Below are 57,671 nucleotides of genomic sequence, written 5' to 3' on the forward strand. Positions count from 1 at the left end.
AGAAAAGCGAGGCAGAGCCTCTAGACATGGGTTCCCAGGCAGAGCCGGGGAACCAGTTAACCAGTTAACCAGTTAAACTGACAACTGACAACTAACTAATTATTCAGTCTTAAGCGGGCTAACAAACTCCCACTTCCCACCTTTAACAACATTTCCTGACATAGTAGTCAAGCTAGTGTCGCCATTAGCATCAAAACTCCAATTACCAAGTACCCCATTAAAATCTTTAGTTGCCAAAACAGCATCGCGGATAGCTGCGCGGTCATTTTTACAAACCTTATTAATCGCGCCGATAATCACCTTAGCAGATTCATAAGCATAAGCTGCATAAGCTTCCGGTTCAGCATTATATTTTGCCTTGTAACCGGCGTACCACTTAGCGCCCTCACCAGTCAATTCTTTTGGAGGTAAGCCACCAAAGGTAGCATAAACACCTTCGGCATCTTTACCTCCAGCATCAATTAAAGCTTGCTCTTTAATGCCGTCTGGTCCCATGAATTTGACTGCTTCCTGTGTCATACCGACATTTCTGATGTCTTTAATTATTTGTCCGGCATTGCTTTGGGTCGTACCACCAAAATAAATCATTTCGGGATTTAAAGCCTTGATCTTATTCATTAAAGCTTTATAATCACTGGCTTTGATATCAATTCCCTCACGACCAAGCACCTCAATTCCCGCAGTTTTAGCACTTGCTTCAAAAACGTCAGCAATACCTTTGCCGTAGAGTTCTTGGTCATCCAGAATATAGACTTTTTTAACTCCTAAAGATTTCGCCCAGTTGGCCGCGACAGCACCTTGGAGGTCATCAGCCGGGACAACCCGACTAAAATTGCGAGTACCTGCGGGGTAATAAACATTGGGTTCTTTGGGCTCACCTTTTCCTGGTTTTGTCAAGCCCGGATAGGTGTTTGCCGGACTCACCATCACTACATTAGCTTGGTTGAGCACGGGAATTGAAAGTTTGGCAGCGCCTGAGTTATAGTGACCGATCGCAGCAACTACCGAACCATCGGCTGCTACTTTATTAGCATTGGATGTAACTTGGCTTGGGTCCCATTTGCCAGCCGCAGCAGTGGCGTCATCAAGCACTTCGTATTCCATCTTGATTTTGCCGTCGCAGGCTTTGGAATCGGTTTCAGCCAGGGCTTGTTTAATCCCATTGACCATTGTTTGAGCTTGACCCAAGGCACTACCTGTCATCGGCAGCATAGAGACAATTTTGACAGTGTTGGGGTCGGCAGGACTGCTAACTGCGACAGGAGAGGCTGCGGGAGTGCTGCTGGGAGTGCTACCGGAACTTGTGGCGGTGGGTGTTTGCGGGCTTTGACAACTCGCGCACAGAGAGGCTATGGAAGCAGTCACGAGTAATGTCCGCAACCCTATGGCGTTGAAATGCTCTTTTGGGTTGGTGTTTTTGGGTGTGGGACTTTTGCCCCCTAACTTCGGTGACAGGTTCATAGGTCCGTTGGTTTGTTGCTTGGGTCTTAGCATATTTTCACTGTGTAAAAATTAAATACACTGTTTAATAACTTAAAATTATAGTTAAAGGGGAAGCCGAATCAGCAATTAACTTCATCGCAGCTTTACAATATGATGAGATGAAAGTATTTCCCGGAGTAAAAATGACCATAAATATGGGACGATATGTGCACGTAGTGAAACTTTTTTGGGGGGCGGCGATCGCAGCAGAACTCGAATACCGCATCAATTTTTTCCTCGCGGCTCTCAGCAGCATCGGAAACCTGACTGGTAGTTTGTTTGGGCTGTTTCTGTTCTACCGCAACGGTAACACATTTTCTGGGTGGAAATGGGAAGAAGCCTTAGTTGTACTGGGCATTTTCACGATTTTACAGGGTTTTTCCTCAGCCTTTCTCGCACCTAATCTTAGCCGGATTGTCGATCGAGTGCAGCAAGGCACCCTGGATTTTGTCCTCCTCAAACCCATCAGTTCCCAATTCTGGCTGTCTGCAAACACTGTATCTCCGTGGGGAATACCCGATATCATCTTCGGCGCGGTGTTGCTGCTGTACTCGGCCAACAAATTAGGAGTAGAAATCACCAACTATTTCTTAACTGCAATACCGCTGTTATTTGGCATGGTGAGTCTTTACAGTATCTGGTTTATGTTGGGTGCAACCAGTATTTGGTTTGTCAAGATTTATAACGTTACTGAAGTCCTCAGAGGATTGTTAGAAGCTGGTAGATTTCCCATGGTAGCTTATCCCGCAGCTTATCGATTTTTCTTCACGTTTATAGTCCCGGTTGCTTTTTTGACCACAGTCCCGGCAGAAGCAATGTTAGGCAGAGGTGATATACTTTGGATAGCAGGAGCAGGCCTTTTGGCGATCGCACTTTTGTTCGCTTCCCGCTACTTCTGGCAATTTGCACTCCGATTTTACACCAGCGCTTCCAGTTAGTTATGAATTCAAACAGTAAACAGTTGACTTTTGACTGTTAATTGTTGTATGATGAAATTACATATTTTAAATATCCATAACAATCTAACACTACAAATAAACAATCAAAAAAAGGCAAACCAATGAAAAACAAAAAACTCGGAAACACTAACTTTAATATCAGCGCAATTGGTCTGGGAGGGATGCCACTATCCTTAAATGGTAGACCAACAGAATCCCAGGCGATCGCCGTAATTCACCGCGCCCTAGATTTGGGAGTCACATTAATTGACACAGCAGATTCTTACTGCCAAGATCAATCCGACAAACACCATAACGAGGAACTAATTGCCAAAGCCTTACAACAGTATACAGGAGATATTAGATCTGTCACCGTCGCCACAAAAGGTGGGTTGATGCGACCTCAAGGTGCTTGGACGCGGAACGGCAACCCCCACCATTTACGCAAGACAATTCGCGAAAGTTTTGAAGCCTTGGGCGGCCAAAAACCCATCGACCTTTGGCAATATCACGCCCCCGATCCTAGTTATACCATCGAAGAAGCCCTAGCACCAGCAAAAGAAGCAGTTGCAGAGGGAATAGTTCGATTTGTGGGAGTCTCCAACTTCTCAGTAGAACAAATCAAGCGCGCCCGCGATACAGTAGAAATTGCCTCAGTTCAAAATCAATACAATCCTTGGCACAGAGAACCAGAATCAGACGGCGTACTGGAATACTGTGAAACCGAAAAACTGACATTTTTTCCTTGGAGTCCTCTCGGAGGAAGCCGTCGCGTCACCAGTTTGCAAGATATGCCGGCGATCGCGAAATTAGCAGCAGAAAAAAACGTTTCAGTTTACTGTATAGTGTTAGCCTGGTTGATGGCAAAATCTCCCTGTATCGTTCCCATTCCCGCTGCGACCAAACTATCCAGCATCGAAGACTCTGTAAAAGCGATGGATGTAAAGTTGACTGATGAGGAAATTCAACAAATTTCAGCAAGTTAAGTAGATCACAAAAAAACAAGCCAACAGGCAAGATGCCTGTTCCACAAAGAGTAAAATTGATTGTGGATCATCAATAACAGGCAAGATGCCTGTTCCACAAAGAGTAAACTTGATTGTGGATCATCAATAACAGGCAAGATGCCTGTTCCACAAAGAGTAAACTTGATTGTGGATCATCAATAACAGGCAAGATGCCTGTTCCACAAAGAGTAAAATTGATTGTGGATCATCAACAACAGGCAAGATGCCTGTTCCACAAAGAGTAAACTTGATTGTGGGGTGGGCATCTTGCCCGCCCAGAAAAGTGATATTTTTGGAGAAAGGAAATTTTATGGAAATCAATCAAGTGAATACCAATTTAGACTTAGCAATCGAACATCAAAACGTACCAGTCGCCCATGAAGGACTACACAACTTTTTGTACAGTTCCGATGAAGAACATGGTGCTGCGACAGCAATTCAGGCATTAGAAAATGACGGAACACAAATAATATCGATCGCAACCTGGCGCGATTTAGCAACTAACGCCAAAGTCGCTGGCGTTTATGCCGTAATAGATACTTCCCATCAAACCCAGTATATAGGATATTCGCGAAATATCCTGCTTTCTCTCAACGGTCATATCGCCCAAAATGGAATAGAAAACTGTGCATTCCTCCGCGTCCAAACCTTCAAATTTCCCAAGCGAGAAGAAATGGAAAATTTGCGCGATGCTTGGATAGCAGAACTTGGCAACATTCCCCCTGGAAACGATGCAGACAGCGAAATGTGGGCGAGTACAGTCGGTCAAGCCGCACGGGCTGCAATGTCTGCTGATGAGCAAAAAGCTTATGAAGAAAAGAAACTGAAATTACGCAAAGCAATGGCAGATTCCACTCTTACCAAAGAGTTAGAAATAGCAGCCAAAAATGCCGATGAACGCGGCAAAGATTTGGAATCTGCTGTTAATGATGATGATTGGAGTGCTATAATTCAGTCGCAAACCCAAGAAACCAAAGCATCTAACTAAAAGTGAAGCGACTGGTTCTTCTTTTAATCCAGAATCGATAAATCCGAAATCCAAAATCCAAAATCCAAAATCCAAAATCGATGCAACCTGTAGACTTGACAACTTTAACTGCGGCTTGCAGCGAACTGCGGGCCCAATGGCTGCCAGCACGCTTAGAACAAGTCTACCAGCGCGATCGCTTCACTGTGTCCCTAGCCCTACGCACCATGAACAAACGGGGCTGGATTGACCTTTCCTGGCATCCCGTAGCCGCCCGCATCTGCGTCGGCGACCCCCCGCCCCGCATTCCCGACACCTTCACCTTCAGCCAACAACTGCGACACCAACTCAGCGGTTTAGCCCTAGTTTCCATCGCCCCCATCTCCCCCTGGGAAAGAGTTGTAGACTTGCAATTCGCCCAACGCCCAGGAGAACCAGCCCTGTGGCACCTCTACGCCGAAATCATCGGCAAATACAGCAACGTCATCCTCACCGCCCACGACAATCTCGTTGTCACCTGTGCTCACCAAGTCAGCGCCAAACAGTCCAGCGTGCGCCCCATCCAAACCGGGCAACCCTACGAAATGCCCCCGGCTTTGACCGATACAGCACCAAGCGCGATCGAACCTCAAAACAGATGGCAAGAAAGAATTAGCCTAGTTCCTGGGCAATTACACCGCAACCTGTTGAAGAATTATCGAGGGTTGAGCAAGGCTTTAATTTGGTCTATGATTCGATCGGCCAATTTAGACCCAGAACAATCCACCGACAGCCTCAGCCCCCACGACTGGCAGCAACTATTCCAGCGGTGGCAATACTGGCTAGAATCCCTAGAAAACTCAAAATTCAAACCCAGTTTGACAGCCCAAGGCTACACCGTCATCGACTGGCCAGCACCCGAAAATCATAATGTAGGGGCGGTGGATGGTGCGTGCGTGCCCTCTAATACTTCCCCGATTCTTTCCCCCCTTGGGGGGGGCTGGGGGGGGTTAACTTCGATTGGGACGGGTAGAGAGGAGTTAACCTCTGCCTTCCCTTCAGTCCAAGAATTACTCAACAGCTACTACACCAGCGAAATCAACCAAGAAGTATTCGCCCAAGTGCGACATCAACTAAGTCAAAAACTGATTAACCTGCTAGCAAAACTCAAACTCAAAGCCAACACCTTCAAACAAAAATTACAGCAGTCAGAAGTAGCCGACACCCACAAATCCCAAGCCGATTTGCTCATGGCAAACTTACAACATTGGCAACCGGGAATGAAAACCATTTCTCTACCAGACTTTGAAACCAACCAACCAGTTGCTATTCCCCTGAATCCCGAAAAAAACGCCGTCCAAAACGCTCAAGCACTCTACAAAAAGCACCAAAAACTTAAAAGAGCTCGCATTGCCGTAGAGCCGTTATTGGCCGCCGTCCAAGAAGAAATAGACTATCTAGAACAAGTAGAAGCTGCACTTTCGGTATTAGAAACCTACCGCAACACCCAAGATTTGCAAACCCTAGCAGAAATCCGCGAAGAACTGATTCAACAAAAATATCTAGATGCTCCAGATTACCGCAGTACGGACAAAAATGCTGCGATCGAATTTCACCGCTACCAAACCCCCAGTGGCTTTGAATTATTAATCGGGCGCAACAACCGCCAAAACGACCAACTCACCTTTCGCGTAGCAGGGGACTACGACATCTGGTTCCACACCCTAGAAATTCCCGGAAGTCACGCATTGCTGCGCGTCACACCGGGCACAGTTGCCGAAGAAGCCGATTTGCAATTTGCCGCCAACATGGCCGCCTACTACAGTCGCGCCCGTCAGAGCGAACAAGTACCAGTAGTGTATACAGAACCGAAATATGTGTATAAGCCCAAAGGCGCAAAACCTGGTATGGTTGTATACAAGCAGGAGCGCATAGTCTGGGGCAGACCGCAGCAAGCCACAGCTTAATCTAAGTCCGTCCCGAAATGTAAAGTTTTATTGCAAAAATTAAATTTTCTTGCTAAAAGAACACTCTCGAAGGATGATATGTTTTGAAGAACCCGCTGCAAGGGAACGCGCTGTTTGGGTTTCCTCACTTTGAGAGAACAACGGACTTAATTAATTAGCAGACCAGCTTTCACAAAAAGCTGGTCGTTCTTGTTGAGTATTTAATATTTTTGACCATTGCAGGGGAATGATTTAACCGCAGAGAACACAGAGGACGCAGAGGGAGGAAGAAGGTCTAGAGTCTTGGCGGTTCGTTCCAATGACCAAAAAGCACTGTACAGATTAACGCAGACCATGAATCTGCGTTAATCTGCGGTTAAAAACAACCTAGAAAGTGAAAGTCGTTCTGACCACGCCAATCAACAAATCAGAGTTATTCTTATTGTGGTCGGGAGCAGTCAGCCAAATTAAACCAGGAGTGATGGAAATATTGTCACTCAACTTGAACTGATAGAAACCTTCAATGTGCAACGAAGTATCCTTATCTTCGGGCAATTTCCGATTAGTGGAACTCGTCACTCTCGGTTCCATACCTACCAAAAAGCCAGCGACATTTCCCTCTTTCAATAAATCGGGAAAAGCCAAAGTAACTGCCCAGTTCCAGATTTTTTGGTCTCCCCGCTGGACAGAACCCGTAGGAGTTGCCAAGTTGGATAAAATGCGCTGATTGGTGTAACCAGCCCAACCGCCAACCGCAAGTCCACGGTTCACCTTCCAGGAAGCCTCCAAGCCGTAAGAATTGCTAGAAACCGGAACAGTACCGTCACCTAGCCGGAAGTAACCGAGCCGGCTCGGAAAATTAGAAGCATTGCTGCCGGTACCAGTGACGAAGTTGTAGGAATTAAGGTAAGTCAAACCTAAAGTCATGCTACTTGTCGGCTTAAAAGTCAACTGAGCCAAACCGCCGTAGGAGCCGTTAAATAAACCATTTCCCCGTGTTGGGTTAGCAGCATTGCCGGCCAAATATCCCAAACTCAGTTCAAGTTTGTCCCCAAATTGATGCCGCAAAGCGATACCGGTACCTGCGGTTAAATAGTAAATCGGGTTGCGAGTACCGAAGTTAGAAAGAGCTCCGCTTCCCCCATCTCCGTCAAAGTAAGGGTTCACCGTATTTGTGAAATCGTCAGCAGCCCCGGCATTGGCTTCGAGAATGACTGTAGTGCTTTTCCCTAGAGGGAATTGATAAAACAACGCATCTAAACCTACAGTATTGCTAGCAGTGCCAAAAGGCCCAGCATTAAACCGCAATTCTCCTTCAGCAGTTTTCGTATTATTAGTAGAAAATGAACCCAAATTTAAAACTTGCAGTCGAGTTCTCAGTAAATCTTTGCCTGTGAAACTTGTGTCGAAGTTGAGACGAACTCTGCTGCCAAAAGCTGTCGTTTTATCAGCATCGCGACCCTTAGCATCTTCTCCTCTGGCGATGCCTGTCAAAGCGAATATTACTTCGCCATTGAGTTTAGTCGTAGTCGAAAACTGATTTGCTTCTAATTCAGCCGTCCGTGCTTCCAAAGCATCGACGCGGCCGCGCAAGGTTGCTAATTCGGCGGCAAATTCTTCTTGCAATTTTTGCACAGAAGCTAAATCTTCTTTAGTTGCCAGGCCTCTGCTACCGCCTCTAATCAGTTCGTTCACCTTATCCAAACAGGCGTTTAAACCGGCTGCAAATTCGTAGCGAGTCATCGCCCGGTTGCCACGGAAAGTGCCGTCGGGATAGCCAGCGATACAACCGTAGCGTTCTACCAGGGACTGCAAAGCTTGGAACGCCCAATCTGTAGGCCGCACGTCAGACAGTTGCGAAACTGAGGTTACTTGAGCGGCCGCATTTTCGCTGTCGGTGCCTTCAGCGCTGTATTGGTTGATTTGCTCTAAGGCATTGGGCAATGCTGGAGATGTGGCCTTGGGAGCTGTCGATTGGGAAATTTGCTCCGGTTGTAGTGCAACTGCCCTGGTTGAGTCGGTGGCTGGTTTGGCTTCGCTGGTGTTTGCCCCTAGGACTGTGCTGTTGGGTTCTGCGACTGCTGCGGCGGCGACAGGCTCTGTTGTGATTAAATCTGCTGCTGCTACTGTGTTGGCTGGTTCTTGTGACTGTTGAGCTACTGGGGCGATCGACTCGATCGCACTTGTATTGTCAATAGTTTCAATAGTCTGAGGGCTAGCTAATGAGACTGAATCTGCCGTTAACGCTTCTGTATCGGGCTTTGCTGTCTCTGTTGCCGCACCTGCTAATTGCAATTTATTAACTGGAGTCGTTGCTGCAATTTCCAGAGGTTGCTCTGCTAGGGAAGCAGAAGATACAACCAAACTTGCTGCTAATACAGCGGGACTGACTAAGAGTCCTTTCCACAAAATTTTAGACATTGTTACCTCACACCACATGGGATCGATCGCCAGTCCCGAAGATTTAGGCGATCGTAAATACTATACATCAATTGGGCCTAATGGTATTAGCTGTCAATAATCCTCTCCAGCCAGCCCGCTCACGCTCCCAAAACAGCTTTGTACTGTCACTTTCAGTAAGTCGGGCATTCACCTTAGCCAAAGTGATATTGACAGAATTAGCCCAAACAAATAGTTCGATCGACTACAGACAAGAAGGATTGTTTTTTTTTGCTAGTCTCAATCCAAGCTAAAAATTGTTACTGGTGTGGAGACAAGAGTGAAATCTGCTGTAGAAAAACTTAAATATGCCCTAGTTCACGAATGGTTAACGCCCTTAGCCACGGGCGGTTCAGAATTAGTAGTAGAGGAAATCCTCAAACACGTAGAAGCCGATGTCTATGCCCTGATTGACTTTGAATCGGAAAATCCCGAAAGCTATCTTTTCGGGCGACAGATTGGCACAACATTTTTGCAGCACTTTCCTTTCGCCCGCAAAGGTGTCCAAAAATATTTGCCTTTTTTACCGATCGCGATCGAACAACTAGATTTGCGTCAATATGACATTATCCTCTCATCATCCCATGCCGTCGCCAAAGGCATCCTCAGCAGTCCCAGCCAACTACACGTCTGTTACTGCCACACACCCATGCGTTACGCCTGGGACATGACTTTTGACTATTTGGACAGTAGCAAAGCCGGACGAGGCATCCCAGGGGTGCTGACGCGATATTTGCTACACCAACTACGGCAGTGGGAAGTCATTTCTGCCAATCGCGTTGATTATTTCATCGCCAATTCCCAACATACAGCCCGCCGGATTTGGCGCTGCTATCGGCGACGGGCAGAGGTGATTTATCCACCAGTCAATATCGAGCGATTTTCCTTAGTAGCACAAAAACAAGACTTTTACGTCACTGTTTGCCGATTGGTAAGCTACAAAAACATCAGCGCGATCGTCCAAGCATTCAATCAACTAGGCCATCATCTCATTGTCATCGGCACCGGGCCTGAATTAGAAATGATGCGACAAATCGCCAAACCCAACGTGCAAATACTCGGATGGCAACCAGCAGAAGTAGTGGAAAAATACATGGCCCAAGCCAAAGCCTTTGTATACGCAGCTTGCGAAGATTTTGGCATCGCCCTGGTAGAAGCCCAAGCTTGTGGAACACCAGTAATTGCCTATGCAGCCGGTGGCGCCTTGGAGACAGTGCGCGACATTCGCCAACATCCAGAGACGGGGACTGGTTTATTTTTTGCTTCCCAAACCCCCTCCGCATTAGTCGCAGCGGTGGAGGAGTTTGAACAGTTGCAAGGCAAATTTCAGCCGGAAATCGGGCGACTCCACGCCGAGGAATTTGCCCCGGAAGTCTTTCGCCAGCGCTATCTGGGTTTTGTGGAACACTGCTTTGAGGAATTTCACTCCGGTGATTTTACGCAGACTTGACTGGGAGAGAGAGGGAGATGGGGAGAGGGGAAGATGGAGACAGAGAGGGAGATGGGGAGAGAGGGGGAGAATTTTTTCTATGCCAACCGTCAACTGCCAACTGCCAACTGCCAACTGCCAACCGTCAACAGTCAACTGCCCCTTTCCCCAAGAAAATTGACGATTAGAAACATAATTCACAGAACAAAGCGTCTTGAGGCTTTATGATCAGGACTGTGTGTGGTGTGAAGTGAAGGAGTAAGATGACTGCCGACAGCCAACTAATCTCCGGCAAGGTAATTCGAGCGATCGCGAGACGCGGTTTTCAGCCTGTCTTGTCTAGAGACAGACGCATAAGTCGCTCTCTCCAAAGCCTCGACGGAGAATTTTTCAAACGGTTATTTGACATCATGTTTTCCTTGTCGGTTCTGATCCTGTTTGCTCCGGTTTACCTGCTTTTGGCTCTCTCGATTGCCTTAAGCTCCTCCGGGCCAATTTTTTATGTACAGGAACGAGTAGGCAAAAATCACAAGATGTTTTATTGCCTGAAATTCAGAACGATGGTGGAAAATGCCGACGACATCTTGGTGGAAATCATGGAAAAATCGCCGCATCTCCGTCAAGAGTTTGAGGACAATTTCAAGCTGAAACAAGACCCTCGAATCACCTGTATCGGAAGGTTTCTCAGAGCGACCAGTTTAGATGAATTTCCCCAATTTTGGAATGTTTTGAAGGGAGATATGAGCGTAGTTGGGCCCAGACCCTTAGTTGAAGAGGAATTGCCTAGATACGGCACTTACATCAACAAAGTTCTGACCATCAGACCTGGAATTACAGGCCTATGGCAAGTCTCCGGCCGGAACGACATTCCCTATCCCCGCCGAGTCCAGATCGACCTCTATTATGCCAATGAAAAAAACCTTTGGATGGATATGTGGATCGTTTTCAAAACAATTGGCGTGGTGATTTTTCCTAAAAATAACGGCGCATACTAATTTTTGTCCGCAGTCAGCATCAGTAGTTACTACTAATTTGCTACTAACTACTGATGCTTGCTACTGACTGCCCGGGCTAAGTCTTTGCAAAATCTCAACTCTGCTTTGACACCGATCGAATAATTGTGAGTTAACCTAGAGCTTGAGAAAACGATCGGCAGGCAACAGCACCCCTGCCCTGAAAATTACAATCTGTCAAGGAACAATTTAGATGACGCAACGGAAGCGAGCCCTAATCACTGGTATCACAGGTCAAGACGGCTCTTATTTAAGTGAGTTATTGCTAGAAAAAGGCTATGAAGTTCACGGCATTATCCGGCGGAGTTCTAGTTTCAATACCGATCGCATTGACCACATTTATGTCGATCCTCACAGCGAGGACGCCAAGTTATTTCTCCACTACGGAGACTTAACCGACGGCACCACTCTGCGCCGGATATTAGAAGAAGTCAAGCCAGTAGAAGTTTATAACTTAGGAGCTCAATCTCACGTTCGAGTTAGCTTTGACTCCCCAGAATATACGGTTGATGCCGTAGGAATGGGCGTATTGCGCCTCCTAGAAGCAGTTCGAGACTATCAGCGACGCACAGGCATAGAAGTGCGCTTTTATCAAGCAGGTTCTTCGGAAATGTTTGGCTTAGTGCAGGAAGTTCCCCAAAAAGAAACAACACCTTTTTATCCCAGAAGCCCCTACGCTTGCGCCAAAGTTTACGGTCACTGGCAAACCGTAAATTATCGCGAATCCTACGGTCTTTTTGCCTGCAACGGCATCCTATTCAACCACGAATCTCCCCGCCGTGGTGAAACATTTGTAACTCGCAAAATTACTCGCGCCCTCGCCAAAATTTTAGCAGGAAAACAGAAAAAACTTTACCTAGGAAATCTCGATGCCAAGCGAGACTGGGGCTATGCTAAAGACTATGTGCGAGCAATGTGGCTGATGCTGCAACAAGAAAAACCAGATGATTATGTCATTGCGACCAACGAGACCCATTCCATTAAGGAATTCCTACATTTAGCCTTCACCTACACCAACTTAAATTGGGAAGATTATGTAGAGTTTGATGAGCGCTACCTACGTCCCGCCGAAGTCGAACTGTTGATTGGCGACTCGACAAAAGCCCGCACTCAGTTAAATTGGGAACCCTCTGTAACTTTTGAGCAATTAGTACACTTAATGGTAGATGCTGACATTAAAGCTTTGGATCAGCAGTTACGAGGTTCTGGCAACGGATTTGATTAATTCAATCATTGTGAAAAACCTGTAGGGCGGCTTCACCAACAGGTTATCTTAAATCCGGCAGTATCGGAATTATTAGTAGCCAAAATTAGGAGACGGCATTGCCCATTGGTGTCAACTTAACTTCTAAGCCAGTCACAGAATGCGGTTTGACTATTAAACTTAGATCCCCCCTAGCCCCCCTTAAGAAGGGGGGAACCGGAAATGACTCAAAGTCCCCCTTATTAAGGGGGATTTAGGGGGATCTAGACTCGGCTGTGAACGAGATTTATCAAGGCTTTCATCATTGTTGATATTTGAGATTGTCGATCGACCTTTATGCAAAAATAGGATAAAATTATGACCAGCTTAGACTTAAGTAACAAACGGATTTTAGTCACAGGTGGCGCAGGTTTCCTAGGCCGTCAAGTCATCGATCAGTTAGTCAAAGCAGGGGCCGATGCTGATAAAATTGCAGTGACGCGATCGCGCGATTGCGACCTCCGAGTCATGGAAAACTGCAAACGCGCCGCCGACCAACAAGATATTATCATTCACTTAGCAGCCCACGTCGGTGGCATAGGTTTAAATCAACTCAAACCCGCTGAATTATTTTACGACAATTTGATGATGGGCGCGCAACTAATCCACGCAGCCTACGAAGCCGGAGTTGCAAAATTTGTTTGCGTTGGCACAATTTGTGCTTATCCAAACTTAACTCCAGTTCCTTTCAAAGAAGACAACCTCTGGAACGGCTATCCAGAGGTAACTAACGCCCCTTACGGAATAGCCAAAAAAGCCTTATTAGTGCAATTGCAATCCTATCGCCAGCAGTACGGATTCAACGGTATCTACTTGCTACCAGTAAATTTATACGGCCCGGAAGACAACTTTGACCCCAAGAGTTCCCACGTCATCCCTGCATTAATTCGGAAAGTCCACGAAGCCCAAGAAAGGGGAGACAAAACATTGCCAGTGTGGGGCGACGGTAGCCCTACTCGCGAGTTTTTGTATTCCAGAGATGCAGCGCGGGGAATCGTGATGGCAACTCAGAATTATAATGACTCCGAACCAGTGAATTTGGGAACCAATTCTGAAGTACCAATTAAAGATTTGATTGAGTTAATTTGCGAATTGATGGAGTTTAAAGGCGAAATTGTGTGGGAAACAGATAAACCCAATGGTCAGCCACGCCGTTGTTTGGATACAGAAAGGGCAAAAACAGCCTTTGGGTTTACTGCACAGACGGAGTTTAAGGAAGGGTTGAAAAATACGATTGAATGGTATCGGAAACACGCAGCGTGAGTGTGAAAACCCGGTTTCTTGGAGAAACCGGGTTTTTTTAGAATCAGGTGGTGTATGGAACTAAATCAACAGAAAGAACTTTTCAGTAAAGCTTATGTACGCGCTGTGGTGGCTGTTGCGGGTTTTTCTGTAAATCAGCTAGAGGTAGACGACGACAGCATCGATTTGCATATCGTGGGGAGAGGTGGCGGCGGAACTATCTTTTCCCCTGAGCTGAATTTGCAGTTAAAATGTACTTCAAGGGATATACTCGATCGGCAGTTTATCCGATATCCACTCAGGATCAAAAACTATAACGATTTGAGAATCAACTCGCAGGTGCCACGCATCTTAGTTGTAGTTTTAGTACCAGAAAATCTCGAAGACTGGTTACAGCAGTCAGAATCAGAAATCTGTATGAGGAATTGTGCTTACTGGGTGTCGCTGCGGGGACAGCCAGAAAGACAAAATACAACTAATATCACAGTTGAGTTACCCCGATCTAATCAGTTGACAGTAGAGGCTCTTAAGTCTATCATGCAGCGTCTTAGCCAAGGAGGTTTACCGTGAAAGTAACTGTACGAGACTATCAAATTCTTCAGACTATAGATCCAAATGTGCTAGAAGAGCACTTGCAAACAAGCGACTGGCAAAAAGTTGCTGTAGTTTATGAAAATACCTTGATTTGGCACAAAAAAAATGATAGCGGTCAGCTTTTTGAAATCAAGCAGCCTTTGAGACAAGAATTTGATGCCCCTCAGCTTATTGGTGAGGCTATAAAGACGCTAGAAATAGTAGAAAATCGCTCGCAACTAGAGATACTCAGCGATTTAATCACTTCATTGCCTAATGTTGAAATCCCAGGATGGATTAATAAACTGCACGGGGAAGCATCGGGAACCTGTCAAGTGATACTCATGGGATTTGTGGTGGGTAAATTGAGGGAAATTCATCTGGAATTGAGGGAATCAGATTATCAGTTGGCTCTTAAAGCTTATGAAGAGCGATCGGCCGTAACTTGCTCAGGTGATTTAATTAAAGAAGATGGCTATTTCGTGTTAAAACACCCGCATATTTTTGTGGATATAACTGAAGCAGCATTGATCAAATAGTTTGGTAAATACTTGTTATGATAAAAATTGAACCACAAATAAATTTGCCGTTTTAGCAAGTTTAAAATGTTTCAACCTTGGGCAGCTTTGAAGGTGGCTGGGTTAACATATTTTGAATAGATTAGAAAAGTTAAAAAGGAAGTTCACATGATTTTATCTTTTAAGGATCTACAGTTTATTATTGAAGCTATTGAGTTTCGGATCGAGACATACCAAGAACATCTGAATGATGAAGATTTAGATGAGGATGAAGCATCGGATATTGGCAACGATTGCGGTTTTTTAGAAGCACTCCGCCAAGATTTGGTGACAGCTATTAAGGATGGCAATCTGCCTAAGATAGCAGAATCTTCTGAAGGTTTATATCAAGAAGTGAGAAAATGATGAGAGCGATCGTTATTCGATTTGAAGGGAGGGAAAAGGGGCGATCGCGCCTCGGTTCATTAAGGGCGATCGCACTGAAAAATGATGTAAAATGAAGGGCGTTAACAAAGCTATCTCTATGAATCAGACTGACTCATCAGATAGATCCGCATCTGCTGGCTAGGGGAGACCATTACAAGGTAAAGCAGGAATTGAGCGTCCGTTACTTCTAAGTTCGTCTAAACTGCCTTGAAGCTGTGCTAATCCACACAAAGCGCGTGGACATCGATCGGCTGATGCTTGCATAGTATTGGAACCCGTGCATTTGGCATTTCGCACTCTGATAACTGATGTGCCCTGATTTGGACAAGGTGCCCAAAGTCCTGATGTGTAGAAACAAAAAGCCTGCCCAGTATCGGGGTTGGTGTATGTTTGTGGTGCTGCTACCTGTCCCCAAGGGCTACCCTGTGGTTGTCCATAACCCTGCGCTAAGATTGTTGAGTTATTATCTGTAAAGTTTTGATTAGTAACTGTAGTGGGTGGTCCTAGGTTAGCATTAGCCATTTGAGTACCTTTAAGGATAGCCCCACTGAGAGTAAAAAGAGCTGCGATCGCTAAAATTCCTAGTTTTTTGTTCATTGCCTTAGTAAACAAATGATGTGTGCAGAAATAATTTAAGCTTGTAATAACATAAGGGCGATCGCGCTTCAGAAAAAGAAAGAGCGATCGCGCGCAGCGACACTAAGCAGGAAGTTCGCTGAATTTTGAACAAATCCAAGGCCACCCTGATTTGTTAATTACCTATATTGCTTGTACGAGGAGATTGTTGTTCATCCTGTGTGTCTTCTATTCGTTTTATGATCCTTCCGGCTGACTCACACCTATCCTTGACTGCTCCTAGAGCAAAGATAGCCTTACTTTGGTCATCTTTATATGAGAGTGCCTCCACTACACCTTTGAGGCAGCCGCTTACTGTCTGAGTCTCTGCTTTAGATCGCTTAAGTTCCTCTTGGTTTCGAGTAATTTCTGCTCCGCGAGCACCAGAAGTGTCACGAAGATCTTTCATCTCGTTATCTTTCTCCTTAATCTCTTTATCTTTTTCCTCGCTCTGTTTTTTAAACTCGTCTCGCTCCTTTTGAGCTTGTTGTAACTGAGTTTGAGTGCTAACTAGCTGATTATTCACATTCGAGTAGGCAACAAAGCCACCGATTCCCATGAGGACAATACCGAGGCCAAGACTAACGATACCAATCGTATTATTACTGCTACTCATAATGCTCCCTCCTACAGGAAGTTTTTTGATTTGTTATAGCTATCCAATTGACTGTTGAAAGTACAGTTGTGCTTGTAAATATAGAATATTTTTGTGTCAATATTCAAGTTGTATCTAGTCATAAAAAGTCATTAAATGTAATGAGTTTTACAAAGCCTTATTCCATTAAAAGTAAGATTTAATCATTTCGGCTGTAAAATGTCATAAAATATATGCTAAAATAACGAAAACCGTCACAACTACTCGACCAATGGACGTTCAAGAAGTCTTGAGATTTGCCGACGAAATGGTTTTCGCCAAAACAGGAGAGCACTTGGACGATCTGCAAAAAGCTATCCTGCTGGGTGTATGGGAAGGTCAAAAATACTCTCAAATCGCAGAAACATCATATTGTAGCGAAGGTCACATCAGAAATATCGCCTCAAAATTATGGAAGCGTTTATCAAATGTATTAGATGAAGAAGTAACTCAATCGAATTTACGATCGGCAATTGAGAGACGACAATTATTCATCATTTCAGAAAATTCGGGAAACGATTTTTTTATTGGTAACGTCAATGTCTGTGCAGATAACCAATCTCCAGAAGTTCCAAAAGATCGATCGCCCTCAACCCCCACATCAAACACATCCAAACCCCAAACCAGAGTAGACTTAGCAGACGCACCTCACATTTCATCATTGTCCGATCGCACATCCGAACTCGCCACCCTCGAAAAATGGATTGTCCAAGAAAAGTGCAACCTCGCAGCAATATTAGGAATAAGCGGCCTTGGCAAAACCGCACTTTCCCTCCACCTCATCCAAAAAATTCAACATAACTTTGAATGCGTAATTTGGCGAAGTCTGGGCCACTCCCCACCCTTAGAAACTACCCTAAAAAATCTCATTCAATTTATCGCCAATCAATACCCCCCCAACCCCCCCTTGGCAAGGGGGGGCGAAGAGGGGTTTTTACCTACCAGCATCCCAGAGCGACTTTCCCTGTTAATGGAATATCTGCGAAAAAACCGCTGTCTCATTATCCTCGACGACGTGCAAGCCATTCTGGGTAGCGGACAACTAGCAGGAAATTACCGCCCAGAATGCGAAAATTACAGCATCCTCTTCAGACAAATTGGAGAGACAACTCACAACAGTTGTTTAATCCTCAACAGTTGGGAACCTCCCAGAGAAATTATTGCTTTAAAAGGTGAAAATTCACCAGTTCGCACTTTACAACTCAAAGGAATATGTGCAGCCACTACCGAAATTTTCCGACAAAAAAGATTACTCAATCCCGAAACATGGGAAAACCTAATTAATACCTACCGAGGCAATCCATTGTGGTTGAAAATAGTCGCCGCCACCATTCAAGAAATATTCCGAGGTAGGGTTGCAGAATTTTTGAAATATGATATGCTCTTCTTAGGTGAAGAATTGGCAGCAACATTGCACCCGCAGATAAATCGTTTGTCAGAATTAGAAAAAAAGCTTATCTCCCATCTCAGCCTCGAAGCGAATCCAGTTTCCCTAGAGCAATTGCTAAAAAATGCCGAGTTATCGCCTTCGGAGTTATTCGATGGGCTGCAATCTTTGGGGAGGCGATCGCTCGTTGAAACTGAGGAACAGGAAAATGAAACTTTATTCAATCTTTGTCCTGTGGTGAGACAATATGTGATATCAAATCCGGTTTGTTGACGCTTTCGGTGCAGTCCGGCAGTCCGGCAGTCCGGCAGTCCGGCAGTCCGGCAGTCCGGCAGTCCGGCAGTCCGACAGTCCGGCAGTCCGGCAGTCCGGCAGTCCGGCAGTCCGGCAGTCCGACAGTCCGGCAGTCCGACAGTCCGGCAGTCCGACAGTCCGGCAGTCCGACAGGGGTTTAAACCCCTGCCTCATAGCTAAAGTCGGTTAAAACCGACTAGAGAATGCGATCGAAAATGCCATTAATTGTAGTCCTCTTTGAGAGGACTTTCGCTATGAGACAGGGGTTTTTAACCCCTGTCGGACTGTCGGACTGTCGGACTGTCGGACTGTCGGACTGGAACTGAAACGAGAGATTCGATCGCAAATATGAATACTTGTGAACCTTCATTAACTAAAACAGAATTAAGAAAATCTCTCCTTCAAACCCGCAAATCCCTATCAGCACAAGAATGGAGACAAAAGAGCGATCGCCTTTGCAACCACCTACAAACCTCCTCCCTATTCACCCAAGCAAAAACAATCCTCGGCTACTTCAGTTTTCGCCAAGAACCAGACTTAAGTCCCCTATTTACCACCCCTAAAAAATGGGGATTTCCCTGCTGTGTCGGCAAAGAGCTATCCTGGCACGTCTGGCAGCCCGGAGACCTTTTACATACAGGAGCTTATGGCATTCTCGAACCGCTGCCTGATGCTCCTAAAATAGACCAATCAGAGGTAGATTTAATCCTTGTACCAGCCGTGGGTTGCGATTTGCGTGGCTATCGTTTGGGCTACGGTGGTGGCTATTATGACAGGATGTTCAGTAAAGCTGAGTGGGAATCAAAAATTGCGATCGGCATTATCTTTGAATTTGCCTTGAAGCCACAACTTCCTGTTGACTCCTGGGACAAACCTCTGTATGGAATTTGCACAGAAAGCGGTAATCTAAAGTCTAAAATCTAAAATCTAAAATCCTATGGCTTCACGCTACGTTCGAGTTAAAACAACACAAGGACAAATACATTACGGTTTACTGCAACTGAGCCGCAGCGTTAAGGTACTTGATGCACCTCCCTGGTTACAAGGAGAACCCACTGATTTGGAACTCCCACCAGATAGTTACCAAATTCTCGCCCCGTGCTCTCCCAGCAAAATTATAGCCGTGGGCAAAAATTATAGCGACCACGCCGCCGAAATGGGAGGTTCCGTACCTGAAGAACCGCTACTGTTTTTCAAGCCTCCTACGGCTGTTATTCCCACGGGTGGGGCGATTCGCTATCCGCAGCAGTCGGAAAGAGTAGACTACGAGGGAGAATTGGCCCTGGTAATTGGCGAACATTGTACTCAGTGCTCTCCAGAAGAAGCGCAGGGCAAAATTTGGGGTTATACGATCGCGAATGATATCACAGCTAGAGATTTGCAAAAGCGGGACAACCAGTGGGCGAGGGCGAAAGGTTTTGATACATTTTGTCCCCTTGGGCCTTGGATTGTCCGCGAATTGAGTCCCGCTGCACAATTGCAGACTTTTGTCAATGACAGCGATCGCCCGGTACAATCCGATCGCATCGATCGCATGGTATTTTCCCCAGACTTTATCGTCTCCTACATCAGTCAAATCATGACTCTCCTTCCTGGTGACGTAATTCTGACTGGAACGCCAGAAGGAGTAGGGCCGCTGCAAATAGGCGATCGAGTTCGCATTGAAATAGAAGGTATTGGCAGTCTGGAAAATACAGTTATTAGTCAGTAGGAATTGGTAATTGGTAATTGGTAATTGGGAATTGGTAATTAGGCGTTATCACTAACAATGGTCAACAGTCAACAGTCAACTGTCAACTGTCAACTGTCAACTGTCAACTGTCAACTGTCAACTGTCAACTGACTAACGAACCTGCATATAAACTGCATCCGAAAGTGGAGGAATCTCTGCATAGCGTCCCAAGGCCGACTGAACAACTGCATAGACAAATGCAGCCACAACGCCTAAAAACACCATGTTATAGAGAGTTTCGGCAATAAATGCGATTTGAACCTTAGCTAAAATCGGCAAAACCAGACCGCATAGCATCAAAACAATGTCTAAAAGAATCGCCTGCATCGCGTTAAAGCGAATAAAGTGACTAATGTTTTCATTTCTCACAACCCCTAAATAGAGGGCAAAGAAAATCACCAAGCTAGCAAAGGGCAAACTATAAATTTGCATCAAGGGAGCTAGCGGTATGAACAACAGTTGGAGAACAGGAAACTGTTGAAACAGAAACCTGCCAAACATCAGCCCGTCAACCAGCGGTAGCAAATAAGGCAAAGAAGCAAAAATCCGGTCTGAAACAGTTGTAGACCCGCGCCAAGTCATAGTGAACTCTCCTGAGTCGATCGACTAACTATCAATTCCCATTAAATTCAGCATAACGCAGCAGCAGGCTCAGTTCCGACTCGCCCGGAATTTGCCCACACTCAGATCCCTGTAGATTCAGGGATACTTATATCAAGTCGGGTTAAATAGTCACCATGCCCCATGCCCCATGCCCTATGCCCTATGCCCTATGCCCTATGCCCGATAATTATTTAATATTAGCGATCGTGAAGCCCATTTGACACTCGTAGCGATCGGGCAAATTTTCCGTAGGTTTGCGAACCGGATGGCCGCAGCGGAGTTCGCCATCATTCCAGCGGGGTTGGCCAGTGCTAGAGGCCAGCAAACAACCTTGGCAAACACGCTGAGGGGCAAGCATCTGATTTTCCATTAAAATGACTAACATTTGATACCTCCGGCAGTTTCCACACCAGTAATTTCATTGTATGTCAGGACTTTGGAACAAACAGCTTAACCTGAACACAATGTAATATTTATGTCAATGGGGCGAAATCAGTAGTATCTTAAAAGATCGCAAATTCCCAATCCCCAATTTCTGAAGAGGTTGATTATTGTGACCAAGAATTTCTTGGTGGTACAAGCCCCCGGATCGATCCGTGGAATCAATCCTTGCATCTAAAATCTCAAATTCTCAAGCCCCCGACTCGATCCGTGGGGTCAATCCAAAATCCAAAATCCAAAATCTAAAATCTAAAATCTAAAATCGAATGACGGACTCTAACTTTGAATTTCTTTCCAAAACCGATCCCCTAATTGCGGATTTAATCGGGCAGGAACTCCAGCGCCAACGAGATCACCTAGAACTCATCGCCAGCGAAAACTTTACTTCCGCAGCGGTAATGGCAGCTCAAGGCTCTGTGCTGACAAATAAGTACGCCGAAGGATTGCCAACGAAACGCTACTATGGTGGCTGTGAATTTATTGACGGCATCGAGCAAATCGCGATCGATCGCGCGAAACAACTATTTGGAGCCGCCCACGCCAACGTCCAGCCCCACTCCGGCGCTCAAGCCAACTTTGCAGTGTTTTTGAGCTTACTAGAGCCAGGAGACGGAATTATGGGCATGGATTTGTCCCACGGCGGACACTTAACCCACGGTTCACCAGTCAACGTATCCGGCAAATGGTTCAAAGCTTTTCACTACGGTGTCAGCAAAGAAACAGAACAGTTAGACTACGACGAAATTTTGGCGATTGCCAAACAAAATCGACCGAAATTACTAATTTGCGGCTACTCAGCTTATTCGCGAATTATCAACTTTGAGAAATTTAGAGCCATCGCTGACGAAATCGGGGCTTATCTGCTCGCCGACATCGCCCACATCGCCGGGTTAGTCGCCACAGGGCACCACCCGAATCCTCTGCCTCACTGTCATGCAGTCACTACTACCACTCACAAAACCCTGCGCGGGCCCAGAGGCGGTTTGATTTTGACAAATGACCCAGAACTAGGCAAAAAGTTCGATAAAGCAGTGTTTCCTGGTAGTCAGGGCGGACCTTTGGAACACGTCATTGCTGGTAAAGCAGTAGCTTTTGGGGAAGCATTAAAGCCAGAATTTAAAACTTATTCTGGTCAAGTAATTGCAAATGCCGCTGCTTTAGCTGCACAGTTACAGCAGCGGGGTTTGAAACTGGTTTCTGGGGGTACGGATAATCACTTAATGTTAGTTGATTTGCAATCTATCAACATGACAGGTAAAGTAGCCGATCAATTAGTTAGCGGTGTGAATATTACAGCTAATAAAAATACGGTGCCTTTCGATCCAGCATCGCCCTTTGTTACCAGTGGTTTGAGACTTGGTTCCGCAGCGATGACAACCAGGGGTATGGGAACTACAGAATTTATCGAGATTGGTAATATTATTGCCGATCGACTGTTAAATCCTGAAGACGAAAGCGTGGCGGCGGATTGCTTGCGGCGAGTTGGCACCCTCTGCTCGCGCTTCCCCTTGTATCCTCACTTGTACCTGAAAGTCCCTGCCTTGGCTTAATTTTCCTGATTGACAAGGCGAAATTGGTAGTTGGGAGTGTACAGGTAAAAGGGCAATAGAGCAGGAGAAGATTGAGAGTTATAAGTTTTAAGCCCGGAATTAACAACTCTTTAACTTGCCACTTGTAACTCCCAACTCTCCGTATCTTAATCCCCCGGTCGCTATTCCAAGATTTTGCCTGGTTAAAAGCCATCTGAAATGTAGTAGACTCTGCCTGAAACCCAAATTACCCGACACTCTATACTGATTTCAGATGCTCCACCATCTGTTCTACCACCTACTAGCCTTTATCGTTTCCGCGATCGTCGTCCTATGGAGTACGCCAATAGTCAAAACCATTGGTCTCAAAAGCGGACGAGTTGATCGACCAGGCGATCGTAAAGTTCATCAACGCCCGATGGTACGCTTGGGAGGAGTATCTATCTTTCTCGGCACTATCATTGCTCTGGTAATTGTCTGGCTCTCAGGAGGCTTCATCGATGCTACCGGACAAATTCTCAATCGCAAAGACGAATACGAAATTTGGGGAGTCACCCTCGGCGGCATCGGATTCTTCCTCATCGGTTTAGCAGACGATTTATTTTCGCTTTCGGCACTAAGACGCTTGCTCATGCAAATTGGTGTATCCAGCATCGCTTGGATGGCTGGTGTACAAATTGAGTTTCTCACAGTTCCCTCCCTGGGACTGACAGATATTGGCTGGCTGAGTTTGCCAATTACCGTGATTTGGCTCGTCGGTATGGCCAACGCCATCAATTGGATTGACGGTTTGGACGGTTTGGCCGCGGGAGTTTCAGGGATTGCAGCAGTTGTGATGCTGATTGTCAGTCTGTCGATGAACCAACCAGCGGCGGCGTTAATTGCAGCAGCCTTAGCTGGCGGGACTTTGGGATTTCTGCGCTACAATTTCAATCCAGCTCAAATCTTTATGGGAGATGGAGGTGCCTATTTCATCGGCTTTACTCTGGCGGGAGTTGGAGTCGTTGGGTTAGTGAAAACTACGGCTATCACTTCTGTGTTGCTGCCATATTTGATTTTAGCTGTACCGATTTTAGATATGTCTGCGGTAATTCTCGATCGACTTCGCAACGGCAAGTCTCCGTTTATTGCTGACAAACGTCACCTCCACCACCGACTGCTCAATGCAGGATTATCCCATCGATTTGCAGTTTTATTTATTTACTCGCTGACACTGTGGGTGGGAAGTTTAGCTCTAGCTTTTTCGGTTCCCAGTGGCGTAGTCTATGCCATGGGAGCCACCAGTTTGTTGGGATATGCTAGCTGGAAAGTTTGGAGGCACGCAAGATAGTCATTAGTCATTAGTCATTAGTCATTAGTCATTAGTCATTAGTCATTAGTCATTAGTCATTAGTCATTTACTACCAATGTCCAATGCCCGATGCCCAATGCCCAATGCCCAATGCCCGATGCCCCATGCCCAATTCTTCAATCAAAAATCCACAATCTAAAATCAAATTGAATGGTTGCTGAAATTATTTGTGTTGGCACTGAATTGCTGTTAGGGGATATTCTCAATAGCAATTCTCAGTTTTTAGCTAAGGAGTTAGCAAGTTTGGGAATTCCTCACTACTATCAAACAGTGGTGGGTGACAATCCAGATCGCATTAAACAGGTGTTAAAAATAGCAGTAGGGCGATCGCAACTACTGTTGTTTACAGGAGGTCTAGGTCCAACACCAGACGACCTCACAGTCGAAACTATAGCGGATTATTTTGGTGTTCCCCTCCTAGAAAGACCGGAAATTATCGCTGACATCGAACACAAATTTGCTCAGCGGGGACGAAGCATGAGTAAGAGCAACCGCAAACAAGCTTTAATTCCAGAAGGTGCTGAGATTTTGCCAAATCGCACAGGTTCTGCACCGGGGATTATTTGGCAACCTGTTCCCAACGTCACAGTCATGACATTTCCCGGCGTACCAGCGGAAATGCACTTGATGTGGCGAGAAACCGCCGTTTCTTACCTGCAAAATAACGGCTGGTGCAGGGGCACTATTTACAGCCGCACATTAAAATTTTGGGGTATTGCTGAGTCAGCACTCGCCGAAAAAGTAGATAGTTTTCTAAATTTAACCAATCCTACTGTTGCTCCCTACGCCAATCACGGCGAAGTCAAATTGCGGATTTCAGCCCGCGCGGAGTCGGAAGCGGTGGCTAAAAACTTAATTGAGCCGATCGAACAACAGTTGCTACAGATTACTGGTCTAGACTGTTACGGTGTTGATACCGATACCCTCGCCTCGACTGTTGGTAAATTGCTGCTGTTGGGTGGCGAAACTCTCAGCGTGGCTGAATCCTGCACGGGAGGTGGGTTGGGGGCGATGCTGACTGGTGTTGCCGGCAGTTCGAGGTACTTTTGGGGCGGGATTATTTCCTATGACGATCGAGTTAAGGAAAAATTATTAGGTGTTAAGCCGCGAGATTTAGCCGAATTTGGGGCAGTCAGCCACCAAGTGGCAAAACAAATGGCAGTCGGAGTGCGGCAAGGGCTTAACACCAGTTGGGGATTGAGCATTACAGGCATCGCCGGGCCAGGAGGCGGCAGTGACGCTAAGCCGGTGGGACTGGTTTATATAGGTTTAGCCGGGCCTAATGGCGAGGTAGAGAGTTTTGAATACCGCTTTGGCGATGCGCGCACCCGCGATTGGATTAGAAATCTGAGTGCTTGTACGGCGCTCGATCGACTCCGACGTCAACTTTTGTTGACAGAAGCTCAAAAAAGCTGAAATGAATTGTAAATTGTCAAGAGGTAAAAGTAATCTTAATTTTTATTTAAGGCTGAAGGAGCCGAAACAGTTCCGTAATTTCTCGCTTCCCTCTTGATTATCTGTAAAGATTCGTTATGATAATAAGATAAGACTGATTGGCAAATACACTCCCTCTCGCGGTTGCTCGCAACAACTGGTCGAGAAAATTCAAGTTTGACTGTTGATTTCATGGTTATGCTTGCTTGTATTCAGAGAGTTGGCCGTCGGTTTAAGAATCAAGATTATAAAAAAAGGAGCTATCCGTTCAATGGAAGACATTGAAAAGGTGCTGGAACAAATCAAAGAATGGGTTCGCAAGCTGATCGAAGGATTGCTGAATCCAGAAGCTCAACCGGAACTGCAACCGATTCCAATTCCAGTCAACCAACCCAGACATCGTAGGTAGCGTGGACTGGCTTTAAGGTTTGAGAATTGAGATTTGAGAGTGGTTCTAAGACCGAAATCAAAACCCTCACACATTTTGTCGCGCTGGAAATTTTAAAATTGTTAAATATCCTGGTACTGCACGGCCCAAATCTCAATCTGCTGGGTCAGCGAGAACCTGGAGTCTATGGAGTAGCAACTTTAAATGATATAAACAAGTTGCTAGAGCAAGAAGCCCTTGCGCTCCAGGTGAAAGTCTCGATCCAGCAGTCTAATCATGAAGGAGTCTTGGTGGATGCCATTCATTCGATGTTAGGGCAGCACCAAGGCCTTTTAATTAATGCTGGAGCTTATACTCATACGAGTGTGGCAATTAGGGACGCGATCGCAGCCGTCAATTTGCCTGCGGTAGAAGTTCATTTGAGCAATATCTATCGGCGGGAAGATTTCCGGCACCACTCGTTTATAGCACCAGTGGCGATCGGGCAAATCAGTGGTTTTGGTTCAGAGAGTTATCGGCTAGGGCTGCAAGCTGTAGTTAGTCACTTGAAAAACCACTGACAATTTACCCAATACCAAGCTCCCCGAATTCTTGTTTAAGAAATCGGGGAGTTAATACCCATGGAATTAAGATAATTTTTTTGACTCGGAAGCCAGTGATATCAAATCCGTTGACATCGGAATTATTATTTCTCTCTTCTCTTTCTCTGTGTCCTCTGTGTTCTCTGTGGTTTAATCATTCCGATACAACCGGAAACGATATGATTAGAGGTTCGCTAGGACTGGAAAAAATTAAGAGAAACCCCAAAATAACCAATAACAAATAACCAATAACAAATAACCAATAACAAATAACCAATAACAAATAACCAATAACAAATAACCAATAACAAATAACCAATAATATCGTTTCCTGCTGCATCGTCAGGTGATTTAACCGGACCTAGAACGCAGAGAACACAGAGGGAGATAAGAGAGATGAACACAGGACGATGTTACCGGATTTGATATAACCAATAACCACTAACAAATATGCGACATTCTCTATTGAACAAGTTTCAAGGAACCTTACTGGGTTGCGCTTTAGGAGATTTTATAGGAATTCAATATCAGAAACAACTTCTAGGTATTCTCCCCAAAACATCAGAATTGCCACCGATTTTACAACTGACTAAACACCAACCATTGCCCATGAATGGGGCAAATTTGCGATGGAAATCGTCCGACGGTAAACTTTCAACTGGCACAAACTCATCCGAGTGCTGGATGCGGGCTCTAACCGGAGCTCAAAGTTTAATTAGGTGTAGCGGTTTAGATTTAAAAGATTGGCGCGATACTTGGGAAACATTTGCTCAGTCTGAGCTTTACCATTCGCCAAACACAGAAGCTAAAAGTATACTTAACCCTTGTGAAGCTGCGGTTGCTGCATTGCCAACAGCACTGTTTTATCACGAAAATAAAGCCAAGCTCCGAGCAAAACTCATGCTGGCGACAGATGTTTGGCACAACCAAAGGGCTTCAGAATGTCAGACAGGAGTTTTAGCAGTAGGGTATGCGATCGCCCGATCGCTCAAAGAAAAACTTGACCCCGCGACGGCAATTCCTGAAACAATTACCTACCTGGCAACAGATAATGCTTTAACCGAGCTGCTTTCACAAGTACAAATATTATTAGAAAAGGGAACAGATTTAGAAACAGCAAAAAACCATCTCTGCAAAAGCGCCATAGCTTTGGAAGAAAGCCATACCAAGGGTGAAAAAAAATCACAAACCAACTCTATTGTCAACCCAGGAAATTTCATTTCGATGGCGATCGCTTTCTACTGCTTCTTAAGTACCCCAGAAGATTTGCGTTTGTCAGTTTTCCGCGCTGCCCGGTGTGGCATCGCACCACCGCTAACTTGCTCGCTGACGGGAGCTTTGTCAGGATCTTACAATGGTGCTGCCGCGATTCCTGTAGAATGGCGATCTAGACATTCGGCTGCGGTGGCATCTAACTTGGCAGCCGAGGGGCCAGAGCCCTCGGTCTGTTTAACGGCTACGGATGCCAAAATCAAACAGCTAGCTCATCACCTATTTGCCGTCTGGAGTGGAGTTTACAGTCCCGATGCCGAAGGTGAACCCCCCATCCTGGGGGCAGTGGTGGCTGCACCTTATGTAATTAGATCTCGTAATTAAAAAAAACAGAATACCCAGATTCTTGACTTCTGAAACTGCTCCGACGATCTAACACAATAGGGTTTGATGCTTAATGAGAGCTACTCGTACCATCGCCAAACCATCGCCCACCATTCCAGTGGTCAATTTATGAACAAAGTTGGTTCGCCCATCGCTAATTTCGGCATCGATTTTAAAAACAGCAATATCGGTTGGATTTCAGACTGATGGGAGGTGTTCGATCGCAGGCTGTGGGGCCTGTGCCAAACACAGTAAATCTAACTGTGGGGTGGGCCCAAGAGTCCCTCGCTGCCAGCCTGATTGAGAATGCTGCAAGATGTTGGAGACCAACCATAATGGAAAGCTGTTTGCGCGATGAATCACATTATACAGGTTACTTTGCGAGTGCCCCCGTAGCGTCGATCGATATTACGGGGATGGAAATGCCCCGTGTCGCTTCCCTCTCAGGTCAGAAGACGCTGAGTTTCCGGCTTCCCGTGAAATTTTTATGAATACTCTCTCCTCATTGATGCGGCAAATAGAACAACTAGGGACTTCCCGCTCGCAGCGCCAACAGGTGGCTAAAGTGCAGCATGATGGTAGCAAACAAGAATCAGACGATCGCCCGCGCGACTCTATGCTCAACCGTTTTTTCCCGAAGAAATCCGATCGACCCAAAGGTTTTACTGGTTATAAAAGTAAAAATTCCCAATCCTACCTCAAAAATCAAGCTCGTTCCCCTGTCTTAGTGATCGTCGCCGTCATTTCCCTCAGCAGCACTCTGGGACACCGTTTTTACAACCAACCGAAACTAGATGTAGGCACAAAAGCTCCTCAGACAATTAAGGCCCCAGCTAGTGCCAAGGTTTCCGATCTCAAAACCACCGAAGAACAAAGGAAAGCAGCGCGGATTGGGGCGGTAGCGATATTGATGGTTGACGAGAATGCCGATCGCAAAATCTATCAAGAATTGCAACAATTTTTGCAACAAGGGACTGAACTGCGACGGGCGATCGGTCTTTTGCCTTTGGCCAGACCAGAATTGCTATCAACTAACGTTCAATTGTACCTGCGGAGCTGTCCAGAATGGGAGTGGCGATCGATCCTAGCGCAAGTAGGAGACGGTAGTACCAAAGCTACGCCCTTGAGTCTGGAGTCCAGCGATCCGACGCAGGCGACGGGAAATAAATCTCAACAAGATGCTGTCGTTCAACTGCAAGCTTACAGTCGATCGGTCTCCAAGGTAGATTTCAAAAATCTGACAGAGGGTATCTCCAAAGTTCGCCAGGGCTACCTTAACGCTTTGGAAGCAATGGAAACCAAATCGGTGTCCCGACTAGGACAGATTTATGATAATTCCCTGTTTGATTTGTCCGATACAGCTTGGCAGGAAACACAAAAGGGTATGAGTCTGGTAGCCAAAAAAATGCTGGCTCAAGGTATTCCCCAGGGTTTGCCCAAAGATATTTTAAAGGAAGCTGTGAGACTGCAAGTGGCCGACTCAGTGCCTGGGGTATCGCAAAATTTGGCCATAGAAGCTTTAACAGCGATTTTACAGCCCAATCTGGTGCGAGATTCCGAAGAAACCAAACAGCTAGCGGAATTAGCAGCCCAAAAGGTGCAAGTGGTGACACTAGAAGTAAACCAGGGCCAGATCATTGTGGCAGAAGGACAAGAGATCTCTCAACAAGATTTCGTGTTACTCGACTATTTCGGTTTGAGTAGGCGGGGTGTGAATTGGTTGGGGTTGGCGGGCTTTGTCTGCTTAGTTGGGGCGGCGATTGGGATCGTGCTACTGGTAGAAAGGCATTATCGCTTGCGCCGCAGAGATCACTTGCTGCTGTTGCTGTTGACTTTGAGCGCGCCTGTGTTGGTGAGTTTGGGGCTGCCTTGGACAACTTTGCCAGCGATCGGCATTTTAGCAAGCGGCTTCTACGGTTCTGCCGTGGGGGTTACTGTGGTGGGGCTGTTGTCACTGGTGTTACCCATTGGCTTGGAAATTGAGTTGATTCATTTGGTGGCTAGCGCGGCGGCGGGATTGCTGGGTGCTTTGATGGCGAGCAGGTTGCGATCGCGCGAAGAATTGGCTCTCTTGGGCGTAGCGATCGGCTTAACTCAGGGCATCGTTTATCTGGTGGGGACAATGATTGCCAGCGTCGCTGCCGGCTCTATTTGGTACGTTGTGCTCGGTACCGTGGGTGCCCAAAGTTTGGCCGGTTTAGCTTGGAGCGTTGTAGCTCTGGGCATCAGCCCTTATTTAGAACACGTTTTTGACTTGATTACCCCCATCCGACTAGCAGAATTGGCTAATCCCAATCGTCCCCTATTGAAGAAGTTGGCTGCGGAGGCTCCTGGGACTTTTCAGCACACGCTGTTTGTGGCTAGTTTGGCCGAAGCGGCGGCGCGGGAACTGGGTTGCAATGTAGAGCTAGTTAGAACTGGCACATTATACCATGATATTGGCAAAATGCACGACCCGATCGGATTTTGCGAAAATCAAATGGGCGGGGGTAATAAACATGATGAAATTAATGACCCTTGGGCCAGTGCCCAGATTATTAAAAAGCACGTTAGTGAAGGCTTAGTGATGGCACGAAAATATAGATTGCCGAAGGCGATTCAGGCGTTTATTCCTGAACACCAAGGGACGATGTTGATTGCTTATTTCTATCACCAAGCAAAGCAAATTGTGGCTCAGGAATCGGCAGATTTAAAGATGGCTGTGGCCGATGGGCATAATTCAACAACAACAACGTTAACTATGGAAAGTCGGGAAGTGAGGGAAGAGGATTTTCGCTACAATGGGCCGATTCCTCAGTCACGGGAAACTGGGATTGTGATGGTGGCGGATTCCTGTGAGGCTGCTTTGCGATCGCTCAAGGATGCCACTCACGAGGAGGCTTTGAGTATGGTTAACAAGATTTTGAGAGCTCGTTGGCAGGATAATCAGTTGATTGATTCGGGTTTGACGCGGGAGGATATGTCTCTGATTGCGGAGATTTTTGTGCGGGTTTGGGAACAGTTCAATCATAAGCGAATTGCTTATCCTAGTGCAGTTTTTACTCCGAGATAAGGGGAATTTGGATGGAAAGAGTGGTTTAATCATTCAACAACAACTAACTATACGATCGGTAATAGGTCGTAAGATTAAATGAACCGCGAAGGCGCGAAGGACGCAAAGGAAGAGAAAGAAGAAGAAGAAGAAGATGCAGTTCTGACTTCGCGCTCTTTGTGTCTTTGTGGTTTAATCATTCCGATGCAACCTGATTTGAGCTAACGCGGATTTTTAAGATGGATATTATCCTTTGACTCCCGTCGCTGTTTCTGTGGGTACAATGTATTTTTGCAATATCAAAAATAGTCCTAAAACTGGTACTATGGAAATAATAGAACCCGCCGCCACTAAACGCCAATCTAAGGAAAATGTCCCGGCTAAATTAGCGACTCCTAGAGGCAAAGTATAATATTCTGGTCTGTCTAAAACTAGCAGCGGCCACAAAAAGTCACTCCAAGAACCGATAAATACGAAAATCCCTAACGTGACTAATGCTGGCTTAATTGCTGGAATCATAATGTGCCACCAAATGCCTAATTCGCTACACCCATCAATGCGGGCGGCTTCTTCTAATTCTTTGGGAACTGCCAGGAATGCTTGGCGCAGTAAAAATATGCCGAATGCTGAGGCTAATCCGGGAAAAATTACGCCTAAATAACTATTTTTTAGTCCTAGTTGTACAGTTAATACATATAGAGGAATCATCACGATTTGGAAGGGAATCATGATGGTGGAAACGATCGCAATTAAGATGGTTTCGCGGCCTCGAAAATTGAGTCTGGCTAAGGGATAGGCGGCCAGGGCACAAAATAGGACGTTGATGCTAACGGTGAGGGTGGCAATTAGGGTGCTGTTGAAGAGGTAGCGCCCGAAGGGGTTTGTTTCCCAAACTTTGATGAAGTTTTCTAGGGTGGGCTGTTGGGGCCACAGTTGGGGGGGAAATTGAAAGATGTTTTCGGCTGGGGATTTGAGGGATGTACTCAGCAGCCACAACAGGGGGAATAGCATTAACAGGGCGATCGCGCTCATCATACCGTACATCCACAGGGTCTGCCACTGGGAGGGAGTGCTGTTTGGGGAATTTGGTTTTTTAGTTTTGAAATTGTTCATTGTTGGGATATGATAATAAGTCCTTGCTTCGCGAGAAGCCTTGTTGTCCATAAGGGATTTTTGGCATGAAACCGTTTATTTACGAAACAATGTACATTCTGCGCCCAGATTTGGGTGAAGAAATGACCGATCAGGCGATCGCGAAATATCAAACTATTTTGCGCGATCAAGGTGCGGAAAATATCGAAACCCAGCACCGTGGGAAGCGTCGTTTGGCTTATGAAATCGGCAAGCACCGCGACGGAGTATACGTTCAAATGAACTATACAGCTCCTGGCGCTGCCATTTTCCCTATGGAACGCGCCATGCGTTTGAGTGAAGAAGTGATTCGCTATTTGACAATCAAGCAAGATGTCCCAGATGCGCCTGAAGCGGAAGCCGAAGAAGTAGCTGCTGAGTAGGTTCAGGAGTTTGTAGTGAAGGAGACGGCAGTGCCCAAAGCGTGTCAACTTAAGGTACAACCAATAGTCCGGCAGGGGTTTCAACCCCTGCCTCAAAGCTAAAGTCCTCTAAAAGAGGACTAATGAGTTGAGATTCTTCTCTTCAGTCCTCTTTGAGAGGACTTTCGCTATTAGACAGGGACTTCAGTCCCTGGCGGACTCGCGGGATGACTAACGGACTTGGCGGGCTGACAGCTTAAGTTGACACTCCTTGGGCAATGCCGTTTCCCTACCCGAAAATAATCATGTAGGGACACGGCACTGCCGCCTCCTAATTTCTTAATCCGAGCTTAAAAATTCCAAGTAATTATTAGTTAACTCTTTGACTGCTAATTCATAAAATTGCTGGCCATGTTCGGGAGTTGCTAAAGCCGGGTTTGAACCCATTCTGCCATCGGGAAATCGGCGACGAAAGTCAGTGGCACCGTAGATTTTGTGCCCGGATGCAACTTCCTCAGAAAGTGGAGCTTGCTTGATGGCTTCTGGATACAGGTACTGAGTTAAGGCGACTTCGCTAGGGGTGGCGTGTCCACCTTCTTGGTTTCCATACAATTCTTTGGCTAGTTTGTATACGGAGCCGCACATAAACCAATTGCCGATTTGACATTGAATTCGATCGCAATTGGGCAGATTCAAATCTGATAAATGGGCGTAAGTCTCGGAAAATGCTGCTTTCATCGTCGCAATATTCCCACCGTGGCCGTTAATAAAGAAATATTTCTCAAATCCCGCTTTTGCCAAAGATGTGATATAATCCCTGATTACCAGTATCATGGTTTGTGGTCGCAGGCTGATGGTGCCAGGAAAACCGGTGTGGTGCAAGGCCATGCCCACATTAATGGTCGGGCCAATTAAGGCATTGGCCGGTTCCCCCACACCGCGGGCGATCGCCTCCGCGGCTATGGCATCCGTCCCGATTAATCCAGTCGGTCCATGTTGTTCCGTAGAGCCGATCGGGATAATTATGCCGCGGGAACTCTCTAGATAGGTTTCTACCTCCGGCCAGGTACTTAAGTGCAGCAACATTATAGGCAGTTTACAGATTTTTTACTTACAAACTCGATCCTAGTCGGCCTACGCTCTATAGGCTCTAGCCAAACTGATTATTTTATAATTAAACTAAGCTCTACATTGCGATCGCCAATTCAAATTTATATTACTTGACCTTAATAATTTAACTACTTAATTACCAAAGCTTTACCTTTTAATAACCTTTTAAAAGTAATATAACAAACATCTCCCTATAGATTGGGTGTTACCTGGTCAATTATCAGCGGGCAATGTTTTATGAAATTAACACCACCCCTTAAAAAAGACCAGGCGTCACAAGCCTGGACGCAGGCAGACAGCGCGGCTCCGGCAACTGCTCTACGGCTTTATTCCTTGCACGAGCAAGTAGCAAAGGTCGAGCGCGCATCTGTTGGATGGACTGGCAGAGGATGTAAAGCGATTGAACAGGCGATCTTCTAAGTGCGATCGCAGCGCGAGGAGCGCCCCAGCCACTTAACAAGGCGCCTTCCACCAGCCACAAACAAACATAACTCCAACACTGATATTTATGTCTTCTGCTGAATTAAGCGAAAGTCCTTCCAGGTCTACCGTTGGACAAGCGGGTCGGATCTTGTTACTCGAAGGTGAAGACCTATTGCGGGAAATGCTAGCTTTAGCCCTTCAAGAACAGGGCTATGAGGTGGTGGTTACTAGCGACGGGCGCAACGCTCTCCCTTCTATCCAAGGTGGATCGTCATACCACGGTGATTCATACTTTAACTTGCTGATTATGGATTCAATTAACGGTTTAGATCTGTGTCGAATGTTACGACATCAAGGAAATCCCGTACCTATTTTGATTATTGGTGCCAGGGGAAGTGCAAATAATTGCGCTTTTTACTTGGAAGCCGGCTCCGATGACTACCTAACCAAACCTTTTGGAATGCGAGAGTTTATCGCTCGCTGTCGAGCACTGATGCGGAGGCAACGCCTCGGTCAGTTGCCACAACCAGTAATGCTGCAATACAAGAACATAACTCTTTATCCTGAAGAATGTCGAGTCCTGGTTCGCGGTGTAGAAGTAAAATTTTCCCCCAAACAATTTCGTTTGTTAGAACTATTTATGAGTTATCCGCGTCGAGTTTGGTCTCGCGATCAGTTGCTGGAAAAAATTTGGGGGCAAGATTTTATCGGAGACAGCAAAACAGTGGATGTTCACATCCGCTGGCTGCGAGAAAAATTGGAAATAGACCCCAGTCAACCGGAATATATCATTACAGTGCGCGGGTTTGGCTATCGATTTGGCTGAATTTTCAAATTAATCAAAGGAGAGGGTGCTATCTTAGCCATTTAATTAACTTAGGGACACAATTTTGTTGTGTCCTTATTTTTGAGCTTGTGTTAGAAAAGATGAGAAATCAGACAAAGGGTTAGATCGAGTTATATCAATTCCGATTGTACTCACACATGATAGTTCGGACACTCAAGCGAGCCCATTGGTGTCAACTTAAGGTCAAACCCAGTGATAGACTGCTGTTTAACGATTAAGGCCAGATCCCCCCTAGCCCCCCTTAAGAAGGGGGGGACAAGAGTCTTCTCTTTCGTCCCCCTTCCCCCCTTGGGGGGGGCTAGGGGGGGGTGGGGATTTAGGGGGATCTGGACTCAGGTAAAAGCGAGAGATACCAAGGGTTTCAGGCTTAAGTTGACACCAATGGGCTCGCTTGAGTATCCAGATGATTCGACTTCGGTGACAAATCTACCAATAACCTCTCGTTAAACTCTGCTTTACCTATGACTATCAAGCGTCGCGAATTCCTACTTTTCTTAGGTGCAAGTGCTGGTAGTATCGCACTCAATTCTTGCCAGCAAAAAGCCTTCACCCCCTTCGTAGATTCGGTGAATGCGACAAATACATCTGCTAATACTCAAGGAGGCATAAACTTTAAACCCCTTAAAGGGCCAATGCCTTTGTCAGGTAGCAGCACCGTAGCACAAACCGGACAATTAATCGAAATTAGTACGTCGTCATCACAACAGCAAATCCAAGCTTACAGTACCTACGAGGTCCCAGACGACCTGCTACTCCCGGAAGATTTTATTTACGATATTATCGCTGCTTGGGGAGACAAAGTAGGCGATTCTCGCTTCGGCTATAACAATGACTATCTCTCCTTTGTTGAAACCAGCAAAGATGAAGGATTTTTGACTGTTAATTTTGAATACATTAGTGCCAAGCCTTGGATTCAAACCTATCAAAAAGTCATTGGTAAATCCCTCCCTTTTGCTGAGATAGAAACTGCACTCAAACCTGCGGGAAAAGATGGAATTAATGCTTTTTCTTTAGCTGACAAAGAGCCAACTAAAAAGATGGTTAAGGAGGTGAGTACAGAAGCTTTAGTTGATTTAGGGATAGGAGTCATATCCATTCGCCGCAATCCAGCGGGCCAATGGGAGCGGACTAATTCTAAAGCCGATCGCCGAATTACTGGTATTTCTGGTTTAACAGACGGACGCTACGTGAAAGCAACAGGCCCGGCTGTAGCTGTGTTCAACAAAAAAGGTCAAGGCTATCAGGACAAATTGGGTGACAAAATTATCGGCACTTTTGCTAACTGTGCGGGTGGTACGACACCCTGGGGAACAGTTTTTAGTGCTGAAGAAAATATCCAAAATTTAGTACCGGAACCTGTATTTGCCGATGGTACATCTTTTGACCCAGGTCAGAAAAAATTCTACATTGATGCCGAAGAAATGGGCGGTTTGGGTAATGTCTTCGGGTTGGCGGGGAACAAATACGGCTGGATGGTGGAATTAGACCCGGCTAATCCGAAGGATTATGGAACTAAGCATACTTGGTTGGGAAGATACCGCCACGAAGCGCTGGGAATTCGAGTTGTAACGGGCAAATCTTTAGCATTTTACTCTGGGTGCGATCGCCGCAGCGGTCATCTCTACAAGTTCGTCAGCAAAAATGCGGTCAAAAACCCCAAAGACAAAGCTAATTCCCAACTATTGACAGAGGGAATGCTTTATGCTGCTAAGTTTAATGCTGACGGTACGGGTAGCTGGATTGCACTCAAGGCTGACACTCCTGTTAATCCAGATTTGCCTAGCATTCATGCAGGGGGAATCATTAATTTACCGAAGCGACCACAAGGCGGTTTTTTTAAAGTTGAAAAAGATGCCGATGTCGTTGCTTTTAAACAGAAGTTTAAGACTTTAGGCGACCTTTATCAAGGCAATGCTCTGGAAAAACAAGGTGCAATTTTAATTGACGCTCATTATGCCGCAAGTGCGGCTGGTGCTACTTGCACTGCTCGCCCTGAAGATACGGAAATTGCTCCTGATGGTTCTCTTTATATTACCTTTACTTCCGGTTCGGGAAGCGATACTGACGGTGGTCCAGATTTGCGAATTTTTCAAGGTAAAGATGGTAAAGCTTACGAATACGGCTGGATTATGCGTTTGATGGAAGATGGTAACGAACCATCTGCAATGAGTTTCCAGTGGAAAATGTTTGCGACTGGTGGTGAACCTGCTGAGGGCGGGTTGGGTTTTGCTAATCCAGATAATTTGATGATTGACAAGAGTGGTAATATCTGGATGGTGAATGATATGTCTTCTGATAAACTTAATTCTGCTGTTCCTGCGGGTCGAGTTGGTAAGGATGGAAAGCCGATTAGTCAATCTAATTTGCGCGGTTTGTACGGCAATAATGCGATTTGGTTTTTGCCTGCTTCTGGCCCGAATGCGGGGGAGGCTTTCTTGTTTGGAATTGGGCCAATGGAGTGCGAAACTACGGGGCCGTTTTTTACTGAAGATGAAAAGACTTTATTTCTTTCTATTCAGCATCCGGGAGAGATGAATGGAAGTCGCCTAGATCTGGCTTTTGAGAGCCGTGAGTTGGCGATGAAAACTACTGATGGTCAGGAGTTTATGCAAACTCGTAAAGTGCCTATTGGTTCTAATTGGCCTGGGAATAAACCTAATGATCCGCCTAAACCTGCGGTGGTGGCGATTCGTCGCGTGGATTTGCGATCGGTCACCTAAGATTACGCTTCAGGCTCAGGAGTGTCAAATATTTCCAAAAATGATGCTGGGGTAGGCATCCAGTCTGCCCTTTACAGGCTTTGGTGAATCTGTCTATTAGTAAAATGTGGCACAATACCATCACCTTTTTTTGGCTTTGTAAGGTGCTGCGAAGTAAAAAAGAAGTGCAACAGAGCAAAAATGAAACTGACGCATCAGAGACAAGAGAGTTGAAGGGTTAACCAATCTATTTGCTCAAAAGATTGTGACTTTTGGCGAAATTATTTTCTGAGAGAGCGGGTTTTTATCGCAAAAATTAGCCAATTGGCTTAGGGAGTTTAAGACATATTGCTAATGCCTTCTAGCCCCCAAATAAGTTATGTTCCGTTTACAGTCTGTAACATATTCCACAGATAGACGGGGAATAAAGCGGGTGAATCTCAGTTTGGCAAATATATTGGTAGGGGCTCTCGCATGACGGCTGTAAATCTCTGGTTATCGCTAATAAATTTTCTGCGGTCATGCGAGAGCCTATGCAAAATCGGGATGCTCTCAATAAAGCTCGCCATAGCTGGGATTTTAAATATCGCCCAATCTAGAATCTGTTTGCTGGTATAATTAGTTCTGAACTTGTTCGGGTGCAGCTCATCGAAATGATATAATACCTCATCGCCAACAAGTCTTTCTAAGCATGATTACACGATCGAGCGTCAAAGTTGCAGACCCAACTCAATCTGCGGGCAAATTAGCGATTATAAAAAATGCTCGCTCCCTCCCCTTGCGAACAGTCCTGGTAGTTCCCTTTGTCTTGCAAATCTTCGCTGCGGTGGGAGTTGTAGGCTATCTGTCGTTTCGCAACGGACAACAAGCGGTTAATGAAGTTGCTTCTCAGTTGCGACAAGAAATTAGCGATCGCATCTCGGAGCGCGTTCAAGCATACATGACTTTTCCCCATCAACTCAATCAATTTAAAGCTAATGCTTTTGAATTGGGGGACCTGAATTTGCAAGATACTGCCAGAATCCAGCGTCACTTTTGGAAGCAACTGCAAACTTTTGAAACAGTAAGCGTTACATATGTTGCTACTCCAGCGGGAGATTTTATTGGGGTGAGGCGTAAAAATGAGGGTGATTTTTTACTGCAAGAAAGAAGCGAACTGACAGAAGGCAACATGAATTATTATGCTGTCAATAAGGAAGGTGAACGTACTGATTTAGTTAAAGTTAAACCTAAGTATGACCCGCGAGTCCGTCCCTGGTACACCGCAGCAACGGAAGCAAAAAAGGCAACTTGGAGTAAAATTTACGCTGATTTTACTAGCAAAGGATTGGGTATTACAGCAACCCAGCCATTATACAACACATCGGGACAGTTGCAGGCAGTCTTGGGCACAGACTTACTTTTTTCGCGAGTAAATGAGTTTCTTGCTAAGTTAAAAATTGGCAAATCAGGACAGACATTTATTGTCGAGCGTTCCGGGGCTTTAATCACTACATCGACTACGGCTCCAGTATATTTAATTAAGGGTGAAGAAACCGAAAGAATTCGGGCTATAAATAGTGAAAATAGCGTAATAAGTCTGACAACTAAATACTTGGAAGAACGCTTTGGAGACCTCAATAATATTCAGGATAGCCAACAGCTTAATTTTCAAATTAAAGGTCATCAACAATTTCTACAAGTTACTCCTTTAAAGGACGGCAATGGTTTGGATTGGTTGATTGTGGTAATTATTCCAGAATCTGACTTTTTGGAACAAATTAATGCCAACACTAGGACGACTATTTGGCTGTGCATTGCAGCTTTTACCGTAGCCATAATTGTCGGTATACTTACGGCAAGATGGGTGACTAAGCCAATTTTATATTTGAATGAAACCGCAAAAAATATTACTAAAGGTCAGTGGGGAAAAATTGTAGAAATTAACCGTAATGATGAAGTAGGGGAACTGGCTCATTCCTTTAAGAGTATGGCGGAACAACTGCAACTATCCTTCGCGGAAATGCAAGCTTTGAATGAAGAATTATCTGAGAGTAAAAGCCAACTTAACCAAATTTTAGAAGCCGTCCCAGTGGGGATATTTGTAGCTGAATCTAACGGTCAGCCCTACTACATTAATTCTCGCGCCAAATCATTGCTGGGAAAAGGTATAGTTGCGGATCTTAATCCTGATGAAATTAGAGAGGAATATCAAATTTATCTGGCTGGTAGTAATGAAATTTACCCTCCAGAGAAAGATCCAATAATTTGTGCTTTTAATGGCTCAAGTGTCAATGTTGATGACTTAGAAATCCACAAAGGCGATCGGGTGATTCCCCTAGAAGCTTGGGGAACGCCAATTTATGATGAAAAAGGAAAAGTCAGTTATGCGATCGCAGCTTTCGCGGATATTACCCAACGCAAAGAAAGTGAGAAGTTGGTAACGGAATATAACCACACCCTCGAAATTCAAGTCGCCCAAAGAACTCAAGAACTTTCGGAAGCTTTGAACTATCTGCAAGCGACTCAAAACGAACTAATTCAATCGGAAAAAATGGCGGCGTTAGGACAATTAGTAGCCGGAGTAGCCCATGAACTAAACACTCCTTTGGGTGCGATTCGATCCAGTGCTGGAAATATGACTAAATTTTTGGGACAAACTCTTTCTAACTTACCCTCGCTGTTTCAGTCACTTTCCACCGCCGAAGCTGAAATCTTCTTCCTTTTGCTCAACAAATCTCTGCAAAAAGATATGAGTTTAACAGCCAAAGAAGAAAGGAAGTTAAAGCGGTCTTTAATTAGCAAACTGGAAGACCAAGATATTGATGATGCTGATGACATCGCTGATACCTTGGTAGATATGGGGATTTACGAAGCCGACGAATTTTTGACTTTGTTACAAAAGGGCGATCGGCATAGCATCTTGGAAATGGCTTACAAACTCTCAGAAATTCAGCGGGGAACTCAAACAATAAATACCGCAACAGATAGAGCATCAAAAGTCGTATTTGCACTGAAAAATTATGCCCGTTACGACTCGTCGGAAGCCATGATTCAATCGGATATAGTCGATGGCATAGAAACGGTACTAACCCTGTATCAAAATAACATCAAACACGGCGTAGAAGTATTACGAAATTTCCAAAAAATAGAACCAATCCTCTGCTACGCAGACCAACTCAATCAGGTGTGGACAAATCTGATTCATAATGCCCTGCAAGCAATGAATAATAAAGGGACATTGACGATCGATATCCTTCAGGATGGTAATTATGTCAAAGTTGCAGTCACCGATAGTGGCCAGGGAATTCCGGCCGAAGTTATCCCCAGAATATTCGAGCCATTTTTTACTACTAAGCCCCCCGGAGAAGGTAGTGGTCTGGGGCTGGATATTGTCAAAAAAATTATTGAAAAACATCATGGTAAAATAGAGGTGGAATCGGTTCCCGGTAAAACCACTTTTACGGTTTTCCTATCGGCGAATCTTGCCTAAAATTTCCTGAAAACTGGCTGACTATCGAGTAACTATAAAAAACTCCCAGCTTTGGCTAGCTTCGGTTGTTTTTCTATTCAAAATCCATCGTAATTATAGTTGATTCAAAGCCGGAAAAATTCCTAGTATGATACCAAATACTGTGGGAATGATGACATTTTGAATTACTAAAACCCTTGATTTGATTGCATATTCCATCTTCCCTATTCCTTCTGGTATAATCCTAATCAACAGGCCAAAAATGTCTAAGCCAATCATCCTGTGCGTTGACGACGAAAAAGTGGTATTGAAAAGTCTCAAAACCCAATTAAAATCAGCATTTGGTAGTAACTATGCCTATGAAATGGCAGAGAGTCCTGCGGATGCTTTAGAGTTAATCGATGAATTCAACGATGACGAAACAATGATTATTTTAATTGTTTCTGATTGGTTGATGCCAGGAATGAAGGGAGACGAGTTTTTAGTTCGAGTCCATAAAAAATTTCCGAATATTGTTAAAATTATGCTGACTGGTCAAGCGGATGAAGATGCAGTCCAGAGGGCGTTCGATGAAGCAAACCTCCATCGCTGTTTGCACAAACCTTGGTCAGAAGAAGAGTTGATCGAAACCATTAAAACTGCTTTATCACTATGACCAAACAAGTTATTATTTGTGTGGATGATGAAAAAACAGTTTTGAAAAGTCTCAAAACTGAATTAAAAGATGCTTTAGGTAATACTTATCGAATTGAAATTGCTGAAGGAGGTGAAGATGCCCTAGAATTAATTGCTGAATTGATGGAAGACGGGTATGAAATTCCCTTAATTATCTCCGATTACGTGATGCCAGACATGAAAGGAGATGAATTGTTGAGGCGAGTCCACCAATTATCTCCTAAAACTCTCAAGGTGATGCTAACAGGTCAGGCGACTATTGAGGCGGTAGGAAATGCCATCAAAAATGCTAAACTTTATCGTTATATAGGCAAACCTTGGCAAACAGAAGATTTGAAATTGACGGTAACAGAAGCAGTCCACAGCTACAGTCAAGATAAAAAACTAGCTGCACAAAATGCGGAACTTTGGAACATCAATCAGGAGTTGGAATTTGCCCTAGAACAGCAATCAAAATTAACGGAAGCTGCTAAACGCTTTGTACCTAATGAATTTGTCTCGCTGCTAAGCCGTGACACGTTGAGCGATGTTAAATTAGGGGACAGCGTGGAAAAAGAAATGTCCATATTATTTTCTGATATTAGGGATTTTACTGCTTTGTCGGAGGGAATGACACCCCAGGAAAATTTTAAATTTATTAATGCTTATTTAAGTCGAATGGAACCGGGAATTATTGAAAATCACGGTTTTATTGATAAATATATTGGGGATGCAATTATGGCTTTATTTGGTCACAGTGCCGTTGATGCAGTCCAAGCCGGAATTTCTATGTTGCACAGTCTAGATGATTATAATCTATATCGGATTAATGCTGGTTATGGGCCGATTAAAATTGGGATTGGTATCAATACAGGTTCATTGATGTTAGGAACCGTTGGGGCAACTAATCGGATGGATAGTACGGTGATTGGGGATGCGGTGAATTTAGCGGCGCGGGTGGAAAGCCTGACAAAAAGCTACGGAGTATCAATGTTAATTACTCAAAATACTTTTTCCAAGTTAACAGATTTTCCACGGGATTGTATCCGCAATATCGGTCATGTTCGAGTCAAAGGAAAATCTAATTTGGTGACAATTTATGAAGTATTTGAAGCGGATAAACCTGAAGTAAAGGAAGGCAAGGCAAGGACTTTATCTATATTTAGAGAAGCTTTATATAACTACAGTGCGAGTAAACATAAAGAAGCTGCACAACTTTTTGGTGAGTGTGTGGAACAAAATCCGCTGGATCAGGTTGCACAAAATTATCTGGAACGTTGTCAGGAAATGCAGGCAATATTACCCCAAAATCGAGGGGAGTTTATTTAAATGCTAACTACTTGTAAATATTAAAGCATAAAATAAAGGATATACATTTTAATTTTTATCCCAATATCAATGGTCAATAAGTCCAAGTTTGTAGAACTTTTCCGGCTAATTTCTTCCCAAACCAAGGCGTATTGACCGATCGCGACTTCAAACTTTGCCCATCAACAGTCCAACTCTTTTGCGGGTCGAATAAAATCAGCTCAGCAGCGACTCCTGGTGCAGCCGTAGGAGGGGTTTGTCCGAGACAAACGGCGGGGCGGGTACTCAAAAATCGCCACAGTTCTAGAGCCGAAAAATCGCCGGTTTCTACCAAATTTTGCCATAGTAAAGGTAAAGCTAATTCCAAACCGATCGCCCCTGGTGGAGCATCAGCAAAAGCCACGGTTTTCTCCTCATAAGTATAGGGAGTGTGGTCGATCGCGATCGCATCAATCACCCCATCTTGGAGGCCTTGAAGCAGCGCCAACTGGTCAGCCTGATTACCCAAAGGCGGATCTAAACGCAAATTTGGGTCATAAGCAAAAGAAACAGTGGTATTTCCTGAAATTGCCCCCACATTTAACAACAAGTGCATCCAAGTCACACTCGCAGTCACCGGCAAACCCCGCGCCTTCGCATCTCGAATTAGTTCCACACTGCGAGCACAAGAAACCCGCATGATGTGCACGGGAGTCGGCACAGTAGCGACTAATTCCAGGATGGCAGCCAAAGCGGAAGTTTCCGCAGCCACCGGCATTCCCGGTAAACCCAAGCGAAGGGAAACCGCACCATCCCTAGCGACTCCATTTCCTGCCAAAGTGCGATCCATCGGCCACAAAGCCACCGACTTACCCAAAGGCTGTATATATTCCAACAAACGCATTGCCAGAGCTGGATTAGCCAGGGGTAAACCATCGGCAAACCCCACAATCGCGCTGGATGCCAACTCCCCCAACTCAGCCATATGTTGCCCAGCCATACCCGTAGTGAGAGCGCCCCAGAAATATAAGCGGGGAAGGGAAGGGGCAAAATTGCGGATATTTTGCTCTAACAAAGCTAAACCGGCCAAATTGTCAAGAGGTGGAGATGTATCGGGCAAAATCGCCACCCGCGTAAAACCACCAGCAGCAGCAGCCTGCATCAAAGATTGCAGGGTTTCTCGATCCTCAAAACCAGGCTCTCCGCTGTGACTGTAAATATCAGTCAGTCCCGGCCCCAAAATCAGTCCCCGACAATCTCGCACTTCTGTGTCAGCGGGGAATTGGGCAATTTTTGGCTCAACTGCTTTGATATCGCCTTCAGCAATCAGAACATCAGCAAGGCGATCGCCCTCTGAAACTGGATCTAGCACCCGTACATTTTGCAGCAGTTCAGAAGTCATTGGGAATTGGGAATGGGGAATTGGGAATTGGGAATTGGGAATTGGGAATTGGGAATACAGTCAACGGTTAACAGTCAACAGTCAACCGTCAACTGTCAACTGTCAACTGTCAACAGTCAACCGTCAACAGTCAACCGTCAACCGTCAACTGTCAACTAAACTTTTGTCCCACACTCCGGACAAAACTTATTAGTCGAAACATTCTTGGCCCCACAACTGGGACAATAAATTAACTCTGCCGATTCCAAGCTGCTGCGTTCGGGTAAACCAACCATTTGAGCGTTGCTCTTACCGGGAACAACCATCGGATAACAGTTTTCGTCCCTCGTCACCTTCACGTCCAAAAGTACCGGGCCTTCATGGGCTAGCATTTCGGCGATCGCCTCCTTCAGTTCCCCCGGCTCCGAAACGAGCATCCCCTTCACCCCATAAGCTTGTGCCAGCATCACAAAATCCGGCATCCCCACAGTCATGTTCGATGACGAATAACGCTCCCCGTAGAACGCCTGTTGCCACTGTCGCACCATACCTTGCCAGCCATTATTCACAATTACTAGCTTGACATTAATGCCGTATTGTGCTAAAGTTCCCAACTCTTGAATATTCATTTGGACGCTAGCATCGCCAGCAATGCAAATTACTTGCTCCTGGGGCAGTGCCATTTTCGCACCCATTGCCGCCGGCAGCCCGTAACCCATAGTTCCCAAGCCAGCACTAGAAATCCAGCGACGAGGCCCGTTGTTGAGGAATTGAGCCGACCACATTTGATGTTGACCCACATCGGTGGTGTAGTAAGCATCCGGCGCTTGAGTTCCCAACTCGGAAATCACCTCTTGGGGAGACAAAATTTCTGGGTAATGAGGTACGACTAAGGGGTAATCGCGTTTCCAGCCGTCGATCCTTTCGAGCCATGCCCGTGTTTGTCCCGGATTTCCCGAAACTCCTGTTTCACGACAGCGACGCAGCATATCGATCAAAACTTGGCGGACATCTCCGACAATCGGAACTTCTGGTCCGCGATTTTTACCTACCTCAGCGGGGTCGATGTCGATGTGAATCACCTTGGCGCGGGCGGCAAACTCGTCTAATTTGCCTGTGACGCGATCGTCAAATCGGGCTCCGACAGCAATCAACAAATCGCACTCGGTGACGGCAAAGTTAGCGTAAGCCGTGCCGTGCATCCCCAGCATTTTCACCGACAAAGGATGATTTTCATCAAAAGCACCTTTGCCCATCAGGGTTGTGGTTACTGGGATTTGGAACAGTTCCGCTAGTTCTTTAATTTCATCATGGGCTCCCGCGGCGATCGCGCCGCCACCGACATAGATCAAAGGACGTTGGGATTCGTTGAGCAAATGAATTGCTTGATTAATTTGCCGGGGATTTCCCTTCACTGTCGGCCGATAACCAGGAATCCTGACTGCTCCAGGCTCGACGGGCAGATAGTCAAATTCCTCCAAACCCACATCCTTGGGTACGTCCACCAACACTGGCCCTGGACGCCCCGTACTGGCGATGTGGAAAGCCTCGGCGACTATTTTCGCCATATCTCTGGGGTCGCGTACTACATAGGAATGCTTGACAATGGGCAGTGTAATGCCATAGATATCGGTTTCCTGAAAAGCATCGGTGCCGATCGCCGGCCGAGCCACCTGACCGGTAATAATTACCATCGGGATCGAATCCATGTGAGCCGTCGCAATCCCCGTCACCAAGTTAGTTGCACCCGGCCCGGAAGTGGCGAAACAGACCCCTACTTGTCCGGTAGCGCGGGCATACCCATCAGCAGCGTGAGCAGCACCCTGCTCGTGGCGCACCAGAATATGTTGGATGCCGCCCTCGGCTTCAGCGCGGTATAGTTCGTCGTAAATCGGCAGAATTGCGCCGCCGGGATAACCAAAAATATGCTTGACACCGTGTCGTCTCAAGCTGTCAATCAGAGCAAATGCACCAGTTGCACGCTTTACCGCTACTTTAGTTTTTAGTTGCACAGATTTTTTTTCCTCAAAGTAATTATAATTTACGATTAAGGCTTTCATTTTACTTCTTTCTCAATATGGAAGCTTTAAAAGTTGGAGTGTTGATATTTTTCTCAACACTTGAGAATAAGACATCGGCTTGGGGCATAGAAGTTTTAGAACCCCAGAGGGAGACAGGGGAGATTCCGATCGCGGGAGAACCCCAGAGGGCTGAGCTGGAAATACGCTACTGTCACGCATCTAACCCGCATTCGGCATCCTCAACAGTCACATCGACAGTTATAGCTGCTCAATCTTTCTTCGTAACTGCTTTGTAAAACTTATCTAAACTTTTCTAAACCCATCTTTAGACACAGTTCGTGTTTACTTCCTACGCTATTGGGTAGACGGCTAATCCCAAGATAAGTAGGCTATCCCCCTCAAGCCGAGGGTTCCCAATTTAAAATGTTTAAACTTGCATTCCAATCACGATCTAAACATATGCCACAAACAGGACAGTCGAAAGTCCGAACGCTTAGTGGCATATCTTTTTTAGTGCCACAATTCGAGCAAATTTTAGTGCTGGGGAACCATTGGTCTACCAGCACTAAATTTGCCCCAGCAGTTGATTATCCAAACTTGTTTGCTTTCCTTCGCAGAAAATAATTTTGCTACTGACAACACTCACAATTACACCTCTAGCCTGATAATGTGTGCTTCAGGCACTAATTGCTCCACATAATCAGAGTGGGTTGTAATTATAAACTGATTATTATTGCCTAGCTTAGTCAAGGATCTAAGGAATGCCTGTTGCATTGGTGGGTGGAGGTGCAATTCAATTTCATCAATCAAGATGAGTGAATTATGAATGTTCCAATTGGCAAAATCCATGAGGATGGGAAAGACAGCTCGTTCGCCTCCAGACATCTCAGAAATTTCATACTGATTTCTGCCGTCGTAAAGATAAAACCAAGGTTCGCTCAGGATATCATCTATATTCTCGCGCGGGACGGGGCCTAGAAAGCTGCGTTGGGGAAAAACTCCTTTGTAACCTCGTTCAATTTCAGCATACAAGTCTTTTTGTCCCGGTCGCAGTTGCTGAATTCTACCTGTTTCGACATCTTGATGAAACTGCCGCCATTTTGATAGCCGATCGCGCAAAATATCCTCAGTAATTTCTTGTTGCTTTTCGGGATCTTCTGTTGTTAGGCTAGTTGCAGTTCTTTGCTCGGTGTACCAAAGAACGCTGCCAACTCGCTGAAACGCCTGAAAGCCTTCAGAACGAAGCAGTCGTTTAGCGTATTCTCGTCCTTTAAATTGAAATAATTCAGGAGCACTATCCGCTACGACTAGCTCAGATGGCGATCGCCATCTGAGTTTCACACTATGTTTTTGTGCCGGAGGAACTTTTAAATTGTGTCCCATCCCTTGTAATTTTTGGTAAAAGTCTGCAACTGCTTGAAGTTCTTGGGAGGAAAACTGTACCTGTAAAGTGACTTCTGGTGGAAATTTTCCCCAGTTGTTTCCTAGCAATTCATAGTTAAATCCTGCCCATTCTAAGTCAGAAAATTTTTGTAATCGTCCGGTAGCCGTACCTAATGTTGCTGCGATCGCTTGTAAAAGACTTGTTTTGCCAGAGCCGTTCATGCCAATTAGAACAATCAGATTTCGTGCCAACCCAGTTTCGGGATCGGTGAAATCAAATACCGAAGGATTCGCAAATTTCTTGAAATACTTTAGCTCAACAGATTGAACTTTCATTTGGGAAGTCTCTAAACATCGTTGACTGATGACTAATAACTGATGACTGATGACTGTTGACTAAATTCAAACAACATCCTGTAAAACATGGCGGGTATGCCGCCAAGCTACAAGCCCCATGACTGGGACTAAACAGCCCAAACTCAGTAACACAATCCGCAAACCGAGATCATCAGAGCCCACAGCTTTACCCACAGCATCTGTCAGCGGGCCGGTAATTGCCAGAGGTAGACTGAGGGCAATATTAATTGCATTGTTCTCAAATCCAAAGACTTTTCCTCGCATTGATTCTGGAGTTTGCTCTTGAATTAAGGCTTGCATCGGGCCGTTAATCAGGGAAGCACCGAAACCGAACAAAGCGCTTAAACTAAATCCCAACCACAACTGTCTGGTAAAGGCAAACATTGCCAACACAAAACCCATCATTAAGAAACCAATTAACGGTAAAGGTTTGTTGTACACGCGATCGCCCCAATGTCCCAAAAACGCTGCACCAAAAACCATACCGATTCCCGCAGCAGCCAACAAAAAGCCAAATTGAGTTTCCTTGAGACCTATTTTGCCCGAAAGTGCGATCGCCAGCACCTGAAGCGCAGCAAACACCGAATACAAAATCGTCAACTGTACCATCGCATTGCTAACCAGGCGATTGTGCTTCAAATAGCGTAAACCTTCCTTGAAATCTTGCCAAGGATGGATGTTTTTTACACTGCTGCTAGCATGAGTTTCTTTGATCCGCATAGCATAAATCAAAACAGCCGATATCAGATACAACCCGGCCAGCAAAAACTCTCTAGAACCTCCTCCGTAGCTGTGTTTGATCCAAGTAAACAGCGGTTCGCCGATCGTCATACCGACAATGATGCCACCCATCGTGGACGAGGCGAATAGGGCGTTGGCGGACATCAGTCCCTCTCGCCCCACCGCCAGCGGAATGGCTGCTGCTTCTGCGGGAGCAAAAAATTGGGTGACGGTAGAAACCAAAAATGTAATCACCAGCAAGACAACAAAGGCTTTGGGCAAAAACGGCATCGCGGCAATTAATAGGGCTCGAATCACGTTGCAGCCCATCAGCATTTGCTTCTTGGGAAAGCGGTCTACGGCGATACCTGCTACTGAACCAAAGACGATCGCAGGCACCGTGTAAGCAATCATCACCGCTGACAGCATGGAATTTTCAAAATTCTGCCCTGGTGTGTAATCACCAGTTTTCAGGAGGATAATCAGCAATACATAAAAAATCTTATCTGCCACTTGGGCCAAAAGTTGGCCAGTCCACAGGGCGAGGAAGGCGCGGTTTCTGAATAGGGCATTGAGGCCATTGCGGTCAGGGGGAGGACTAGCTGGGTGCATAGGAATAGTTTAACTGACCGCCTTTGGTAATTATAGTTTTCAGCAATACGTGCAAATTTGACATAGCAATATGGAGGCTGGGAAAACTCCTGTCTCCTGGGTTATTTTTCTGTTTTAACAGATCGCCGTCGAAAGGCTACGGTCTTTTCACTCTAATGCGATCGGCTCAACCTAACCCAGCCTTGAGTAAAATCAAGGAATTTTGTCAAAGATTGGTCTACATTTCAATGGCGTTGGAACATACGGTAGTATATTTTACAAAATGCAATGGCGTTGGCAATGATATCAAAAGGTGTCACCCCAATTAAGTAATATAACGAAGGAAGTAAGTGTCAGGAGTGAAAAACTTGAAAAAAGTTGAAGCTATTATTCGTCCCTTTAAACTTGACGAAGTAAAAATCGCCCTTGTCAATGCCGGCATTGTAGGGATGACTGTTTCTGAAGTTAGAGGTTTTGGTCGCCAGAAGGGTATGACTGAACGCTATCGCGGTTCTGAGTACACGGTTGAGTTTTTGCAAAAACTCAAGGTCGAGGTCGTTGTTGAAAACGATCAGGTTGACATGGTGGTTGATAAAATCATCGCTGCTTCTCGCACTGGCGAGATTGGCGACGGCAAGATTTTTGTCTCTCCTGTAGAGCAAATTATCCGTATTCGCACTGGTGAAAAAAACCTAGAGGCAATCTAGGAAATTCGGGAATGGGGAATGGGGAATCGGGAATCGGAATTTGTAGCCGTCTCTCGCCCTCTCCCTATCTCCCTATCTCCCTATTCTTTTACTTCACAATTGTCTTCATTTGTGGTATCAGAGACTGGAATGCTTTGCCACGGTGAGAGTACAATCGCTTGGTATCAGGTGTCATTTCTGCAAACGTCTGTTGCTGTGCGGGCACGTAGAAAATGGGATCGTATCCGAAACCTCCGGTACCGCGAGGACTTTGCAGAATTTCACCGCGACAAATTCCTTCTACTTGCAGGGCAATTGTACCGTCGGGACGGGCGATCGCGATCGCACCAACAAATTGGGCTTGTCTGTTCTGTTGGCTTCCTAATTCTTTGAGAAGTCGCTCAATCCTGTCAGCATCCGTTTTTCCGTAGCGCGCCGAATAAATTCCGGGTTGGCCATCCAGTGCATCTACCATTAAACCGGAATCATCTGCGATCGACCATTCTCCAGTTGCTTTGGCGATTTCCGCAGCTTTCAAACAAGCATTAGCGATAAATGTATCGCCAGTTTCTTCTACTTCCAACTCTTCCGGTTTCAGTTGTAACTCCCACCCTAAATCCTGAAGATAAGTTTGCATTTCTTTGAGTTTGCCGGGATTGCTGGTAGCGACAACTAGCAATTTACGATTAGTCATTATTTCAATTAAAACTTACGCATTAATATTAACAAAAATCTTGCGCCAATGGTGGCAGCGTCAGTTAATCTTTTTATTAACCGCAGAGGACACAGAGGGCACAGAGAAGAAGCAGGGAGAAACAAGTAAATAAATCTGGTTTTAGTGCTTTTTTTATATTACGGTGGAGCATTAACAATTAACAGTTGACAAGGAACAGCAAAAACCTAGGGCTGATTGGGCTGTCCCTTGTCAATTATCAACTGTTTAACCTTTCTGCGCCCAATCTTTCGCCCAATTCAAGTTTTGCATTACTTCTTTCAAAGTCGCAGCTTCTGAATATAACCGCAAAACTGGTTCAGTACCGCTAAATCGAATTAATAGCCAACTTCCGTCAGCTAAACGGAATTTATATCCGTCAACTTTGTTGCAATCTACAACTGCTTTATCGGCGATTTTTGTTAAAGGTTGATTTTCCAACAGCGACAGCAAACGCGAACGTTCGTCCATATTTGCTAAGTGCAAGTCGATTCTGTCGTAAGCTGAAGTAAAGCCTGTTTCTTTTTGCAATCTGGCATAGATTTGGCTTAAATCTTCGCCGGATTTGACAACGGCTTCTAACAAATACAGCGCCGACAACAAAGCATCTCTTTCTGGGATGTGGGTACCGTAGCCGATTCCTCCCGATTCTTCCCCGCCGACTAGGACTTGAGTGGTCAACATTCGATCGGCTATATACTTGTAACCGATCGGCGTTTCAAATAAGGGCAAGTCGTACAATTTAGCAATTTTGGGGATAATGTCAGAACCGCTGACTGTTTTAATCACTTCCCCTGTAAACCCGCGCCGTTTGGCTAAATGTTCGATTAATATGGGAACTAGGATTTGTGAACTGAGGAAATTGCCGCTAGAGTCAACAGCAGCAATCCGATCGCTATCTCCGTCAAACACAAACCCGATCGACAAACCAGAGCTTTGGCGTTGGTGAGTTCGCATCACCCGAAACAACTGCGAAAGATAGCGCGGCAAAGGTTCCGGTGCTCCGCCTCCAAATAGCGGATCACGATCGCTATTGACTTCGTGCACTGTTTCTTCTAAAATCTGTGCCAATCCTCCGGCGGCCGCACCGTGCATGGCATCTACAAATACGGTAATTTTGTTAGAGGCGATCGCCTCTTTAATCCCATCAATATCGACCATTTCCCGCAAGGTTTTGCAGTAAGCAGGCCAAGGATTGAAACTCTCCAATTTGCCCGGAGTTGCGGAAATTGGGGCGGGATTTCCTAACTTTGCTTCTATCTGTTGAGTAACTTCCGGCGAAACTGAACCTCCAAAGCCGCCCTTGACTTTTAACCCTAAATATGCGCCGGGATTATGGCTGGCAGTTAGGACGATCGCGCCCAAAGCATTTAATTGTTGCGCAGCCAAACTAAAAGCCGGCGTGGGAGCGTAAGTATCGCTCAGCAGCACGTCAAATCCGGCGTTCTGGACTGCAACAGCCGCTGTTTTGGCAAAATCTTCAGCCAAAAATCGGCGATCGTGACCGACGATTACGGTACCGCTGCTGGCATCATTGCCGCCGGTTTGTGCGAGAACTTGTGCTGCTAGCGGCGCTACTAACGCTACGCGATCGAATGTAAAATCGTCAGCAATAATGCCGCGCCAGCCATCTGTACCGAATTTAATAGGATTCATTAGTCAAAAGCCATGAGTCACCAATCTATTTTATTAGCTCAACAGGCGATCGTCATCTAATTTGAGATTTGAGATTATGGAATTGTTCCTCAAGCCTCTACTCTCACTACTGACTAATGACTACTGACTAATGACTACTGACTAATGACTACTGACTAATGACTACTGACTATTGACTAAAAGAATGCCGGTTGATGGCGAATCAAATTCAAGAATTCTTCACGAGTTTTCTGTTCGTCTTGGAATATGCCCAACATCGCACTGGTAACTGTCCAAGCACCGGGTTTTTGTACTCCGCGCATAGTCATACACATATGACTAGCTTCCATCACCACAGCTACTCCCCTGGGTTCCAATATGGTCTGAACCGCTTCGGCAACTTGGCGAGTCAAACGTTCCTGTACCTGTAACCGTCGGCTGTACATCTCGACAATGCGGGCTAATTTGCTCAACCCTACTACTTTTTGGTTGGGGATGTAAGCAACATGAATTCGTCCCATAAACGGTAGCATATGGTGTTCGCACATACTGAAGACGCTGATGTCTCGGACTAACACCATCTCATTGTGACCTTCGTCAAAGATAGCGCCGTTAAGCAGTTCTTCTAGGGATTGACTGTAGCCACTGGTGAGAAACCGCATAGCTTCTGCTACCCGCTTCGGGGTTTTGAGCAATCCTTCCCGTTCGGGGTTTTCTCCGATTCCTAGCAGCATCGTCCGCACTGCTTCCATCATTTCCTCCTGACCTACTTCGGAGGGTACCGGCACCTGGGATTCTTGACCGTTGGATGAGTTGCGGTCTGGTCGAGTGGGGATGCGGGGCAAATTGTTGTCTGGGGTTTCTGAAAGTATTGTGGAACCGTTGTTCGATGCAATTGTCATAAAAAATTGGTGTCAGGGTAGATGGATTTTTGATTTGGGATTTGCGATTGGAGAATATAGCTAGAGATTCAAAGATTGTTGAATTCCTGGAAAACTCAGCAGTCTCAAATCTCCTGTTCACAAAACTCCAGCGTTGGACATGAGGGTGATTTCTTCAATTACGGCGCCATCGGGTAACTGTACTGCGTGCAGTATAGATTCGGCGACGATTTCTGGAGTTAACATGGCTGTGCGATCGAAGTCGGCTTGGACTGTTTCCGTGTCCCACATGGGAGTGTTGACAGAACCTGGACAGATTGTTGTTACACGAATTCCGCCAGCCCGTTCTTCTGTCGCTACAGCCTTAGACAAAGCCATGAGACCGAATTTGCTGACGCAATATAGTCCCCAATTCGGAAAGACTTGGCTGCCGGCGATGGAGGAAACGTTGATGATGATTCCTGATTTTCGATCGCGCATGGACGGCAAAATTCCTTGAATGCACTGCCAGACGCTAGTCAAATTCAGGTCTAAAACTCTCTGCCAGTCGGCTAGAGGCGTTTCTGTCAATGGACCTGTATAGCCCATGCCAGCACTGTTGACCAGGATATCTACTGGTCCAAATTGAGCTGCAATCGCACTGATGCTACTTTGCACTTGGTCAATTTTTGACAAGTCTAAGGGATAAGCTTCTGCTTTCACTCCGACTTCTCTGGCTGCGGCGGCAACGGCTTCTAAGTTTTCTGACCCTCGACTAACTAAAGCCAGGTTTATGCCGGCTTTGGCAAATGCTAGAGCCGTGGCTTTGCCAATACCGCTACTTGCTCCGGTAATCAGAGCCTGCTTTGTTGTCGGATAGTTCATAGAAAAACTCGGTATGGGGGAAACTCAGTCGATCGAATATCCCATGGGAACAGTTATTTCTGAGATTAACATTAAGAAATGTTAAGCCGATGTCACATCAAAAATTATAACATTGCTGGCAGATTCGCAGAATTATCCATCGGTATTGAGAAGATGAGTTTTCAGTTAAAAATTGCTGAACTGATTCCTGGGAATCGATCGCCTCAAGCAGGAATTTCTGTGAATACACCGATGTGGCGGAATTTTTGATACCGCAGTTCCCGGCGCTGCTGGCTGGAAAGCTGACTCAGTTCTGCTAAATTTTCCAACAATGCTCGTTTCAGTATGGACGCAGCCTTGAGGGGGTTAGAGTGAGCGCCACCAATGGGTTCTGGTACTATTTGATCGAGAACGCCGAGGTTTTTCAAATCCCAAGAAGTAATTTTTAGAGCTTCGGCGGCCAAGTTAGCTTTCCCAGAGTCTTTCCAGAGGATCGCGGCACACGCTTCGGGGGTAGCAACGGTATAGACGGAATGCTCTAGCATCAACAATCGCTCGCCGACGCCTATGCCCAAAGCGCCACCAGAACCGCCTTCGCCGATGACGGTACAGATGATGGGAACATCGAGGCGAAACATTTCTCGGAGGTTACAGGCGATCGCCTCTCCTTGTCCAAGCTGTTCGGCTTCTAAGCCCGCCCAAGCCCCTGGAGTGTCGATAAAGGTGAAAATTGGCATGGAGAAGCGATCGGCGTGTTCCATCAATCGTAGGGCTTTGCGGTAGCCACCGGGAGCCGCCATACCGAAGTTGCGGGCAATATTGTCTTTGGTGTCGCGACCTTTTTGGTGGCCGATGATGACCGTGGGACGCCCATCAATGCGGGCAATACCACCCACCATGGCCGGGTCGTCACCGCCCCGTCGATCGCCGTGAAGCTCAATCCACTCGTCGCTAATTGCCTGAACGTAATCGAGGGTACTGGGGCGACGGGGGTGACGGGCTAGTTGCAACCGCTGCATGGGGGAGAGGCTGCTAAAAATCTCTTGCCGCAGTTGGTCTGTTCGAGCTTCCAGCTTGCGAATTTCTTCGGATGTTTCTTCGGAAACATCCACACCGTTTTCGGCTGCAAGTTGGCGAATCTCGTGAATTCGGGCTTCGAGTTTTGCCAGGGGCTTTTCAAAATCTAAGAGTAGTGGTTTCCGGTCTGGGTTTGGCACGCTGAGAGTTTCTATAATGTTTTGTCAGGTTTTGTCGATCGACTCTTTGGAGATCCTACCGTGTTAGGTGTTGCTCCAAAAGAGGGCCCGGTTGAAGTTGTCACTATTAATTGGTCAATTGCTTCCTATCGCTTTGGCAAATCAGGGAGTTGAGCTTAATTTTTTGCTACACTCTGACAACAACAATACCAACGCCATCGAACTCACGCCTCCGGAAGCTGTGACAGCCATTTCAGTATCAAAAACTGCGCTCAAAGCTTCTTGTAACAGTTAACAGTTAACAGTTCATTGTTAACTGTTAACTGTTAATTTTCAAACTCAAAATGACATCAAAGGTCGGAAACCGTGTTTAACGGAAATCTCACCAATTTGCTCCATCTTTTCCACCGTAATTTGATTCCGTCCCCAAGAAAAATTGGTATACAACTTTTCAAATTCCAGCAGCATTGACTCAGCAAAACAAGCAAACAACTGTCTACCCGGTACATCCATATTGACAATCTTCATGATTTTCCACTCAATATCGAGGGAATGTTCCACAATGCCACCATTGAGCACGTAAATTTCGGGATGCTGAACCTGAGTTGCCAGATTTTTGGGATAACCACCATCAATTAGCAAACAAGGTTGCTTCAATGTAGAGGGATCGATTTCTACTCCCTTCGGCATACTCGCTACCCAGACGACAATATCAGCCTGGGGTAGCGCCTCTTCCAAACCCATAATTTTGCCTCGCCCTAATTCCGTCTGCAAGTCTTGCAAACGTTCCTTGTCGCGGGCAATTAGCAACAATTCTGCTACATTAGTTTTGACATTGAGCCAGCGACACACAGCACTGCCAATATCGCCAGTAGCACCACAAACAGCTACGGTAGCCTTTGACAATTCAATCCCCAATTTGGGGGCTGCTTGTTCTACTTGGCGACAGAGGATGTAAGCAGTGTGAGTATTGCCAGTAGTGAACCGCTCAAACTCCAACTTGAGATTGCGAATTTGCTTAATTTGCTGCAAGTTGAAAGTCTCAAAAATGATCGAAGAAAAGCCACCTAGAGCTGTGATATTAATCCCATTTTTTTGAGCGTGCGCCATCGCATTAATAATTTTGCGAGTGGCTGCTTTAATCCGACGAGTGGCTAGCATTTCTGGCAGAAAACAGGACTCCACATAGCGGCCTTCTATTTTTTGCCCAGTGATGCTTGTCACCGTGATGTGATCGACTATTTGGGGCGGTGCGCTGCACCAAAAATCGAGACCTTGATCGGCGTATTCTGGATAGCCCAGCTCGTTAGCTACCGATTGGGCGTGTTCTAAGCTGGTTAAGTGACCGATTAAACCAAACATTAAGTTGTAAAATTAAGGAAGGAAGAAGTCAGTTGACAGTTGACAGTTGTCAGTTGTCAGTTGTCAGTTGTCAGTTGTCAGAAGGGAAAATTAAAAAAATTTAATTGAGTTCCCGTTCTTTATTTCTAACTTGATTGGGGTGCGAAACCTTGTAAGGAAGAAGGAAGAAGGAAGAAGGCAAAACTAAAAAGTTTGATTTTTTTAATTGTTATCCTATTCCTTATTTCCAATTGGATTAGGCTGCGAGGCCTTGTGCTGACATCCGCATGATGTCACGGTTGCTAAAACCAATGTTGCCCAGGGCTTCACCATAGGCAATCATAAAGTCTTCAATTAAAGCCTCTTTTTCCATCCCCAAGACGTTAGCATCGTCTGCAACAGAGTTTAGCAGTCTCCAGATGATGGGCAAGTTTTGGCGGTTGGCTGCTTCGAGTTCAGCTTTGGAGTCTTCAAAGTGAGCTTTTAGCCAGACTTCCCCAAAATTGAGGTGCATATATTCTTCTTTGATTACGCCTTCAGTGATTTTGCGGGCGAAGTCGTCAGCGACGGGAATGTAAATATTGTAGGCTGCGATCGCAAAACACTCGATAATCAGCGATTGAATCAGCAAGCAAGTTACAACCTTACCTTCGGCAGATGCCTTTTGGAAATTCTTATGCAGTTCTGAAAAGAACTCCTTGGCAAATACCATGTCTGGCGTGACTTTCAGATTCCGGCCACAAGCTTGGAAGCCTTTCATATGCCGGTTCTCCATATTGGACAAGCGAATTAACTTGTCCTTTTCGTCCGCCAACAGTTCGGCGAGTGTCAGGTAATTGTCATGAGCTTCTTGTTCGCCTTCAATCACAATGGCGTTGATGCGGCTGTAAGCATCTTTGTAAGCTTCGGTTTGAAAGTCAATTGCTGGGATGGCCTCAAGCTGTAGCATATGATATGTATTCTCCTCAATAACCTTGTAGGATGTTTTGACGCCCTTTAAAATTTGGGGTCAGTGACGGTACACTTTACCTATTTTCGACTAAAAATTCGCGGTTGTGCGGGAACTTGGGGGGCGATCGGGTTTGAGAGCCTCACTAAGGTTATCATTTTAGATTAATTCACAAATTTATGACCAAATCTTT

55 protein-coding genes and 1 pseudogene (1 of these 56 running past the window's edge) are annotated in these 57,671 nt (G+C 45.6%); 36 read left to right on the forward strand and 20 right to left on the reverse strand.

What is annotated here, in order from left to right; translation table 11 throughout:
* Positions 1-99: 99 nt before the first annotated feature.
* Complete coding sequence (locus AAFP11_RS02780) at positions 100-1,461, reverse strand: branched-chain amino acid ABC transporter substrate-binding protein (protein ID WP_341735643.1); 1,362 nt, start codon at positions 1,459-1,461, stop codon at positions 100-102.
* Between the two features lie 176 nt (positions 1,462-1,637).
* Between AAFP11_RS02780 and AAFP11_RS02785 the strand changes: the two genes are divergently transcribed.
* From AAFP11_RS02785 to AAFP11_RS02800, 4 genes are all read left to right on the forward strand, one after another.
* Positions 1,638-2,420: an ABC transporter permease gene (locus AAFP11_RS02785; protein WP_341735726.1), complete on the forward strand. Its 783-nt coding sequence runs from the start codon at positions 1,638-1,640 to the stop codon at positions 2,418-2,420.
* A 122-nt stretch (positions 2,421-2,542) separates the two neighbouring features.
* Complete coding sequence (locus AAFP11_RS02790) at positions 2,543-3,406, forward strand: aldo/keto reductase (RefSeq protein ID WP_341735644.1); 864 nt, start codon at positions 2,543-2,545, stop codon at positions 3,404-3,406.
* 331 nt (positions 3,407-3,737) lie between these two features.
* Positions 3,738-4,415 (forward strand): GIY-YIG nuclease family protein, encoded by a 678-nt coding sequence (locus AAFP11_RS02795; protein ID WP_341735645.1) that lies wholly within the window; start codon positions 3,738-3,740, stop codon positions 4,413-4,415.
* A gap of 80 nt (positions 4,416-4,495) precedes the next feature.
* Positions 4,496-6,340, forward strand: coding sequence for an NFACT RNA binding domain-containing protein (locus tag AAFP11_RS02800; protein ID WP_341735646.1), 1,845 nt, complete (start codon positions 4,496-4,498; stop codon positions 6,338-6,340).
* 366 nt (positions 6,341-6,706) lie between these two features.
* Here AAFP11_RS02800 and AAFP11_RS02805 read toward each other — a convergent pair whose 3' ends face one another.
* A complete protein-coding gene (locus AAFP11_RS02805) occupies positions 6,707-8,740 on the reverse strand; it encodes an iron uptake porin (RefSeq protein ID WP_341735647.1) in 2,034 nt (677 codons plus the stop codon).
* A gap of 80 nt (positions 8,741-8,820) precedes the next feature.
* On the opposite strand from AAFP11_RS02805, the gene AAFP11_RS02810 reads away from it, so the two are divergent.
* From AAFP11_RS02810 to AAFP11_RS02845, 8 genes are all read left to right on the forward strand, one after another.
* Positions 8,821-9,012 carry a hypothetical protein gene (locus tag AAFP11_RS02810; protein WP_341735648.1) on the forward strand — a complete coding sequence of 64 codons (192 nt, stop codon included), beginning with the start codon at positions 8,821-8,823 and terminating at the stop codon, positions 9,010-9,012.
* Positions 9,013-9,038: 26 nt separating this feature from the next.
* Positions 9,039-10,208, forward strand: a complete 1,170-nt coding sequence (locus AAFP11_RS02815) for a glycosyltransferase (RefSeq protein WP_341735649.1) — start codon at positions 9,039-9,041, stop codon at positions 10,206-10,208.
* Between the two features lie 242 nt (positions 10,209-10,450).
* Positions 10,451-11,182, forward strand: coding sequence for a sugar transferase (locus AAFP11_RS02820; RefSeq protein ID WP_341735650.1), 732 nt, complete (start codon positions 10,451-10,453; stop codon positions 11,180-11,182).
* Between the two features lie 211 nt (positions 11,183-11,393).
* The gene (gmd, locus tag AAFP11_RS02825; protein WP_341735651.1) at positions 11,394-12,425 is read left to right on the forward strand and encodes a GDP-mannose 4,6-dehydratase; all 1,032 of its coding nucleotides are present in this window, start codon (positions 11,394-11,396) and stop codon (positions 12,423-12,425) included.
* A 336-nt stretch (positions 12,426-12,761) separates the two neighbouring features.
* Positions 12,762-13,706, forward strand: a complete 945-nt coding sequence (locus tag AAFP11_RS02830; protein ID WP_341735652.1) for a GDP-L-fucose synthase — start codon at positions 12,762-12,764, stop codon at positions 13,704-13,706.
* Between the two features lie 54 nt (positions 13,707-13,760).
* Positions 13,761-14,255, forward strand: coding sequence for a DUF4365 domain-containing protein (locus tag AAFP11_RS02835; protein WP_341735653.1), 495 nt, complete (start codon positions 13,761-13,763; stop codon positions 14,253-14,255).
* Positions 14,252-14,797, forward strand: coding sequence for a hypothetical protein (locus tag AAFP11_RS02840; protein WP_341735654.1), 546 nt, complete (start codon positions 14,252-14,254; stop codon positions 14,795-14,797). The genes AAFP11_RS02835 and AAFP11_RS02840 overlap by 4 nt, the downstream gene beginning before the upstream one ends.
* A gap of 147 nt (positions 14,798-14,944) precedes the next feature.
* Positions 14,945-15,181: a hypothetical protein gene (locus AAFP11_RS02845; protein WP_341735655.1), complete on the forward strand. Its 237-nt coding sequence runs from the start codon at positions 14,945-14,947 to the stop codon at positions 15,179-15,181.
* 159 nt (positions 15,182-15,340) lie between these two features.
* Here AAFP11_RS02845 and AAFP11_RS02850 read toward each other — a convergent pair whose 3' ends face one another.
* Together AAFP11_RS02850 and AAFP11_RS02855 are read right to left on the reverse strand one after the other, a co-directional pair.
* The gene (locus AAFP11_RS02850) at positions 15,341-15,799 is read right to left on the reverse strand and encodes a hypothetical protein (protein ID WP_341735656.1); all 459 of its coding nucleotides are present in this window, start codon (positions 15,797-15,799) and stop codon (positions 15,341-15,343) included.
* Positions 15,800-15,953: 154 nt separating this feature from the next.
* Positions 15,954-16,433, reverse strand: a complete 480-nt coding sequence (locus AAFP11_RS02855; protein ID WP_341735657.1) for a hypothetical protein — start codon at positions 16,431-16,433, stop codon at positions 15,954-15,956.
* Positions 16,434-16,683: 250 nt separating this feature from the next.
* On the opposite strand from AAFP11_RS02855, the gene AAFP11_RS02860 reads away from it, so the two are divergent.
* The 4 genes from AAFP11_RS02860 to AAFP11_RS02875 all read left to right on the forward strand — a co-directional run bounded on the left by AAFP11_RS02860 (position 16,684) and on the right by AAFP11_RS02875 (position 19,843).
* On the forward strand, positions 16,684-18,111 hold the full coding sequence (locus AAFP11_RS02860) for an NB-ARC domain-containing protein (protein WP_341735658.1): 1,428 nt from the start codon (positions 16,684-16,686) through the stop codon (positions 18,109-18,111).
* Entirely contained in the window at positions 18,108-18,293 is a 186-nt protein-coding gene (locus AAFP11_RS02865; RefSeq protein ID WP_341735659.1) for a hypothetical protein, read from the forward strand. Before AAFP11_RS02860 ends, AAFP11_RS02865 begins: the two co-directional genes overlap by 4 nt.
* 187 nt (positions 18,294-18,480) lie before the next feature.
* A complete protein-coding gene (locus AAFP11_RS02870; protein WP_341735660.1) occupies positions 18,481-19,056 on the forward strand; it encodes a 5-formyltetrahydrofolate cyclo-ligase in 576 nt (191 codons plus the stop codon).
* 13 nt (positions 19,057-19,069) lie between these two features.
* A complete protein-coding gene (locus AAFP11_RS02875) occupies positions 19,070-19,843 on the forward strand; it encodes a fumarylacetoacetate hydrolase family protein (protein WP_341735661.1) in 774 nt (257 codons plus the stop codon).
* Between the two features lie 132 nt (positions 19,844-19,975).
* On the opposite strand, the gene AAFP11_RS02880 is transcribed toward AAFP11_RS02875, so the two are convergent.
* Positions 19,976-20,446, reverse strand: a complete 471-nt coding sequence (locus AAFP11_RS02880) for a Tic20 family protein (protein WP_341733602.1) — start codon at positions 20,444-20,446, stop codon at positions 19,976-19,978.
* Positions 20,447-20,654: 208 nt separating this feature from the next.
* Positions 20,655-20,852: a hypothetical protein gene (locus tag AAFP11_RS02885; protein WP_340518571.1), complete on the reverse strand. Its 198-nt coding sequence runs from the start codon at positions 20,850-20,852 to the stop codon at positions 20,655-20,657.
* Positions 20,853-21,174: 322 nt separating this feature from the next.
* Here AAFP11_RS02885 and glyA point away from each other — a divergent pair, with 322 nt between their 5' ends.
* The 9 genes from glyA (at position 21,175) to AAFP11_RS02930 (ending at position 31,043) form a co-directional block, all read left to right on the forward strand.
* Complete coding sequence (glyA, locus tag AAFP11_RS02890; protein WP_341735662.1) at positions 21,175-22,458, forward strand: serine hydroxymethyltransferase; 1,284 nt, start codon at positions 21,175-21,177, stop codon at positions 22,456-22,458.
* A 253-nt stretch (positions 22,459-22,711) separates the two neighbouring features.
* Positions 22,712-23,767, forward strand: coding sequence for an MraY family glycosyltransferase (locus AAFP11_RS02895; RefSeq protein WP_341735663.1), 1,056 nt, complete (start codon positions 22,712-22,714; stop codon positions 23,765-23,767).
* 171 nt (positions 23,768-23,938) lie between these two features.
* Complete coding sequence (locus tag AAFP11_RS02900; RefSeq protein WP_341735664.1) at positions 23,939-25,204, forward strand: competence/damage-inducible protein A; 1,266 nt, start codon at positions 23,939-23,941, stop codon at positions 25,202-25,204.
* A gap of 289 nt (positions 25,205-25,493) precedes the next feature.
* Positions 25,494-25,631 carry a hypothetical protein gene (locus AAFP11_RS02905; protein ID WP_340518576.1) on the forward strand — a complete coding sequence of 46 codons (138 nt, stop codon included), beginning with the start codon at positions 25,494-25,496 and terminating at the stop codon, positions 25,629-25,631.
* A 98-nt stretch (positions 25,632-25,729) separates the two neighbouring features.
* Positions 25,730-26,170, forward strand: a complete 441-nt coding sequence (aroQ, locus tag AAFP11_RS02910) for a type II 3-dehydroquinate dehydratase (protein WP_341735665.1) — start codon at positions 25,730-25,732, stop codon at positions 26,168-26,170.
* Between the two features lie 471 nt (positions 26,171-26,641).
* On the forward strand, positions 26,642-27,787 hold the full coding sequence (locus AAFP11_RS02915) for an ADP-ribosylglycohydrolase family protein (RefSeq protein ID WP_341735666.1): 1,146 nt from the start codon (positions 26,642-26,644) through the stop codon (positions 27,785-27,787).
* 191 nt (positions 27,788-27,978) lie between these two features.
* On the forward strand, positions 27,979-28,278 hold the full coding sequence (locus AAFP11_RS02920) for a hypothetical protein (RefSeq protein WP_341735667.1): 300 nt from the start codon (positions 27,979-27,981) through the stop codon (positions 28,276-28,278).
* Positions 28,275-30,839, forward strand: coding sequence for an HDIG domain-containing metalloprotein (locus tag AAFP11_RS02925; protein ID WP_341735668.1), 2,565 nt, complete (start codon positions 28,275-28,277; stop codon positions 30,837-30,839). Before AAFP11_RS02920 ends, AAFP11_RS02925 begins: the two co-directional genes overlap by 4 nt.
* A 78-nt stretch (positions 30,840-30,917) precedes the next feature.
* Entirely contained in the window at positions 30,918-31,043 is a 126-nt protein-coding gene (locus AAFP11_RS02930; RefSeq protein ID WP_341735669.1) for a hypothetical protein, read from the forward strand.
* Positions 31,044-31,064: 21 nt separating this feature from the next.
* On the opposite strand, the gene AAFP11_RS02935 is transcribed toward AAFP11_RS02930, so the two are convergent.
* Positions 31,065-31,931 (reverse strand): carbohydrate ABC transporter permease, encoded by an 867-nt coding sequence (locus tag AAFP11_RS02935; protein ID WP_341733592.1) that lies wholly within the window; start codon positions 31,929-31,931, stop codon positions 31,065-31,067.
* Between the two features lie 65 nt (positions 31,932-31,996).
* Here AAFP11_RS02935 and rpsF point away from each other — a divergent pair, with 65 nt between their 5' ends.
* The gene (gene rpsF, locus AAFP11_RS02940) at positions 31,997-32,332 is read left to right on the forward strand and encodes a 30S ribosomal protein S6 (RefSeq protein WP_341735670.1); all 336 of its coding nucleotides are present in this window, start codon (positions 31,997-31,999) and stop codon (positions 32,330-32,332) included.
* A 318-nt stretch (positions 32,333-32,650) separates the two neighbouring features.
* On the opposite strand, the gene AAFP11_RS02945 is transcribed toward rpsF, so the two are convergent.
* Positions 32,651-33,397, reverse strand: a complete 747-nt coding sequence (locus tag AAFP11_RS02945) for a creatininase family protein (protein WP_341735671.1) — start codon at positions 33,395-33,397, stop codon at positions 32,651-32,653.
* A 532-nt stretch (positions 33,398-33,929) separates the two neighbouring features.
* Between AAFP11_RS02945 and AAFP11_RS02950 the strand changes: the two genes are divergently transcribed.
* From AAFP11_RS02950 to AAFP11_RS02970, 5 genes are all read left to right on the forward strand, one after another.
* Positions 33,930-34,670: a response regulator transcription factor gene (locus tag AAFP11_RS02950; protein WP_341735672.1), complete on the forward strand. Its 741-nt coding sequence runs from the start codon at positions 33,930-33,932 to the stop codon at positions 34,668-34,670.
* 482 nt (positions 34,671-35,152) lie between these two features.
* A complete protein-coding gene (locus AAFP11_RS02955; RefSeq protein WP_341735673.1) occupies positions 35,153-37,411 on the forward strand; it encodes an alkaline phosphatase PhoX in 2,259 nt (752 codons plus the stop codon).
* 670 nt (positions 37,412-38,081) lie between these two features.
* The gene (locus AAFP11_RS02960) at positions 38,082-40,862 is read left to right on the forward strand and encodes an ATP-binding protein (protein WP_341735674.1); all 2,781 of its coding nucleotides are present in this window, start codon (positions 38,082-38,084) and stop codon (positions 40,860-40,862) included.
* 241 nt (positions 40,863-41,103) lie between these two features.
* Positions 41,104-41,496 carry a response regulator gene (locus tag AAFP11_RS02965; RefSeq protein ID WP_341735675.1) on the forward strand — a complete coding sequence of 131 codons (393 nt, stop codon included), beginning with the start codon at positions 41,104-41,106 and terminating at the stop codon, positions 41,494-41,496.
* Positions 41,493-42,824, forward strand: a complete 1,332-nt coding sequence (locus AAFP11_RS02970; RefSeq protein ID WP_341735676.1) for an adenylate/guanylate cyclase domain-containing protein — start codon at positions 41,493-41,495, stop codon at positions 42,822-42,824. Before AAFP11_RS02965 ends, AAFP11_RS02970 begins: the two co-directional genes overlap by 4 nt.
* A 73-nt stretch (positions 42,825-42,897) precedes the next feature.
* Here the strand turns inward: AAFP11_RS02970 and AAFP11_RS02975 are convergent, their stop codons facing one another.
* Positions 42,898-44,184 carry a dihydroorotase gene (locus AAFP11_RS02975; RefSeq protein WP_341735677.1) on the reverse strand — a complete coding sequence of 429 codons (1,287 nt, stop codon included), beginning with the start codon at positions 44,182-44,184 and terminating at the stop codon, positions 42,898-42,900.
* Positions 44,185-44,196: 12 nt separating this feature from the next.
* On the opposite strand from AAFP11_RS02975, the gene AAFP11_RS02980 reads away from it, so the two are divergent.
* Positions 44,197-44,343, forward strand: coding sequence for a hypothetical protein (locus tag AAFP11_RS02980; RefSeq protein ID WP_341735678.1), 147 nt, complete (start codon positions 44,197-44,199; stop codon positions 44,341-44,343).
* Here AAFP11_RS02980 and ilvB read toward each other — a convergent pair.
* The gene (gene ilvB, locus AAFP11_RS02985) at positions 44,340-46,175 is read right to left on the reverse strand and encodes a biosynthetic-type acetolactate synthase large subunit (RefSeq protein WP_341735727.1); all 1,836 of its coding nucleotides are present in this window, start codon (positions 46,173-46,175) and stop codon (positions 44,340-44,342) included. The genes AAFP11_RS02980 and ilvB overlap by 4 nt on opposite strands.
* A 65-nt stretch (positions 46,176-46,240) precedes the next feature.
* On the opposite strand from ilvB, the gene AAFP11_RS02990 reads away from it, so the two are divergent.
* Complete coding sequence (locus AAFP11_RS02990; RefSeq protein WP_341735679.1) at positions 46,241-46,480, forward strand: hypothetical protein; 240 nt, start codon at positions 46,241-46,243, stop codon at positions 46,478-46,480.
* 102 nt (positions 46,481-46,582) lie between these two features.
* Here the strand turns inward: AAFP11_RS02990 and AAFP11_RS02995 are convergent.
* The 3 genes and pseudogenes from AAFP11_RS02995 to AAFP11_RS03005 all read right to left on the reverse strand — a co-directional run.
* Positions 46,583-46,753 (reverse strand): annotated as a pseudogene (locus tag AAFP11_RS02995) (transposase); the annotation flags it as partial.
* Between the two features lie 79 nt (positions 46,754-46,832).
* Positions 46,833-47,903, reverse strand: a complete 1,071-nt coding sequence (locus AAFP11_RS03000; RefSeq protein WP_341735680.1) for an AAA family ATPase — start codon at positions 47,901-47,903, stop codon at positions 46,833-46,835.
* Positions 47,904-47,969: 66 nt separating this feature from the next.
* Positions 47,970-49,256, reverse strand: coding sequence for an MFS transporter (locus AAFP11_RS03005; RefSeq protein WP_341735681.1), 1,287 nt, complete (start codon positions 49,254-49,256; stop codon positions 47,970-47,972).
* 347 nt (positions 49,257-49,603) lie between these two features.
* Here AAFP11_RS03005 and AAFP11_RS03010 point away from each other — a divergent pair, with 347 nt between their 5' ends.
* The gene (locus tag AAFP11_RS03010; protein ID WP_341734688.1) at positions 49,604-49,942 is read left to right on the forward strand and encodes a P-II family nitrogen regulator; all 339 of its coding nucleotides are present in this window, start codon (positions 49,604-49,606) and stop codon (positions 49,940-49,942) included.
* A gap of 88 nt (positions 49,943-50,030) precedes the next feature.
* On the opposite strand, the gene rdgB is transcribed toward AAFP11_RS03010, so the two are convergent.
* From rdgB to accA, 5 genes are all read right to left on the reverse strand, one after another.
* Positions 50,031-50,615 carry an RdgB/HAM1 family non-canonical purine NTP pyrophosphatase gene (gene rdgB, locus AAFP11_RS03015; RefSeq protein ID WP_341735682.1) on the reverse strand — a complete coding sequence of 195 codons (585 nt, stop codon included), beginning with the start codon at positions 50,613-50,615 and terminating at the stop codon, positions 50,031-50,033.
* 246 nt (positions 50,616-50,861) lie between these two features.
* Positions 50,862-52,289 carry a phosphoglucomutase/phosphomannomutase family protein gene (locus tag AAFP11_RS03020; protein ID WP_341735683.1) on the reverse strand — a complete coding sequence of 476 codons (1,428 nt, stop codon included), beginning with the start codon at positions 52,287-52,289 and terminating at the stop codon, positions 50,862-50,864.
* A gap of 176 nt (positions 52,290-52,465) precedes the next feature.
* On the reverse strand, positions 52,466-53,170 hold the full coding sequence (folE, locus tag AAFP11_RS03025) for a GTP cyclohydrolase I FolE (RefSeq protein ID WP_341735684.1): 705 nt from the start codon (positions 53,168-53,170) through the stop codon (positions 52,466-52,468).
* A gap of 117 nt (positions 53,171-53,287) precedes the next feature.
* Positions 53,288-54,013 (reverse strand): SDR family oxidoreductase, encoded by a 726-nt coding sequence (locus AAFP11_RS03030; protein WP_341735685.1) that lies wholly within the window; start codon positions 54,011-54,013, stop codon positions 53,288-53,290.
* Positions 54,014-54,216: 203 nt separating this feature from the next.
* Complete coding sequence (gene accA, locus AAFP11_RS03035) at positions 54,217-55,209, reverse strand: acetyl-CoA carboxylase carboxyl transferase subunit alpha (RefSeq protein ID WP_341735686.1); 993 nt, start codon at positions 55,207-55,209, stop codon at positions 54,217-54,219.
* Between the two features lie 91 nt (positions 55,210-55,300).
* On the opposite strand from accA, the gene AAFP11_RS03040 reads away from it, so the two are divergent.
* Positions 55,301-55,483: a hypothetical protein gene (locus tag AAFP11_RS03040; protein ID WP_341735687.1), complete on the forward strand. Its 183-nt coding sequence runs from the start codon at positions 55,301-55,303 to the stop codon at positions 55,481-55,483.
* A gap of 44 nt (positions 55,484-55,527) precedes the next feature.
* On the opposite strand, the gene AAFP11_RS03045 is transcribed toward AAFP11_RS03040, so the two are convergent.
* Both AAFP11_RS03045 and AAFP11_RS03050 read right to left on the reverse strand, forming a co-directional pair.
* On the reverse strand, positions 55,528-56,550 hold the full coding sequence (locus tag AAFP11_RS03045; RefSeq protein WP_341735688.1) for a long-chain acyl-[acyl-carrier-protein] reductase: 1,023 nt from the start codon (positions 56,548-56,550) through the stop codon (positions 55,528-55,530).
* A gap of 235 nt (positions 56,551-56,785) precedes the next feature.
* Positions 56,786-57,478, reverse strand: a complete 693-nt coding sequence (locus AAFP11_RS03050) for an aldehyde oxygenase (deformylating) (protein ID WP_341735689.1) — start codon at positions 57,476-57,478, stop codon at positions 56,786-56,788.
* A gap of 179 nt (positions 57,479-57,657) precedes the next feature.
* On the opposite strand from AAFP11_RS03050, the gene AAFP11_RS03055 reads away from it, so the two are divergent.
* Positions 57,658-57,671 carry the 5' portion of a carbohydrate ABC transporter permease gene (locus tag AAFP11_RS03055; RefSeq protein ID WP_341735690.1) on the forward strand. The gene runs 805 nt beyond the window's last position, so 14 of the gene's 819 nt are visible here — the first part of the coding sequence; its start codon is at positions 57,658-57,660; its stop codon lies beyond the right edge, outside the window.

The sequence above is a fragment of the Microcoleus sp. CAWBG640 genome (assembly GCF_020883015.1).
Classification (GTDB): domain Bacteria; phylum Cyanobacteriota; class Cyanobacteriia; order Cyanobacteriales; family Microcoleaceae; genus Microcoleus; species Microcoleus anatoxicus.

Excerpts from the sequence above, each read along its gene's own strand:
- AAFP11_RS02780 (WP_341735643.1), bottom strand. The coding sequence starts at position 1,461 with ATGAACCTGTCACCGAAGTTAGGGGGCAAAAGTCCCACACCCAAAAAC.
- AAFP11_RS02785 (WP_341735726.1), top strand. The coding sequence starts at position 1,638 with ATGGGACGATATGTGCACGTAGTGAAACTTTTTTGGGGGGCGGCGATC.
- AAFP11_RS02790 (WP_341735644.1), top strand. The coding sequence starts at position 2,543 with ATGAAAAACAAAAAACTCGGAAACACTAACTTTAATATCAGCGCAATT.
- AAFP11_RS02795 (WP_341735645.1), top strand. The coding sequence starts at position 3,738 with ATGGAAATCAATCAAGTGAATACCAATTTAGACTTAGCAATCGAACAT.
- AAFP11_RS02800 (WP_341735646.1), top strand. The coding sequence starts at position 4,496 with ATGCAACCTGTAGACTTGACAACTTTAACTGCGGCTTGCAGCGAACTG.
- AAFP11_RS02805 (WP_341735647.1), bottom strand. The coding sequence starts at position 8,740 with ATGTCTAAAATTTTGTGGAAAGGACTCTTAGTCAGTCCCGCTGTATTA.
- AAFP11_RS02810 (WP_341735648.1), top strand. The coding sequence starts at position 8,821 with ATGGTATTAGCTGTCAATAATCCTCTCCAGCCAGCCCGCTCACGCTCC.
- AAFP11_RS02820 (WP_341735650.1), top strand. The coding sequence starts at position 10,451 with ATGACTGCCGACAGCCAACTAATCTCCGGCAAGGTAATTCGAGCGATC.
- gmd (WP_341735651.1), top strand. The coding sequence starts at position 11,394 with ATGACGCAACGGAAGCGAGCCCTAATCACTGGTATCACAGGTCAAGAC.
- AAFP11_RS02830 (WP_341735652.1), top strand. The coding sequence starts at position 12,762 with ATGACCAGCTTAGACTTAAGTAACAAACGGATTTTAGTCACAGGTGGC.
- AAFP11_RS02835 (WP_341735653.1), top strand. The coding sequence starts at position 13,761 with ATGGAACTAAATCAACAGAAAGAACTTTTCAGTAAAGCTTATGTACGC.
- AAFP11_RS02845 (WP_341735655.1), top strand. The coding sequence starts at position 14,945 with ATGATTTTATCTTTTAAGGATCTACAGTTTATTATTGAAGCTATTGAG.
- AAFP11_RS02850 (WP_341735656.1), bottom strand. The coding sequence starts at position 15,799 with ATGAACAAAAAACTAGGAATTTTAGCGATCGCAGCTCTTTTTACTCTC.
- AAFP11_RS02855 (WP_341735657.1), bottom strand. The coding sequence starts at position 16,433 with ATGAGTAGCAGTAATAATACGATTGGTATCGTTAGTCTTGGCCTCGGT.
- AAFP11_RS02860 (WP_341735658.1), top strand. The coding sequence starts at position 16,684 with ATGGACGTTCAAGAAGTCTTGAGATTTGCCGACGAAATGGTTTTCGCC.
- AAFP11_RS02870 (WP_341735660.1), top strand. The coding sequence starts at position 18,481 with ATGAATACTTGTGAACCTTCATTAACTAAAACAGAATTAAGAAAATCT.
- AAFP11_RS02875 (WP_341735661.1), top strand. The coding sequence starts at position 19,070 with ATGGCTTCACGCTACGTTCGAGTTAAAACAACACAAGGACAAATACAT.
- AAFP11_RS02880 (WP_341733602.1), bottom strand. The coding sequence starts at position 20,446 with ATGACTTGGCGCGGGTCTACAACTGTTTCAGACCGGATTTTTGCTTCT.
- AAFP11_RS02885 (WP_340518571.1), bottom strand. The coding sequence starts at position 20,852 with ATGTTAGTCATTTTAATGGAAAATCAGATGCTTGCCCCTCAGCGTGTT.
- glyA (WP_341735662.1), top strand. The coding sequence starts at position 21,175 with ATGACGGACTCTAACTTTGAATTTCTTTCCAAAACCGATCCCCTAATT.
- AAFP11_RS02895 (WP_341735663.1), top strand. The coding sequence starts at position 22,712 with ATGCTCCACCATCTGTTCTACCACCTACTAGCCTTTATCGTTTCCGCG.
- AAFP11_RS02900 (WP_341735664.1), top strand. The coding sequence starts at position 23,939 with ATGGTTGCTGAAATTATTTGTGTTGGCACTGAATTGCTGTTAGGGGAT.
- AAFP11_RS02905 (WP_340518576.1), top strand. The coding sequence starts at position 25,494 with ATGGAAGACATTGAAAAGGTGCTGGAACAAATCAAAGAATGGGTTCGC.
- AAFP11_RS02915 (WP_341735666.1), top strand. The coding sequence starts at position 26,642 with ATGCGACATTCTCTATTGAACAAGTTTCAAGGAACCTTACTGGGTTGC.
- AAFP11_RS02925 (WP_341735668.1), top strand. The coding sequence starts at position 28,275 with ATGAATACTCTCTCCTCATTGATGCGGCAAATAGAACAACTAGGGACT.
- AAFP11_RS02930 (WP_341735669.1), top strand. The coding sequence starts at position 30,918 with ATGAACCGCGAAGGCGCGAAGGACGCAAAGGAAGAGAAAGAAGAAGAA.
- AAFP11_RS02935 (WP_341733592.1), bottom strand. The coding sequence starts at position 31,931 with ATGAACAATTTCAAAACTAAAAAACCAAATTCCCCAAACAGCACTCCC.
- rpsF (WP_341735670.1), top strand. The coding sequence starts at position 31,997 with ATGAAACCGTTTATTTACGAAACAATGTACATTCTGCGCCCAGATTTG.
- AAFP11_RS02945 (WP_341735671.1), bottom strand. The coding sequence starts at position 33,397 with ATGTTGCTGCACTTAAGTACCTGGCCGGAGGTAGAAACCTATCTAGAG.
- AAFP11_RS02950 (WP_341735672.1), top strand. The coding sequence starts at position 33,930 with ATGTCTTCTGCTGAATTAAGCGAAAGTCCTTCCAGGTCTACCGTTGGA.
- AAFP11_RS02955 (WP_341735673.1), top strand. The coding sequence starts at position 35,153 with ATGACTATCAAGCGTCGCGAATTCCTACTTTTCTTAGGTGCAAGTGCT.
- AAFP11_RS02960 (WP_341735674.1), top strand. The coding sequence starts at position 38,082 with ATGATTACACGATCGAGCGTCAAAGTTGCAGACCCAACTCAATCTGCG.
- AAFP11_RS02965 (WP_341735675.1), top strand. The coding sequence starts at position 41,104 with ATGTCTAAGCCAATCATCCTGTGCGTTGACGACGAAAAAGTGGTATTG.
- AAFP11_RS02970 (WP_341735676.1), top strand. The coding sequence starts at position 41,493 with ATGACCAAACAAGTTATTATTTGTGTGGATGATGAAAAAACAGTTTTG.
- AAFP11_RS02975 (WP_341735677.1), bottom strand. The coding sequence starts at position 44,184 with ATGACTTCTGAACTGCTGCAAAATGTACGGGTGCTAGATCCAGTTTCA.
- AAFP11_RS02980 (WP_341735678.1), top strand. The coding sequence starts at position 44,197 with ATGGGGAATTGGGAATTGGGAATTGGGAATTGGGAATTGGGAATACAG.
- AAFP11_RS02990 (WP_341735679.1), top strand. The coding sequence starts at position 46,241 with ATGGAAGCTTTAAAAGTTGGAGTGTTGATATTTTTCTCAACACTTGAG.
- AAFP11_RS03000 (WP_341735680.1), bottom strand. The coding sequence starts at position 47,903 with ATGAAAGTTCAATCTGTTGAGCTAAAGTATTTCAAGAAATTTGCGAAT.
- AAFP11_RS03005 (WP_341735681.1), bottom strand. The coding sequence starts at position 49,256 with ATGCACCCAGCTAGTCCTCCCCCTGACCGCAATGGCCTCAATGCCCTA.
- rdgB (WP_341735682.1), bottom strand. The coding sequence starts at position 50,615 with ATGACTAATCGTAAATTGCTAGTTGTCGCTACCAGCAATCCCGGCAAA.
- AAFP11_RS03020 (WP_341735683.1), bottom strand. The coding sequence starts at position 52,289 with ATGAATCCTATTAAATTCGGTACAGATGGCTGGCGCGGCATTATTGCT.
- folE (WP_341735684.1), bottom strand. The coding sequence starts at position 53,170 with ATGACAATTGCATCGAACAACGGTTCCACAATACTTTCAGAAACCCCA.
- AAFP11_RS03030 (WP_341735685.1), bottom strand. The coding sequence starts at position 54,013 with ATGAACTATCCGACAACAAAGCAGGCTCTGATTACCGGAGCAAGTAGC.
- AAFP11_RS03045 (WP_341735688.1), bottom strand. The coding sequence starts at position 56,550 with ATGTTTGGTTTAATCGGTCACTTAACCAGCTTAGAACACGCCCAATCG.
- AAFP11_RS03050 (WP_341735689.1), bottom strand. The coding sequence starts at position 57,478 with ATGCTACAGCTTGAGGCCATCCCAGCAATTGACTTTCAAACCGAAGCT.